General features: G+C 68.6%; 47 protein-coding genes and 1 pseudogene. 33 read left to right on the top strand and 15 right to left on the bottom strand.

Annotated features, from left to right (window positions below; genetic code table 11):
* A pseudogene (locus VSO01S_RS11355) lies at positions 1-2,579 on the bottom strand (hypothetical protein); the annotation flags it as partial.
* 318 nt (positions 2,580-2,897) lie between these two features.
* Here VSO01S_RS11355 and glyQ point away from each other — a divergent pair.
* Genes glyQ through VSO01S_RS11330 form a run of 5 tightly spaced genes read left to right on the top strand, consistent with a single transcriptional unit; the run spans position 2,898 to position 8,282 of the window.
* Positions 2,898-3,806, top strand: coding sequence for a glycine--tRNA ligase subunit alpha (gene glyQ / locus VSO01S_RS11350; RefSeq protein ID WP_068642384.1), 909 nt, complete (start codon positions 2,898-2,900; stop codon positions 3,804-3,806).
* A 4-nt stretch (positions 3,807-3,810) separates the two neighbouring features.
* Complete coding sequence (gene glyS, locus VSO01S_RS11345) at positions 3,811-5,946, top strand: glycine--tRNA ligase subunit beta (protein WP_068642383.1); 2,136 nt, start codon at positions 3,811-3,813, stop codon at positions 5,944-5,946.
* A 41-nt stretch (positions 5,947-5,987) separates the two neighbouring features.
* Positions 5,988-6,569 (top strand): D-glycero-beta-D-manno-heptose 1,7-bisphosphate 7-phosphatase, encoded by a 582-nt coding sequence (gene gmhB, locus VSO01S_RS11340; RefSeq protein WP_174544723.1) that lies wholly within the window; start codon positions 5,988-5,990, stop codon positions 6,567-6,569.
* A 24-nt stretch (positions 6,570-6,593) separates the two neighbouring features.
* Positions 6,594-7,343: a lysophospholipid acyltransferase family protein gene (locus tag VSO01S_RS11335; RefSeq protein ID WP_068642380.1), complete on the top strand. Its 750-nt coding sequence runs from the start codon at positions 6,594-6,596 to the stop codon at positions 7,341-7,343.
* Positions 7,344-7,364: 21 nt separating this feature from the next.
* The gene (locus tag VSO01S_RS11330) at positions 7,365-8,282 is read left to right on the top strand and encodes a M48 family metallopeptidase (RefSeq protein ID WP_068642378.1); all 918 of its coding nucleotides are present in this window, start codon (positions 7,365-7,367) and stop codon (positions 8,280-8,282) included.
* On the opposite strand, the gene VSO01S_RS11325 is transcribed toward VSO01S_RS11330, so the two are convergent.
* Positions 8,251-9,759 carry an aminotransferase-like domain-containing protein gene (locus tag VSO01S_RS11325; RefSeq protein WP_068642376.1) on the bottom strand — a complete coding sequence of 503 codons (1,509 nt, stop codon included), beginning with the start codon at positions 9,757-9,759 and terminating at the stop codon, positions 8,251-8,253. The genes VSO01S_RS11330 and VSO01S_RS11325 overlap by 32 nt on opposite strands.
* Before the next feature lie 210 nt (positions 9,760-9,969).
* Between VSO01S_RS11325 and VSO01S_RS11320 the strand changes: the two genes are divergently transcribed.
* Positions 9,970-10,347: a hypothetical protein gene (locus VSO01S_RS11320; protein ID WP_068642375.1), complete on the top strand. Its 378-nt coding sequence runs from the start codon at positions 9,970-9,972 to the stop codon at positions 10,345-10,347.
* Positions 10,348-10,360: 13 nt separating this feature from the next.
* On the opposite strand, the gene VSO01S_RS11315 is transcribed toward VSO01S_RS11320, so the two are convergent.
* The 7 genes from VSO01S_RS11315 to VSO01S_RS11285 form a co-directional block, all read right to left on the bottom strand.
* A complete protein-coding gene (locus VSO01S_RS11315) occupies positions 10,361-11,200 on the bottom strand; it encodes a substrate-binding domain-containing protein (protein ID WP_068642373.1) in 840 nt (279 codons plus the stop codon).
* A 92-nt stretch (positions 11,201-11,292) separates the two neighbouring features.
* Complete coding sequence (locus tag VSO01S_RS11310) at positions 11,293-11,796, bottom strand: GFA family protein (RefSeq protein WP_068642371.1); 504 nt, start codon at positions 11,794-11,796, stop codon at positions 11,293-11,295.
* A 75-nt stretch (positions 11,797-11,871) separates the two neighbouring features.
* A complete protein-coding gene (locus VSO01S_RS11305) occupies positions 11,872-13,020 on the bottom strand; it encodes an alpha-hydroxy acid oxidase (protein WP_068642369.1) in 1,149 nt (382 codons plus the stop codon).
* A 135-nt stretch (positions 13,021-13,155) separates the two neighbouring features.
* On the bottom strand, positions 13,156-14,043 hold the full coding sequence (locus tag VSO01S_RS11300; protein WP_068642367.1) for a LysR substrate-binding domain-containing protein: 888 nt from the start codon (positions 14,041-14,043) through the stop codon (positions 13,156-13,158).
* 29 nt (positions 14,044-14,072) lie between these two features.
* On the bottom strand, positions 14,073-14,852 hold the full coding sequence (locus tag VSO01S_RS11295) for an SDR family oxidoreductase (protein ID WP_068642364.1): 780 nt from the start codon (positions 14,850-14,852) through the stop codon (positions 14,073-14,075).
* A gap of 111 nt (positions 14,853-14,963) precedes the next feature.
* Positions 14,964-16,298, bottom strand: a complete 1,335-nt coding sequence (locus VSO01S_RS11290) for a leucine-rich repeat-containing protein kinase family protein (protein ID WP_068642362.1) — start codon at positions 16,296-16,298, stop codon at positions 14,964-14,966.
* A gap of 14 nt (positions 16,299-16,312) precedes the next feature.
* Positions 16,313-17,380 (bottom strand): MBL fold metallo-hydrolase, encoded by a 1,068-nt coding sequence (locus VSO01S_RS11285; protein ID WP_068642360.1) that lies wholly within the window; start codon positions 17,378-17,380, stop codon positions 16,313-16,315.
* A gap of 108 nt (positions 17,381-17,488) precedes the next feature.
* Here VSO01S_RS11285 and VSO01S_RS11280 point away from each other — a divergent pair, with 108 nt between their 5' ends.
* The 7 genes from VSO01S_RS11280 to VSO01S_RS11250 all read left to right on the top strand — a co-directional run bounded on the left by VSO01S_RS11280 (position 17,489) and on the right by VSO01S_RS11250 (position 23,991).
* The gene (locus VSO01S_RS11280) at positions 17,489-17,890 is read left to right on the top strand and encodes a MerR family transcriptional regulator (protein WP_068642358.1); all 402 of its coding nucleotides are present in this window, start codon (positions 17,489-17,491) and stop codon (positions 17,888-17,890) included.
* 36 nt (positions 17,891-17,926) lie between these two features.
* Complete coding sequence (gene can / locus VSO01S_RS11275) at positions 17,927-18,592, top strand: carbonate dehydratase (protein ID WP_068642356.1); 666 nt, start codon at positions 17,927-17,929, stop codon at positions 18,590-18,592.
* Between the two features lie 33 nt (positions 18,593-18,625).
* The gene (aceK, locus tag VSO01S_RS11270; protein ID WP_068642354.1) at positions 18,626-20,461 is read left to right on the top strand and encodes a bifunctional isocitrate dehydrogenase kinase/phosphatase; all 1,836 of its coding nucleotides are present in this window, start codon (positions 18,626-18,628) and stop codon (positions 20,459-20,461) included.
* A gap of 49 nt (positions 20,462-20,510) precedes the next feature.
* Complete coding sequence (locus VSO01S_RS11265) at positions 20,511-21,695, top strand: acetyl-CoA C-acyltransferase (RefSeq protein ID WP_068642352.1); 1,185 nt, start codon at positions 20,511-20,513, stop codon at positions 21,693-21,695.
* Positions 21,696-21,708: 13 nt separating this feature from the next.
* Positions 21,709-22,344, top strand: a complete 636-nt coding sequence (locus VSO01S_RS11260) for a pyridoxamine 5'-phosphate oxidase family protein (protein WP_068642350.1) — start codon at positions 21,709-21,711, stop codon at positions 22,342-22,344.
* A gap of 32 nt (positions 22,345-22,376) precedes the next feature.
* Positions 22,377-23,504 (top strand): acyl-CoA dehydrogenase family protein, encoded by a 1,128-nt coding sequence (locus VSO01S_RS11255; protein ID WP_068642348.1) that lies wholly within the window; start codon positions 22,377-22,379, stop codon positions 23,502-23,504.
* A gap of 91 nt (positions 23,505-23,595) precedes the next feature.
* The gene (locus tag VSO01S_RS11250) at positions 23,596-23,991 is read left to right on the top strand and encodes a DUF3597 domain-containing protein (RefSeq protein WP_068642345.1); all 396 of its coding nucleotides are present in this window, start codon (positions 23,596-23,598) and stop codon (positions 23,989-23,991) included.
* Between the two features lie 73 nt (positions 23,992-24,064).
* On the opposite strand, the gene VSO01S_RS11245 is transcribed toward VSO01S_RS11250, so the two are convergent.
* Positions 24,065-25,306 carry a D-alanyl-D-alanine carboxypeptidase family protein gene (locus VSO01S_RS11245; protein ID WP_068642344.1) on the bottom strand — a complete coding sequence of 414 codons (1,242 nt, stop codon included), beginning with the start codon at positions 25,304-25,306 and terminating at the stop codon, positions 24,065-24,067.
* Positions 25,307-25,434: 128 nt separating this feature from the next.
* On the opposite strand from VSO01S_RS11245, the gene VSO01S_RS11240 reads away from it, so the two are divergent.
* From VSO01S_RS11240 to VSO01S_RS11230, 3 genes are read left to right on the top strand one after another with little or no spacing between them, the layout of a single operon-like run.
* Positions 25,435-27,231 (top strand): ATP-binding response regulator, encoded by a 1,797-nt coding sequence (locus VSO01S_RS11240; RefSeq protein ID WP_161944437.1) that lies wholly within the window; start codon positions 25,435-25,437, stop codon positions 27,229-27,231.
* 15 nt (positions 27,232-27,246) lie between these two features.
* Positions 27,247-27,675, top strand: a complete 429-nt coding sequence (locus VSO01S_RS11235) for a YchJ family protein (protein WP_068642339.1) — start codon at positions 27,247-27,249, stop codon at positions 27,673-27,675.
* Positions 27,672-28,388, top strand: a complete 717-nt coding sequence (locus tag VSO01S_RS11230) for an HAD family hydrolase (RefSeq protein WP_068642337.1) — start codon at positions 27,672-27,674, stop codon at positions 28,386-28,388. The genes VSO01S_RS11235 and VSO01S_RS11230 overlap by 4 nt, the downstream gene beginning before the upstream one ends.
* 10 nt (positions 28,389-28,398) lie before the next feature.
* Here VSO01S_RS11230 and VSO01S_RS11225 read toward each other — a convergent pair whose 3' ends face one another.
* Entirely contained in the window at positions 28,399-28,833 is a 435-nt protein-coding gene (locus tag VSO01S_RS11225; protein WP_084241818.1) for a response regulator, read from the bottom strand.
* A gap of 164 nt (positions 28,834-28,997) precedes the next feature.
* Positions 28,998-30,065 carry an AraC family transcriptional regulator gene (locus VSO01S_RS11220; RefSeq protein ID WP_068642335.1) on the bottom strand — a complete coding sequence of 356 codons (1,068 nt, stop codon included), beginning with the start codon at positions 30,063-30,065 and terminating at the stop codon, positions 28,998-29,000.
* A 162-nt stretch (positions 30,066-30,227) separates the two neighbouring features.
* Between VSO01S_RS11220 and VSO01S_RS11215 the strand changes: the two genes are divergently transcribed.
* Together VSO01S_RS11215 and VSO01S_RS11210 are read left to right on the top strand one after the other, a co-directional pair.
* A complete protein-coding gene (locus VSO01S_RS11215) occupies positions 30,228-31,400 on the top strand; it encodes an isovaleryl-CoA dehydrogenase (RefSeq protein ID WP_068642333.1) in 1,173 nt (390 codons plus the stop codon).
* Positions 31,401-31,541: 141 nt separating this feature from the next.
* Positions 31,542-33,206 carry an AMP-binding protein gene (locus VSO01S_RS11210; protein WP_068642331.1) on the top strand — a complete coding sequence of 555 codons (1,665 nt, stop codon included), beginning with the start codon at positions 31,542-31,544 and terminating at the stop codon, positions 33,204-33,206.
* 29 nt (positions 33,207-33,235) lie between these two features.
* Here VSO01S_RS11210 and VSO01S_RS11205 read toward each other — a convergent pair whose 3' ends face one another.
* The gene (locus VSO01S_RS11205) at positions 33,236-33,646 is read right to left on the bottom strand and encodes a nuclear transport factor 2 family protein (RefSeq protein ID WP_068642329.1); all 411 of its coding nucleotides are present in this window, start codon (positions 33,644-33,646) and stop codon (positions 33,236-33,238) included.
* Between the two features lie 69 nt (positions 33,647-33,715).
* The gene (locus tag VSO01S_RS11200) at positions 33,716-35,449 is read right to left on the bottom strand and encodes a Na+/H+ antiporter (protein WP_068642388.1); all 1,734 of its coding nucleotides are present in this window, start codon (positions 35,447-35,449) and stop codon (positions 33,716-33,718) included.
* Between the two features lie 86 nt (positions 35,450-35,535).
* Here VSO01S_RS11200 and VSO01S_RS11195 point away from each other — a divergent pair, with 86 nt between their 5' ends.
* From VSO01S_RS11195 to VSO01S_RS27715, 14 genes are all read left to right on the top strand, one after another.
* Positions 35,536-37,140, top strand: a complete 1,605-nt coding sequence (locus tag VSO01S_RS11195) for a carboxyl transferase domain-containing protein (protein ID WP_068642327.1) — start codon at positions 35,536-35,538, stop codon at positions 37,138-37,140.
* A gap of 20 nt (positions 37,141-37,160) precedes the next feature.
* Positions 37,161-37,673: a DinB family protein gene (locus tag VSO01S_RS11190; protein WP_068642325.1), complete on the top strand. Its 513-nt coding sequence runs from the start codon at positions 37,161-37,163 to the stop codon at positions 37,671-37,673.
* Positions 37,670-38,476, top strand: coding sequence for an enoyl-CoA hydratase/isomerase family protein (locus tag VSO01S_RS11185; RefSeq protein ID WP_068642323.1), 807 nt, complete (start codon positions 37,670-37,672; stop codon positions 38,474-38,476). Before VSO01S_RS11190 ends, VSO01S_RS11185 begins: the two co-directional genes overlap by 4 nt.
* A gap of 25 nt (positions 38,477-38,501) precedes the next feature.
* Complete coding sequence (locus VSO01S_RS11180) at positions 38,502-39,230, top strand: DUF4126 domain-containing protein (RefSeq protein WP_068642321.1); 729 nt, start codon at positions 38,502-38,504, stop codon at positions 39,228-39,230.
* A gap of 18 nt (positions 39,231-39,248) precedes the next feature.
* Positions 39,249-41,255, top strand: a complete 2,007-nt coding sequence (locus tag VSO01S_RS11175) for an acetyl/propionyl/methylcrotonyl-CoA carboxylase subunit alpha (RefSeq protein WP_068642319.1) — start codon at positions 39,249-39,251, stop codon at positions 41,253-41,255.
* Positions 41,256-41,309: 54 nt separating this feature from the next.
* Complete coding sequence (locus VSO01S_RS11170; RefSeq protein ID WP_068642317.1) at positions 41,310-42,233, top strand: 2-hydroxyacid dehydrogenase; 924 nt, start codon at positions 41,310-41,312, stop codon at positions 42,231-42,233.
* A gap of 45 nt (positions 42,234-42,278) precedes the next feature.
* Positions 42,279-43,199: a hydroxymethylglutaryl-CoA lyase gene (locus VSO01S_RS11165; protein WP_068642315.1), complete on the top strand. Its 921-nt coding sequence runs from the start codon at positions 42,279-42,281 to the stop codon at positions 43,197-43,199.
* A gap of 87 nt (positions 43,200-43,286) precedes the next feature.
* Entirely contained in the window at positions 43,287-43,628 is a 342-nt protein-coding gene (locus tag VSO01S_RS11160) for a hypothetical protein (protein WP_068642313.1), read from the top strand.
* 30 nt (positions 43,629-43,658) lie between these two features.
* Complete coding sequence (locus tag VSO01S_RS11155; protein WP_068642311.1) at positions 43,659-44,174, top strand: OsmC family protein; 516 nt, start codon at positions 43,659-43,661, stop codon at positions 44,172-44,174.
* Between the two features lie 52 nt (positions 44,175-44,226).
* Entirely contained in the window at positions 44,227-44,742 is a 516-nt protein-coding gene (locus VSO01S_RS11150) for a YbaK/EbsC family protein (RefSeq protein WP_068642309.1), read from the top strand.
* Positions 44,739-44,993 carry a DUF1289 domain-containing protein gene (locus VSO01S_RS11145; protein ID WP_373282890.1) on the top strand — a complete coding sequence of 85 codons (255 nt, stop codon included), beginning with the start codon at positions 44,739-44,741 and terminating at the stop codon, positions 44,991-44,993. The genes VSO01S_RS11150 and VSO01S_RS11145 overlap by 4 nt, the downstream gene beginning before the upstream one ends.
* A gap of 38 nt (positions 44,994-45,031) precedes the next feature.
* Positions 45,032-45,676: a 2-hydroxychromene-2-carboxylate isomerase gene (locus VSO01S_RS11140; RefSeq protein WP_068642307.1), complete on the top strand. Its 645-nt coding sequence runs from the start codon at positions 45,032-45,034 to the stop codon at positions 45,674-45,676.
* 171 nt (positions 45,677-45,847) lie between these two features.
* Entirely contained in the window at positions 45,848-47,539 is a 1,692-nt protein-coding gene (locus VSO01S_RS11135; protein ID WP_068642305.1) for an MFS transporter, read from the top strand.
* Positions 47,540-47,756: 217 nt separating this feature from the next.
* Positions 47,757-47,903: a hypothetical protein gene (locus tag VSO01S_RS27715; protein WP_169804092.1), complete on the top strand. Its 147-nt coding sequence runs from the start codon at positions 47,757-47,759 to the stop codon at positions 47,901-47,903.
* A 25-nt stretch (positions 47,904-47,928) separates the two neighbouring features.
* On the opposite strand, the gene VSO01S_RS11130 is transcribed toward VSO01S_RS27715, so the two are convergent.
* Complete coding sequence (locus tag VSO01S_RS11130; RefSeq protein WP_068642303.1) at positions 47,929-49,056, bottom strand: ABC transporter substrate-binding protein; 1,128 nt, start codon at positions 49,054-49,056, stop codon at positions 47,929-47,931.
* A gap of 287 nt (positions 49,057-49,343) precedes the next feature.
* Here VSO01S_RS11130 and VSO01S_RS11125 point away from each other — a divergent pair.
* The coding region (locus VSO01S_RS11125; protein WP_506016901.1) for an excinuclease ABC subunit UvrA at positions 49,344-50,818 on the top strand (1,475 nt) is incomplete at its 3' end.

Raw genomic sequence — 50,818 nt, 5'->3', positions numbered from 1 at the left:
GCGGGCGGTGCAGGCGGCTCGGGCGGGCGCGCCGAGCGCAGGTACCAGCCCTGCGGGTCGCTGGCATCGGCGCTGCCGCGGTACAACTGGTACTCGTAAGCCCCGCCCACGACGCGTGAGCCCAGCGAGAAGGCGCCGGCCTCGGTGGTGGCGCCGTTGTTGGCGCTGACCACCTGGATGCCGTTGCCCGGCGTGAATGCGCCAGGCCCGCCGCTGTTGCTGATGCGCAGGCTGGTGCTGCCCGTGGCCGCCCCACCATCGACCACCAGGCGGTCCGACGGCGAACCGTCGCCGCCCAGGTAGGTGTTCAGACCCAGCGTGCCGCCCTGGCCCTGGTAGTTGACCGCCGTCAGCGTCTTGTAGCTGGACAGCTGGTCGACCGCACCGGCAGGCGCGCTGAACTGGATCACGCTTCGGATGTTGTTCAGCGTGGTGACGTTCGAGTTGCCCGTCATCGTCCACTGCGAATCGGCCAGCGTCACGTTGCTCGTGCTGCCGGCCTGGGTGACGGCGGCGCCGACCAGCGTGGACGGATCCACCGTGATGTTCAGGTTGGCGGGATTGGCCGCGTCGGTGGAGCCCACCTGCAGCCACAGCCCGTTGTTCTGCACGGCCGTGACGTTGTTCAGCGCGATGTCCGCCGCGCCCTCGTCCACGCGCACGGAAGGGCCCTGTGCGGCCGTCAGGGTGGTATTGCTCACGCGTGCGCTGCTGGTGGCCCCCAGCGGCGCGCCGGCAGACAGCGCTGCCGCGTTGGCCCCCGAGGTGCTCAGGATGCCGTTCGTCACGCTCAGGGTGCCGCCGTCGATCACCCCCGCGGCATCGGCCTGCGCCCCGGAGGTGCTCACCTGCACCGCGTTGGCGTTGAGCACGCCGCCCAGGGCGCCCAGGCCGAAGGATTTCTCGCCGGCCGTGCTGATCGTCGCGTTGTCCAGCGTCAGTGCGGCGCCGCTGTTGAGCGACATCGCGCCGATCGCGGCGTTGGCCGTGGTGCTCACGGCCACGTTGCTGGCCGACAGGCTGGCGCTGGCCCCGGGCGTGGAGGCCCAGGACACCAGGCCGTGCGCGTCGAGACCGGCCGTTTGCACCTGGATGTCGCCCGGGGCGGCGCCGCTGAGGGTGACCTGGCTGTCCTGGGCCATCGCGCCGACGGAGCCCTGGCCCTGGGTGCTCACCGCCAGCTTGCCGCTCGCGCCGATCTGCGAGCCGCCTTCGGCGCGCAGGCCCTCGCTGCCGTCGCCCACCGTGCTGATGCGCGCCGCACCCGCGCCCGAGTCGATGGTCACGCGGGCGCCGCCAAGGGCCTGCACGCCGAGCGACTCTTGCGCGCTGGTGTCGATGGCCAGGCTGCCGCGGGTCTGCGCGACGCCGCCGTCCAGCGCCTGGATGCCCATGGAGCCGGCGCCCTGGGTGGCGATGCTGGCGCTGGCGGTGCCCGCGTCGATGCTCACCTGGCTGCCCGCGCTCACCAGCACGCCCGCGGCGTTCTGGCCCTGGGTGCTCACGGCCAGCGCGCCCACGCTGGAGACGCTGCCGTTGTTGCGCGCGGAGATGCCCGCCGAGTTCTGGCCGGTGGTGTGGATGGAGGTCAGCGCGCCAGCGCCCGTGCCGCTGTCCACGGCGATGGTGCCTGCGCCAGAGGCGTCCAGGCCTTGCGAGTCCTGCCCTGCCGTGTCGATTCGCAGCGCTCCGCTGGTGCGCACCGTGCCGCTCTGCGTGGCCTGGATGCCGTCCGACGTGTTGCCGCGCGTCGTGATCGTGTTGGCTGCGGGCCCGCTGCCGATGGACACCATGCCGCTGCTTCGTGCCAGCACGCCCTGGGAATTCGCGCCGGCGGTGTCGATGACCAGGCCGCCGCTGGTCTGCACCGTGCCGTTCGTTTGCGCCAGGATGCCGGGCGCCGAATCCAGTTGGGTCGTGATGGTGTTGGCTGCGCGCTTGTCGGTTGCCATCACGACGTCGCTGTACCCATAGGCCTCCACGCCTTGAAGGCCCGATACGATGTTCACGTCCGTGGCTCGGATGCTGGTCACATCGTCCGGCGCATTGGTGCCCAGCGCATGCAGCCCGAAGCCCTGGCGGCTCGTGAGGTCGGTGTCGGTCAAGGTGATGCTGCCGCCTCCTTGCGCGATCGCGCCGGTGCCTGCCGCGTCGATGGTCAGGCCCCGCCCCGCGATGCTGCCGGCCTTGGGGCCATCGCCCACGGCCCACAGACCATAGGAATTGCCGCCGGTGGTGGTGACCGAGCCGCCCTGCTCCAGGCTGATGCTGCCGCCGCCGGCAGCGCTGCCCGTCACGACCACTGCGTGCGCCGTACCCCCGCCCGTGACGATGGTGACCGGCCCCAGCGCGTTGACTACACCGCCGTTGCGTGCCCCTATAGCCATGCCGGCTGCGCCGCCCGTGGTCCCCGTGTCGATGGTCGTGTTGGCCGGTATGTCGATCGATGTGCCGTCCGCGCGGACCGGCTGTGCCATGACGGCCACGGGCGCCAGAACGCTGCTGGCCAGGAGCAGCTGGCGGAAAGCGGCATGGAAATAGGTAAAGCGCCCCCGCGAGGGGCGAGCGATAGCGTGCATTTCTAACTCCCTGATTTCCCTCGGGCGATTCGATGTCGCCGATGGGTTTTGAACAAAACGAAGGCGAATTCTGGAGGCTTGGTTAAGTTTTTGGTGCTAACTGGGCGGGGCTTGATCAAGGTTGTTGCGAAGTAATGCCTGCTTGCCGACAAAGGATGGCGTCGCGCTGTGCGACAAGACGGAAGTTTTTCGCGAACGACAGGGCGTGGCCCGCAGTGCGCCCCGCCGGCGGCCTGGCGCCGGCCACTCGTAAAATCCTGGATTTCGTGGGCGATTGGCCTGCGAACTTTTTCACGGTCCGGCTTTGCCGGCCAGCCCATGCTGACCTTCCAACAGATCATTCTCAAACTGCAGTCGTACTGGGACGCCCAGGGCTGCGCCCTGCTGCAGCCCTACGACATGGAGGTGGGGGCGGGTACCTCGCACACCGCCACCTTCCTGCGCGCCATCGGGCCCGAGCCTTGGAAGGCGGCCTACGTGCAGCCCAGCCGCCGCCCCAAGGACGGGCGCTACGGCGAGAACCCCAACCGCCTGCAGCACTACTATCAGTACCAGGTGGTGCTCAAGCCGGCGCCGGCCAACATCCTGGAGCTGTACCTGGGCTCGCTGGAGGCGCTGGGCTTCGACCTGAAGAAGAACGACATCCGCTTTGTCGAGGACGACTGGGAGAACCCCACGCTGGGCGCCTGGGGCCTGGGCTGGGAGGTCTGGCTCAACGGCATGGAGGTGACGCAGTTCACCTACTTCCAGCAGGTGGGCGGCATCGACTGCCGGCCCATCACCGGCGAGATCACCTACGGCCTGGAGCGCCTGGCCATGTACCTGCAGGGCGTGGACAACGTCTACAACCTCAAGTGGACCGAAGGCCTCTCCTATGGCGACGTCTACAAGCAGAACGAGGTGGAGCAGTCCACCTACAACTTCGAGCACAGCGATGCCGATTTCCTGTTCTCGGCCTTTGCCGCGCACGAGAAGCAGGCCAAGCACCTCATGGAAGAACAGCTGGCGCTGCCCGCCTACGAGCAGGTGCTCAAGGCCGCGCACAGCTTCAACCTGCTGGATGCGCGCGGCGCCATCAGCGTGACCGAGCGCGCCGCCTACATCGGCCGCATCCGCAACCTGGCGCGCGCGGTTGCGCAGAGCTATTACGACAGCCGCGAGCGCCTGGGCTTCCCGATGGCCCCGCGCGAGTGGGTCGCGCAAATCCCGGCGAAGAAGGCGGCCTGAGAACATGACCACGAACAAGAAGAACCTGCTCGTCGAACTCTTCGTCGAGGAACTCCCGCCCAAGGCACTGAAGAAGCTGGGCGACGCTTTCGCCGGCGTGCTGCGCGACCAGCTGGTGGCCCAGGGCCTGGTCGATGCCGGCGCGGTGCTCACGGCTTATGCCTCGCCGCGCCGTCTGGCCGCGCACATCACCGACGTGGCGTCGCAGGCGGCCGACAAGGCCGTGTCGCAAAAGCTGATGCCCGTGAGCGTGGGCCTGGATGCTTCGGGCCAGCCCACGCCCGCATTGCTCAAGAAGCTGGCATCGCTGGGGGCCGACGCCTCCGCCGTGGCCGGCCTCAAGCGCGCGCAGGACGGCAAGGCCGAAGCCCTGTTCTTCGAAAGCACCGCGCGCGGCGCCACCTTGGCCGATGGCCTGCAGAAGGCCCTGGCCGAAGCCGTTGCCAAGCTGCCCATTCCCAAGGTGATGAGCTACCAGCTCGAAACCGGCGAACTGCCCGGCTGGACCAGCGTGAGCTTCGTGCGTCCGGCGCATGGACTGGTGGCCCTGCACGGCACCGACGTGGTGCCGCTGCAGGCCCTGGGCCTTCAATCGGGCCGCGAGACGCACGGTCATCGTTTCGAGGCGAGCGTCGATCCGGTGGTGCTGCGCGGCGCCGACAGCTATGCGCTGCAACTGCAGGACGAGGGCGCCGTCATCGCCAGCTTCGAGGCGCGCCGGCTGGAAATCGCCCGCCAGCTGTCGGAGGCGGCGCTGCAGGTTGGCGCCGGCTCGGTGCCCATCGACGACGACGCGCTGCTGGATGAAGTCACGGCGCTGGTGGAGCGCCCCAACGTGCTGGTCTGCGAGTTCGAGCGCGAGTTTCTCGATGTGCCGCAGGAGTGCCTCATTCTCACGATGAAGGCCAACCAGAAGTACTTTCCGCTGCTCGACGCCCACGGCAAGCTCACCAACAAGTTCCTGGTGGTGAGCAACATCCGTCCGGACGACGCCAGCGCCGTCATCGGCGGCAACGAGCGCGTGGTGCGCCCGCGCCTGGCCGACGCCAAGTTCTTCTTCGACCAGGACCGCAAGAAGTCGCTCGCCTCGCGCGTCGAGCAGCTGAACAAGGTGGTCTATCACAACAAGCTCGGCACCCAGGGCGAGCGCGTGACGCGCGTGATGCACATCGCGCGGGCCATTGCCGAGCAGCTGGGCAACGCCGAGCTTGCCAAGCAGGCCACGCAAGCGGCCCAATTGGCCAAGGCCGACCTGGTCACCGACATGGTGGGCGAATTCCCCGAGCTGCAGGGCACCATGGGCCGCTACTACGCGCTGCATGACGGCCTCGATCATTCCGTGGCCGACGCCATCGAAGACCACTACAAGCCGCGCTTTGCCGGCGACACCCTGCCGCGCGGCGATGTCGGCGTGGTGGTTGCGCTGGCCGACAAACTGGAAACGCTGGTGGGCATGTTCGGCATCGGCAACCTGCCCTCGGGCGACCGCGACCCGTTCGCGCTGCGCCGCCATGCGCTGGGCGTGATCCGCATGCTCATCGAGAAGAAGCTGCCGCTGGAACTGCAGCCGCTGCTGGCCAAGGCCGCGCAGCAGTTCTCCGCCATTGCCGGCTTCGATGCCGACGGCGCGGTGAACGGCCTGCAGGCCTTCATCTTCGACCGCCTCTCGGGCAGCCTGCGCGAGCAGGGCGCGAGCGCGCAGGAAGCGGAGGCCGTGCTGTCTTCGCAGCCTCAGCGCCTGGCACTGGTGCCCGAGCTGCTGGCCGCGGTGCGCGCCTTCGCCGCGCTGCCCGAGGCGCCGGCCCTGGCCGCCGCCAACAAGCGCATCGGCAACATCCTGAAGAAGTCGCCCGAGGCGGACGCCCACGTCAACACCGCGCTCTTCCGCGAGCCGGCCGAGGGCGCGCTGTACGAGGCGATGCAAAGCGTGGTCCCCAAGGCCGACGCGCAATTCGCCGCCGGCGACTACACCGCCTCGCTGCAGACCCTGGCCGCGCTGCGCGCGCCGGTGGACGCCTTCTTCGATGGCGTGATGGTCAACGCCGACGAAGCCGACCTGCGGCTGAACCGTCTGGGCCTGCTGTCCAAGCTGCACGCCGCCATGAACCGCGTGGCGCAGCTCGAGCGGTTGGCGGTCTAGGCTGGTAGCGAATGGGACTTCACACCGTGCAGGGCCACGCCATGAAGCTCGTCATCCTCGACCGCAACGGCACCATCAACGTGCACCGCGAGGATTTCGTGAAGAGCGATGTCGAATGGACGCCGCTGCCCGGTGCGCTGGAGGCCATTGCGCGCCTGAACCATGCGGGCTGGGTGGTGGCCATCGCCTCCAACCAGTCGGGCCTGGGGCGCGGGCTGTTCGACATGGCGTCGCTCAACGCCATGCATGCCAAGATGCACAAGATGCTGGCCGCCGTGGGCGGCCGCGTCGACGCGGTGTTCTTCTGCCCGCATGCGCCGGACGAGGGCTGCAACTGCCGCAAGCCCATGCCGGGCCTGTTCGAGCAGATCGGCGAGCGCTACGGCATCGACCTGCGCGGCATGCCCACCGCCGGCGACAGCCTGCGCGACCTGCTGGCCGGCCACGCGGCGGGCTGCGAGCCGCACCTCTTGCTCACCGGCATGGGCGCGGCCTGCCGCGGCGTCGACCCGCTGCCGGCGGAGTATCCGCCCGGCACCCGGGTCCATGAAGACCTGCCTGCCTTCGTCGACTTCCTGCTCGCACGCGAGGCGCAGCAGGCCGGCACCGCCGGCGACGCCTGATTTCTTCCAGATTCCTCTTCCTTCATGCCCCTGATCCGATCCATCATCCATGCCTTGTGGATGCTCGTCACCGTCGTGCCCTGGGCCATCATCATGCTGGTTGCGTCGCTGTGGACCAAGAGCGAACCGCTCTACTGGATGGCGGTGCGCTGGCTGAGCTGGGCAACCGGCGGAGCCCGGGTCATCCTGGGCATCGAGACGCGCGTCTCGGGCATGGACAACCTGCCGCAGGACCAGCGCGCCGGTGCCATCCTGCTGGTCAAGCACCAGTCCACCTTCGAGACCTTCTACCTGCCCACGCTGATGCCGCATCCGCTGGCCTTCGTGTTCAAGCGCGAACTCATCTACGTTCCCTTCTTCGGCTGGGCCATGGCGCGGCTGGACATGATCCACATCGACCGCAGCCTGCGCGCGCAGGCCTTCAACAAGGTGGTGGCGCAGGGCAAGCGCCTGCTGGCGCAGGGCATCTGGATCATCATGTTTCCCGAGGGCACGCGCATTCCGCGCGGCCAGGCGGGCCAGTACAAGTCGGGCGGCACGCGGCTGGCGGTGGAAACCGGCGCGCCGGTCATTCCCATCGCCGTCACCTCGGCCAAGGTCTGGCCGCGCAAGGCCTTCATCAAGCGCCCCGGCGTGGTCGACGTTTCCATCGGCCCGGCCATTTCCAGCGAAGGCCGCAAGCCCGATGAGCTGATGCGCGAGGTGGAGGCCTGGATCGAGGGAGAGATGCGCCGCCTCGATCCCGACGCTTACGCTGGCCAGCAGCAGTCGTAGTCCATACGCACGAGGTTTTCCATGCGTGGCCTGCTGCAAATGACGCTCGACCTGTTCGACGCGCCGGCCGCGCCGTCCGTGGCGCCGGCGCCGGTGCCTGCCACCGAGCCTGAGCCCGGCCCCGCAGCGCCCGCCGTTTCCCTGGCCGATGCGCTGGCGCCGGCCAATTTCACGCATCCGCGGGCCACGCGTGAAGTCATGCTCGGCCATGCCCGCGTGGCCTACGAATTCACCCGCGCCCAGCGCCGCACCATCGGCTTCGTGGTGGGCGCGGAGGGCCTGAGCGTGCGCGCGCCGCGCTGGGTGGCGCTGCGCGACGTCGATGCCGCGCTGCAGGAAAAGGCCGAATGGATCGTGCGCAAGCTGGACGAAACGCGCGAGCGGCACCAGCGCATGGAGTCCTCGCGCATCGAATGGCGCGACGGTGCCGTGTTCAACTTTCTGGGTGAGCCGGTCACCGTGCGGCTGGATCCGCGCCATGCCTTTGCCGGCAGCGGCGGCGCCATCCTCGATGCAGGGCCCATGGGCGAAGGCGGTGCCGGCGGCCAGCGCGTGCTGCGCCTGGCGCTGGCCGGCAACGCCAGCAGCGCCCAGGTGCGCGATGCGGCGCAGGCCTGGCTCATGCGGCAGGCGCGCCGCATCTTCACCGAGCGGCTCGACCATTTCGCGCCGCGCCTGGGCGTGCGCTGGAGCAAGCTCTCGCTGTCCAATGCCGCCACCCGCTGGGGCAGCGCCAGCGCGGACGGCGGCATCCGCCTGCACTGGCGGCTCGTGCATTTCCGCCTACCGGTGATCGACTACGTGGTGGCGCACGAGCTCTCGCACCTGCGCGTCATGGACCACAGCCCGCGCTTCTGGGAAACGGTGGAAAGCGTGGTGCCCGACTACCACCAGCTGCGCCGGCAGCTCAAGGAAGAGCAGCTGTCTCGCTGGTCCTGATGGCGGGCGAGGGCGCGCGTGCCGGCGCGCCGGCGCGCAGCTGCCCGGTGGCGATCTCGCCCAGGCGGCGCAATGCGCTGTCGATCTCTTCCGTGTAGGGCCAGCCGCAGTTCAGCCGCGTGAAGCGGTCGAAGCGCACCGAATTGGAAAACAGCGAGCCCGGCGCGATCAGGATCTGCTCGCCCAGCGCCTCCTCGCACAGCCGGTTGCCCGACAGGCCTTCGGGCAGTTCCACCCACAGCTGCAGGCCGCCGGGCGGCACGTTCATGCGCGTGCCTGGCGGAAAGTAGCGGGCGATGGCCTCGGCCGTCTGCTCGCGCTGCGTGGCGAGGGCGGCGCGCAGCCGGCGCAGGTGCCGGTCGTAGGCGCCGGTGGCCATGAACTGCGCGGCGCCCAGCTGCGGCAGACTTTCGTTGTTGCGCGTCTGCGCGTACTTGAGCATTTCCACCCGCGCCTGCCAGCGGCCCGCGGCCATCCAGCCCAGGCGCAGGCCGGGCGCCAGGATTTTGTGCAGCGAAGCGCAGTGGATCACCTGGCCGCTGCGGTCCCATGACTTGATGGCACGCAGGGGCGCCGGGCTGTCGACCAGCGCGCTGTAGGTGTCGTCCTCGATCAGCGCGATGCCGCGCGCGTCGCAAAAGCGCAGCAGGCGCTGCTTGTTCTCGTCCGGCATCACGCTGCCCAACGGGTTTTGCAAATGCGGGATCACCACCACGGCCTTGATGTCGCCGTACGTGTCGGCCGCCAGCTCCAGCGCCTCGAGCGAAATGCCCGTCTGCGGGCTGGTGGGAATTTCCAGTGCGCGCAGGCCCAGGCTTTCGAGCACCTGCAACAGGCCATAGAAGGTGGGCGATTCCACCGCGATGGTGTCGCCGGCGCTCGCCACCGCGCGCAGCGCGAGGTTGAGCGCTTCGATGCAGCCGTTGGTGACCAGGATGTCGTCCGGCGCCAGCGTCATGCCGCTGGCCAGCGCCCGCCGCGCCAGCACCGAGCGAAAGCCGGCTTCGCCGCGCTGCTGGGGGGCGGTGGTGAGCATCTCGGGCCGCTGGCGCAGCCCCTTGGCCATGGCGTTGCGCAGCGCTTCGCCGGGATAGAGCTGCGGCGCGGCACGGGCGATGGAGAAGTTGACCTTGACCGACTGGTTGCGCCGGTTCGAGACGAAGGCGGACACCCGCGCATGGATGCCCACGTACTGCGCCGGATCGGGTGCCGTGCAGGAAGGCTCGTTCAGCGGCGCGAGGCTGGCGCGCGCTGGCGAGCGAACGAAGTAGCCGGAGCGGTCACGCGCCTCCAGCCAGCCGGCGCTTTCCAGTTCGCGGCACAGCTGGAGCGCCGTCGAGAGGCTGATGCCGTGCAGCTGCATCAGCTTGCGAAGCGACGGCATGCGGGCGCCGCGCGGCAGCGTGCCGGCGCGGATCGCGTCCAGGTAGTGCGCGGCCAGGCGCTTGTAGAGCAGGGGTGGCGGCGGCGGGTCCATCGGTTGGTGTGTGCGAACGGAAATGCTCGCGCAGACAGGGCGCGCGATACAGATGCAGTTCGCGCGAAAACCACCATAACAGAGCGCGGCCGGCGCTTTCTGCATCGCAACAGATGGCCACGTGCTGTGCCTGTTTTTCCCTGGCGCCGGTTCCTACGATGAAGGCGTTCCTGCCCGCTCATCCATCCACACGACGAGGTTCCGCCAGCCATGATGAAGACGATTGCCGACTCCGCTTCCGATGCCGCCCTGGTGCGGCCCCTGCGGCTCGCGCCCGGCCAGGCGCTGCACCTCCCGGTGCGCCCGGGCACGGGCCTGCAGGTGACGGCCGGCGCGCTGCGCGTGCGCACGCCGATGCGCTGGCTGGCGGACGCGGCCCGTGCGCAGCCCTTTCAATGCCTGGGCGAAGGCGAGGGTCTGTGCCTGGAGGACGGCGGCTGGCTGGCGCTGGAAGTGGCCGCCGGCCAAGGCGAGGCGCGGCTGCTGCTGCTCGAGCCCGCGCAGCCGCTGCTGTGGCTGTGGCGCCGCCTGCGCGCGCTTGCGCTGTGGGTGTCGCGCGCAGGCACCGGAGGCCGCCAGCGCGCGTGAAGGCGCAAGAGGTTCAGCGCGCGGCGGCGATCGGCTCCAGGCCGGTCTTGGCGATCGTCGGCGCGGACTCGGGCGACTGCAGGTAGCGGATCAGCTGGCGCGCCGCCTCGGGCTGCTTGGCGCCGGTGGCGATGCCGGCCGAGAACACCGTCACGCGCTGCACCTCGGCCGGCAGCGGGCCGATGTAGTCGATGCCGGCGATCGGCAGCAGCTCGCTCACCTGTTGCAGTCCGAGCGCCGCCTCGCCGCGCGCCACCACCGCGCCCACGCGCTCGCTCACGATGCGCCGGCTCTTGGGCTTGACCTCGGCCTCGATGCCCAGCTTCTTGAGCAGCTCGGTCTCGTAGTAGGTGCCGCTCGCGCTGGCCGAATAGGCGATCGAGGGCGCGGCCAGCAGCGTGCGCTTGAGCGCCTCGACCGTGCCGATGTCGGGCCGGGGCGCGCCCTTCTTCACCGCGAAGCCGATCGACGAGCGCACCAGGTCGACCTGGCTGCCCGGCACCACCTGGCCCGCCGCCACCAGCGCGTCGAGGGCGGGCCGCGCCAGGATCACCACGTCGGCCGGTTCGTTGCGCGCGAGCCGGCTGGGGATCGAATCCTGCGCATTGCCCATCGAGGCGCCGTACGCGGTCTTGACGGTGCGGCCGCTCATGCGCTCGAAGCCCGGGCGCAATTCGTTGTAGGCCGCGGTGAAGCCGCCCGAGGTCATGACATGCAGCTCGCCGCCACCGCTGCCGCCATCGGCGCGCGGGCCGCCCAGGCTGCCGCAGCCGGCCAGCACGGCGGTGGCCACCCCGATCAGGGCGGCGCGGCGGGTCAGGCGCGAAAAGGAGAAGTGACGGGATGAGGTCATGGGCAGGAGTCCTTCGGCTGTTGCTTGCTTCACTGCATGCTAGGCAGCGAAGCTGTCAGTCCGCCGTCAGCGCCCTAGTGGTTATCACCCGGTCAGGCCTTCGGCGGTGCGGCGGCGGCGATCAGCGCCGCGCGGCGCGCCAGGCTGTCCTTGGGCCACATCTCGGACGCCTTGTAGTACTGCGCCACCGCGGGCGTGCCGGGCGGCAGCAGCACCCAGGGCTGCTTCGACTCGGTGAAGATGTGGATGTCCGGCGGCAGCAGGTCGGGGTTGTCCAGCGTGCCCACCCGCACGAAGCGCACCGCCTCGCCAAAGCCCGCATAGTTGCTCCACACCGCGACGCGGCAGCCCGGGCAGCGCCAGATCTTCTGGCCCTTGCCGCTGAGAGACGGCGTGTCCACCCGCTCGGGCTGGCCGGCCAGCAGTTCCACCCGGTCCGCCTCGATCATGGCGTTGAGCGCAAACGCGGTGCCCGTTTCGCGCTGGCACCAGCGGCAGTGGCAGCAGTGCACGAACATCGGCCGCGACGTGAGGCGGTAGCGCACCTGTCGGCAGGTGCAGCCGCCTTCGGCAGTGAATTCAGACTTCGGGTCCATCACGCGTCTCCTCGGGGGGGCGCCATCTTCGCACGCTGCGAAGCGGCCTGCACCGAGGGTGCGCGAGCCAGATATTCAGTGGCGGAACCGGAGGTTCTGTGGGCCCAGCTCGGCCACGCGCCGGGCGCCCATCAGGCGCATGTCGCGCACGATCTCGGCCTTGAGCTGGCCCAGCGCCCGCTCGATCCCCGGCTGGCCGGCGGCGGCCAGCGCATACAGGTAGTAGCGTCCCAGCCCCACCGCCTTGGCGCCCAGCGACAGCGCCTTGAGCACGTGGCTGCCGCGCTGGATGCCGCCGTCGATCATCACGTCGATCCGGTCGCCCACCGCCTGCACGATCTCGTCCAGCTGGTCGAAGGCGCTGCGCGAGCCGTCCAGCTGGCGCCCGCCGTGGTTGGACAGCACGATGCCCGTGCAGCCGATGTCGGCCGCGCGGCGTGCGTCCTCCACGCTCATCACGCCCTTGAGGCAGAACTCGCCGCCCCAGGCCTGCACCATCTGCGCCACGTCGTCCCAGTTCATCGACGGGTCGAGCATCTCGGTGAAGTAGCGGCCGATGGTGAGCGCGTCGCCCTTCATGTCGATGTGCGCGTCCAGCTGCGGCAGGCTGAACTTCTCGTGCGCGAGGTAGTGGATGCCCCAGGCCGGCTTGATGGCGAACTGGTAGAGGCCGCCCAGCGTCAGGCGAAACGGGATCGAGAAGCCGGTACGCAGATCGCGCTCGCGGTTGCCGCCGGTGATGCTGTCCACCGTCAGCATCATCACCTGGATGCCGCTGGCCTTGGCCTGTTCCATCATGGCGCGGTTCAGGCCCCGGTCCTTGTGGAAGTAGAACTGGTAGACCTGCGGGGTGCGGTGCTTTCTCGCCAGCTCGTCCATCGAGACGGTGCCCAGCGACGAGACGCCGAACATGGTGCCGAACTTCTCGGCCGCCGCCGCGGTGGCGCGCTCGCCCTGGTGGTGGAAGAGGCGCTGCAGCGCGGTGGGCGACAAATACACCGGCAGGTCGATCTTCTGCCCCATGACGGTGGTCGACAGGTCCACCTCCGAGACGCCGCGCAGCACGCTGGGCACCAGGTCGCAGGTCTCGAAGGCGGCGCTGTTGCGGCGCATCGTCACCTCGTCGTCGGCGCCGCCGTCGATGTAGTTGAAGATCGGGCCCGGCAGCCGGTGCTGCGCCAGTCGGCGGAAGTCGTGGAAGTTGTGGCAGTCGTTCAGTCGCATCGCGGTCTGCGCCGGGGCATGTGGCGCCGGCGCGAAGGTGCAGCGACTGTAGGAAGACGGCGGCCCGGGCGGGATGAAAGGCGCTGGCCGCGCGCGTGAAGTTTTTTCAGGATGAGGCAGCGGCGGCGGCCACACCTACTCGCGCACCGCCTGCCGCAGCCATTCGACAAAGGCGGCGCATTCCCAGCGCTCGAGCGTGCCGGGCTTCCAGCACAGGTAGTAGTCGTGCGGCGAAGGCGCGGTGAGGTGCGACAGGCGCACCAGCCGGCCGCTGTCCAGCCAGCCCTGGCCGAGCCGCATGCGCATCAGCGCCACGCCGAAGCCGGCCACCGCCGCGTCCAGCACCAGCCCCAGGTCATTGAACTGGTTGCCCGAGGCGGGCTCCGGCAGGTCGATGTTGCAGGCGCGGAACCAGGTGCGCCACGGTTCCAGCGGCGAGCGGATCAGGTGCGCGCGGCCGATGGCCTCGGCCGTGCGGAAATCGTCCTCGAAGGGGCCGGCCTCGCGCAGGTAGTCGGGGCTGCACACCGGGCACACCTCGTCCGACAGCAGGTGCATGGACTCGCGGTCGGCAAAGGGCGCGGTGCCGAAGCGCAGTTCGATGTCGGCCTCCTCGGCCGTCACGTTGTGGATCGGGATGGCCACCTGCAGCATCAGCTCGATGTCCGGGTAGGCATGGCGGAACAGCGCCAGTCGCGGCAGCAGCAGCGCGCGCGAGAATGTGGGCGTCACCGCCACGCGCAGGCGCGTGGCGCGCGGCTGGTCGGTCTGCCCCGGCATCTGCTGCAGCGCGCTCATCGCCTCGCGCACGCGGGCCAGGTAGGCCACGCCGTCGGGGGTGAGGCTGAAGTCGCCGCGTGCGAACAGCTTGTGGGCCAGCTGCAGTTCGAGCTGGCGGATGCGGTGGCTCACCGCGCTGGGCGTGACGCTGAGTTCCTCGGCGGCCAGCGTCACGCTGCGCAGGCGGGCCAGCGCCTCGAAGGCCAGCAGGGCCTGGATGGGCGGAATGCGGGGGGTGGCCATGGCCCCGCATTGTCGCCCCGCGCCGGGCTTCAGCCGCGCGCGTGGGTCACGCCGCCGTCCACGATCAGCGTCGAGCCCATCACGTAGTCGCCGGCGCGCGACGCCAGGTAGATGGCGGCGCCAGCCATGTCCTCGGGCGTGCCGATGCGGCCGGCGGGAATGCGTCCCTTGACCTCGTCCGCATGGTCGCGCGCATCCTTGTTCATGTTGGACGCAAAGGCGCCGGGGGCGATGGCGCTCACGGCGATGCCGTCCGGTGCCAGGCGCAGGGCCATGCGGCGCGTCATGTGGATCAGGCCGGCCTTGCTGGCCGCGTACGAATAGGTCTCTTGCGGATTGACCGACACGCCGTCGATGGAGGCGATGTTGATCACCTTGGCCAGGTGGCCGCTGGTTGCGGCGGCGGTGCGCAGCATGGGCGTGAGGGCCTGCGTCAGGAAGAAGGGCGCCTTCAGGTTCAGGTCCACCACCTTGTCCCAGCCGCTTTCGGGAAACTCGTCGTACGGCGCGCCCCAGGCGGCGCCGGCGTTGTTCACCAGGATGTCCAGCGTCTTCTCGTGCCTGGAATACGCATCGACCAGGCCCTTGACGCCTTCCACGGTGGAGACGTCCGCCGGCAGCGACACGCAGTGGCCGAAGGCCGACAGTTCCTTGGCCGTGGCGTCGCAGGCATCGGCCTTGCGTGCCGAGATGTAGACGCGGGCCCCCTGGGCGAGAAAGCCTTCCGCGATCATGCGGCCGATGCCGCGCGAGCCGCCGGTGATCAGCGCGGTGCGGCCTTGCAGCGAGAAGAGGTTGCGGGTGTCCATGGTCGAGAGTCTCCTGCGTGTCGTGTAGGTGGGTTTGGATGCAGCCGCGAGAGCTTAAGCCGGGGCGCGCCGGGCCGGCGTCACCAAGGTTCCAGCGGCCCGCCCGTGGGCTCAGCGGGCCAGGGCGCCCAGGGCGGCGGCGATCTCGTCCAGCGCGGGGCGACGCATCGGGTCGGCATCGAAGCAGCGCGCCTGCAGGTGCGCCAGCGCGTCGCGCTCGCTCGGGCTCGGCGCACCTTCGCAGCGCTCGAGCAGTTCCTCCAGCAGGCAGCCGAAGGCGCGCGCCTCGATGCGCTGCAGGGCGGTGGCCTGCTGGCTCTCGGGTTCGACGAAAGAGGCTGCGCCGAAGTCGCCCAGGAGCGCGTGCTGCGCACCGTTCCACAGGATGTTGTGGGCATAGAAGTCGCCATGGACCATGCCCCGCCGATGCAGCTGCGCCAGGGCGGACGCGGTGCCGCCCGCAATGGCCAGCAGGCTGGGCCAGCCGAAGCGGGTGCCTGGCGCATACACGTCGCGCGAGCAGCTCTCGAAGCTGGGCGGCCCCGCCAGGTTGCGGTAGGCCGGGCCGACCAGGTCCAGCACCAGGCCGTGCGTGCCTTCGGGATGGCCGGCGATGCGGCCGCGCACCGGGATCAGGCTGGGGTGCGCGCCGGCTGCCATGCAGGCGTCCATCTCCGACTGGGGCGAGCCGTCGCTGGTGATGGCGCCCTTGAAGAGCTTCACGGCCACTTCGCCTGGCGTGCTGCCGTTCTTCCATGTCGCCCGGTGGATCACGCCCGACGCGCCCTGGCCCAGCACCTCGTGCAGTTGCAGGGCGGCCCAGTCGACATCGGGCACCGGGTACGCAAGCACCGCGCGCTCCTCGTTCGCCTGCGCGAGCGGATTGCCGCCGAACGCCAGCCACGAAAGCCGGGGCAGGCCGAACAGCCAGCCGGGCAGGGTGTCGAAGCGGTTGCAGGCGATGCGCAGCAACTCCAGGCGCTCGCAGGCCGCCATCGAATCGGGCAGGCCGGACAGCCGGTTGCCGGCCAGCATGAGTTTCTGCAGGCGCGGGCGCTGGCCCAGCTCGGCGGGCACTTCGGCGATCTGGTTGTCGGTCAGGATCAGCCAGCGCAGGCGCGGCGGCAGGGCGGCGGCGCCGACCTGCGCGATGGCGTTGCTCTTGAAGCCCACCATCTCCAGCTGCGGGCAGTCGCCCAGCACCTCGGGCAGCCGGGTGAAGCGGTTGTTGGAGCAGAACAGGATGCGCAGCTTGCGAAGGCGCCCGAAGTCCGCCGGCAGCTGCGACAGCGCATTGCCCGTGAGGTTGAGCACCTCCAGCGACTCGGCCAGATCGAGGATCTCGCGCGGGAACTCGGTCAGCCCGCCCGCCAGGTCGAGCCGCGTGGCGCCCGCCAGCGCGCCGCTGCGCAGGCGGGCCAGCGTTTGCGATGCGGCTTCGTTCACGCCCTGGCCGCGCTCTATCCGCGCCCGGGCAGGCCGAAACGGTAGATGCCGTCTTCGCCCCGCGTGCGCCGCAGCTGGCCCGAGAACCACAGGTAGTGCAGGTGCGCCACCGTCTCGCCCATGGCAAAAGTCATCTGGTGCAGGTCGAGCGCGCGCTTGAACAGCACCGGCAGCGCCTCGGCCGCGGTGAGCGCGCGCTGGCTGCAGGCCTCCATCAGGGCGGCCAGGTGGTCGCGGTGGTGGTCTTCCAGCTGGCGCACGCGCTTGTGCACGCCGGTGAAGGGCTTGCCGTGCGCCGGCAGGCCCAGCACGTCGGCCGGCAGCTCGTTGAAGCGCTTGATGCTCTGCAGGAACAGGCGCAACGGGTTCGATTCGGGCTCGCCGGCATGCACGCTCACGTTGCTGGAAATGCGCGGCAGCATCATGTCGCCGCCCAGCAGCACGTTGAGCTCCTCGCAGTACAGCGAGATGTGTTCGGGCGCATGGCCGTAGCCGCTGATGCAGCGCCATGCGCGCCCGCCGATGAGCACCTGGTCGCCATCCATCATGCGCACGTAGTTCTTGGGCACGCTGGGGACCATGTTCGAGTAGTAGCTCGTGCGAGCGCGGATCTTGGCGATGGAGTCCGCATCGAGAAGGCCGTGCGCCGCGAAGAAATCGGCGGCTTCCTCCCCGCCGGCGGCGTTGTCGCCCGCGGTCGTGAGCACGCGGGCCACGTTGTAGTCGGTGGCGCTGATCCACAGCGGCGCGTTCCAGCGCGTGCACAGCCAGTCGGCCAGGCCGATGTGGTCGGGGTGCATGTGGGTCACGATCACGCGCAAAATGGGCAGGCCTTCCAGCTGGGTGGCGAAGATCTGCTCCCATTGCTCGCGTGCCTCGTCGCGCGAAATGCAGCAGTCCACCACCGACCAGCCCTGGCGGCCGTCGATCTCGTCACGCAGCAGCCACAGGTTGATGTGGTTCAGTGCAAAGGGCAGCACCATGCGCACCCAGCGCACGCCGGGCGCCACCTCCAGCGTGCTTCCGGGCTCCGGAAGCTGGTCGCCGAGGGGGTAATGGAGTTCGCTTTCGAGAAGGTTCATGTACGATTGACGTTTACGTAAACGTCATTTGTGTTTCGCCCATTGTAGGGACAGGCGCGATTTCGTGCTGTCACCCTGGCAACGGAGAGTCAAAACGCATCCGGATACATGTCGGCGCCAACCTACACCATCAGCGAGCTCGCGCAGGAATTCGACCTCACCACGCGGGCCATCCGCTTCTACGAGGACATGGGACTGCTTTCGCCCGAGCGGGCCGGCCCCGGCGGCCGCGTGCGGGTCTACAGCAGCCGCGACCGTGCGCGCCTGCTGCTCACGCTGCGGGCCAAGCGCCTGGGTCTGAGCCTGGTCGAGGCCAAGGACATCCTCGACGTGTACGACAGCCCGCGCGACACGGTGCCCCAGCTCGAGAAATTCCTGAGCGTGCTGGGCGAGCACCGACGCCAGCTCGAGGCGCAGCTCACCGAAGTGCAGGCCAACCTCGACGACGTGCGCGAGCAGGAACGCAAGGCCCGCGCCTCGCTGTCGCGGGCCCGACGCAGCGCCGCTTGACAGATCACCCCCAAACAACAAACCGGGAACCACACCATGCCAAACAGCCTCAACGACCTCTTCGCCCACAACCGCGCCTGGGCCGCGCAGATCGAGCGCGACCGGCCCGGCTTCTTCACCAGCCTGGTCAAGCAGCAGACGCCCAAGTACATGTGGATCGGCTGCTCCGACAGCCGCGTGCCCGCCAACCAGATCACCGGCCTGGAGCCGGGCGAGGTGTTCGTGCACCGCAACGTGGCGAACGTGGTGGTGCATTCGGACCTGAACGCACTGTCCACCATCCAGTTCGCGGTCGACCTGCTGAAGGTCGAGCACATCATGGTGGTGGGCCACTACGGCTGCGCCGGCGTCAAGGCGGCACTCAACAACATCCGCGTGGGGCTGGCCGACAACTGGATCCGCCACATCCAGGACGTGCGCGACCGCCATCGCGCCCTGCTCGACGAAGTGGCGGAAGACAAGCGGGTCGATGCGCTGTGCGAGCTCAACGTGGTCGAGCAGGTGGTCAATGTCTGCGTCAGCACGGTGATGACCGACGCCTGGAGCCGCGGCCAGAACGTGCGCATCCACGGCTGGTCCTTCGGCGTGCACGACGGCCTGCTCAACGACCTGGGCATGACGGTGCGCAGCACCGAGTCGCTCGAATCCGTGCACCAGGCCGCGGTCGAGCGCATCCGGGCCAAGTGGACCGCCAAGGCCTGAGGCAGAAAGGGCCGCGCCGGGAGAGCAAGCGGGATGTTTCCTCAGCGCCTGGACTCGCCGCTGGCCTATGGCATTGCCAAGGCCATGGCGGACGGCTTCAACCGGCACTACCGGTTGTTCCGTGCCGAGTCCGCGCGCGCCAAGCACCGATTCGAGACCGCCGACTGGCACGGCCAGCAGCGCGCGCAGCGCGAGCGCATCGAGTTCTACGACCTGCGCGTGCAGGAAGCCGTGGCGCGGCTCGAAAAGGAATTCAAGGCCGGCGAGCAGCCCATGGAGGTGTGGCACCAGGTCAAGCTGCACTTCATCGGCCTGCTGGTGAACCACCACCAGCCGGAGCTGGCCGAGACCTTCTTCAACTCGGTCACCACCAAGATCCTGCACCGGACCTACTTCCAGAACGACTTCATCTTCGTGCGCCCGGCCATCAGCACCGAGTACATCGAGCCGCGCGACGCGCCCACCTACCGGGCCTACTACCCGTCGCAGGACGCGCCGGAGGCCGCGCTGGAAAGCGTCGTCGTGCGCATCCTGGAGGACTTCGACCTGCTGGGCCGGTGGGCCGGCCTGCAGCGCGATGCGCGCCGCGTGGCGCAGGCCATTCTCGGGCGCTTCCACCAGGTCAAGCTGCGGGCCAACTTCCAGCTGCAGGTGCTTTCGGGGCTGTTCTACCGCAACAAGGGCGCGTACGTGGTGGGCAAGGTGATCAACGGCTTCGTCGAGCTGCCGTTCTCGCTGCCCATCCTGCACGACGGCGCGGGCCGCTTCTACGTGGACGCGGTGCTGTTCGGCGAGGACGACCTGCAGATGCTGTTCAGCTTCGCGCGGGCCTACTTCATGGTCGACATGGAGGTGCCCTCGGCCTACGTGCAGTTCCTGCGCTCGCTCATGCCGCGCAAGCCGCGCGCCGAGATCTACAACGCGCTGGGCCTGGCCAAGCAGGGCAAGACGCTTTTCTACCGCGACTTCCTCTCGCACCTGAACTACTCCAGCGACAAGTTCCGCATCGCGCCGGGCATCAAGGGCATGGTGATGCTGGTGTTCGACCTGCCGTCGTTCCCCTTCGTGTTCAAGCTCATCAAGGACTTCTACCCGCCGCCCAAGGACACCACGCGCGAGCAGATCAAGGGCAAGTACATGCTGGTGAAGCAGCACGACCGGGTGGGCCGCATGGCCGACACGCTGGAGTACAGCGAGGTAGGCTTTCCGCTGGACCGTTTCGAGCCCGACCTGGTCGAGGAGATCGAGAAGTTCGCGCCCAGCCAGCTGAGCATCGGAGACCGCGACGGCAACGGTGAGATGGAGCTGGTGCTCAAGCACGTCTACATCGAGCGGCGCATGATCCCGCTGAACATCTTCCTGCAGGAGAGCTTCGACCAGATCGAGAGCGCGCAGAGCCCGGCGCAGGTGCAGCACGCGCAGCAGCAGCTCGAGCGCGCGGTGGTCGAGTACGGCAATGCCATCAAGGACATGGTCGCGGCCAACATCTTCCCCGGCGACATGCTGTGGAAGAACTTCGGCGTCACGCGCGGCGGCAAGGTGGTGTTCTACGACTACGACGAGATCGAATACCTCACCGACTGCAACTTCCGCAAGGTGCCCGCGCCGCGCAACGAGGAGGACGAGATGAGCGGCGAGGTGTGGTACCCGGTGGGCCCCAAGGACGTGTTCCCCGAGACCTTCGCGCCCTTCCTTCTCGGCAACGACAAGGTGCGCGAGGCCTTCATGGCCCACCACGCCGACCTGCTGGACGCGGCCTTCTGGCAAAGCCACAAGGAGCGCATCAAGGCCGGCCACATGTTCGACGTTTTCCCGTACGACGAGGCGCAGCGCTTCAAGCACGAAGGCAGCCCCGCACCGTATTTCTGACCCCACCCTTCATTCATCCATCCGTTTCATTCATCGCAAGGAGATCCGCATGTCCGAATCCATCGTCATCGTCGGTGCAGCCCGCACCCCCATGGGCAGCTTCCAGGGCGACTTTTCTTCGCTGGCCGCGCACGACCTGGGTGGTGCCGCCATCCAGGCCGCGGTCGAGCGTGCCGGCATCCAGCCCGATTCGGTGGGCGAGGTGCTGTTCGGCAACTGCCTGATGGCCGGCCAGGGCCAGGCGCCGGCGCGCCAGGCGGCCTACAAGGGCGGCCTGCCCGACAGCGCGGGGGCCGTCACGCTGTCCAAGATGTGCGGCTCGGCCATGAAGGCCGCCATGCTGGCGCATGACCTGCTGCTGGCCGGCACGCATGAGGTGATGGTGGCCGGCGGCATGGAGAGCATGACCAACGCGCCCTACCTCATGCTCAAGGGCCGCGGCGGCTACCGCATGGGCCACGACCGCATCTTCGACCACATGATGCTGGACGGCCTGGAAGACGCCTACCAGCCCGGCCGCAGCATGGGCACCTTCGGCGAGGACTGCGCCGCCAAGTACAAGTTCACCCGCGAGGAGCAGGACGCCTTCGCCATCGCCAGCGTGCAGCGCGCGCAGCACGCCACCCAGGACGGCCTCTTCAAGGCCGAGATCGCGCCCGTCACCGTCAAGGGCCGCGCCGGCGACACCGTCATCTCGGTCGACGAAGGGCCGGGCAAGGTCAAGCTGGACAAGATCCCCACGCTCAAGCCGGCCTTCAAGAAGGAGGGCGGCACCATCACCGCCGCCTCCAGCTCGTCCATCAACGACGGCGCCGCGGCGCTGGTGATGATGACCGAGAGCACCGCGAAGAAGCTGGGCGCCACGCCCATCGCCCGCCTGGTCGGCCATGCCACGCATGCGCAGCAGCCGGAGTGGTTCTCCACCGCACCGGTGGGCGCCGTGCAGAAGCTCTTCGCCAAGACGGGCTGGAACACGCGCGACGTGGACCTGTGGGAAGTGAACGAGGCCTTCGCGGTGGTGCCGATGGCGCTGATGAAGGAACTGGGCGTGTCGCACGACATCGTCAACGTGCACGGCGGCGCCTGCGCGCTGGGCCACCCCATCGGCGCCAGCGGCGCGCGCATCATGGTCACGCTGATCCATGCGCTGCAGGCGCGTGGCAAGAAGCGCGGCGTGGCCACGCTGTGCATCGGCGGCGGCGAAGGCACGGCCGTGGCCATCGAGCTGGTCTGAGGCGCGCCGCGACGTGATCGAGAACATCGACCAACTGCGTGCGCTGTACGGCGAGCCCGGACAGCGCTCCATGCTCAAGCAGCTGCCGCGCCTGGAGGCGCATGGGCAGCGCTTCATCGAGCGCTCGCCGTTCTGCGTGCTGGCCACGGCCGGCCAGGGCGGCGCCCTGCTCGACGCCACGCCGCGCGGCGGCGAGCCGGGCTTCGTCAAGGTGACGGACGGCGGCGCCACGCTGCTCTTGCCCGATGCGGGCGGCAACAACCGGCTCGACTCGCTGCAGAACCTGCTGGCCGACCCGCGCGTGTCGCTGCTGTTCATGGTGCCGGGCATCGACGAGACGCTGCGCGTCAACGGCACCGCGCGCCTGCGCGACGAGCCGGCCTTCTGCGATGTCTTCGCCAGGGAAAGGCTCCGGCCCAGGGTGGTGATCGAGGTGTCGGTGCGCGAGGCGTACCTGCACTGCGCCAAGGCCTTCATGCGCTCCAGGCTGTGGCATCCGGACACCTGGAAGCCGCGCGACATGCCGTCGATGGGCGAGATGATGCGCGACCAGATCGGCGCCGGCGTCCTCACCATCGCCGAAACCCAGGAGCAGATGCTCGAGCGCTACCACGCCCAGCTGCGCGCCGAGCAAACGCCGGCCGGCTGAACGGCACCCACAACGAAGAGAGACGACAAGCCATGCTGCTGACCCCCGACCAGGAAGCCATCCGCGACGCCGTGCGCGCCTATGCGCAAGAACAGCTCTGGCCCCATGCCGCGCGCTGGGACCGCGAGCACACCTTTCCAAAGGCCGCGCACGAGGGCCTCGCGCAGCTCGGCGCCTACGGCATCTGCGTGCCGGAGGAAGACGGCGGCGCGGGCCTGGACTACCTCACGCTGGCGCTGGTGCTGGAAGAAATTGCCGCCGGCGACGGCGGCACCAGCACCGCCATCAGCGTGACCAACTGCCCCGTCAACGCCATCCTCATGCGCTACGGCAATGCGCAGCAGAAGAAGCAATGGCTGCAGCCGCTGGCGCAGGGCCGGATGCTGGGCGCCTTCTGCCTGACCGAGCCGCAGGCCGGCAGCGATGCCTCGAGCCTGCGCACCACGGCGCGCAAGGATGCGGATGGCTACGTGATCGACGGCGTGAAGCAGTTCATCACCAGCGGCAAGAACGGCCAGGTGGCCATCGTCATCGCCGTGACCGACAAGGCGGCCGGCAAGCGCGGCATGAGCGCCTTCCTGGTGCCCACCGACGCGCCCGGCTACACCGTGGCGCGCCTGGAAGACAAGCTGGGCCAGCACAGCAGCGACACGGCGCAGATCAACTTCGACGCGTGCCGCATTCCGCACGAGAACCTCATCGGCCAGGAGGGCGAAGGCTACAAGATCGCCCTGGGCGCGCTGGAGGGCGGGCGCATCGGCATTGCCGCGCAGAGCGTGGGCATGGCGCGCAGCGCCTTCGAGTTCGCGGTGCAGTACGCCAAGGAGCGACAGGCCTTCGGCGGCAGCATCTTCGACCAGCAGGCGGTGGGCTTCCGGCTGGCCGAATGCGCCACGCAGATCGAGGCGGCGCGCCAGCTCATCTGGCATGCCGCGTCGCTGCGCGATGCCGGCCTGCCCTGCCTGAAGGAAGCGGCCATGGCCAAGCTCTTTGCCAGCGAGATGGCCGAGCGCGTGTGCAGCGCCGCCATCCAGACGCTGGGCGGCTATGGCTATGTGAACGACTTCCCGCTGGAGCGCATCTACCGCGACGTGCGGGTGTGCCAGATCTACGAAGGCACTTCCGATATCCAGAAACTGCTGATCCAGCGCGCGCTCTAGGGATTGTCAACAGTCTGTGCTAGAACGCCGCTTGCGCCGCAGCCCGCGCGCGCACGCAAGGTCAATCAACCAAACCAAGTGGGGAGTTCACATGAGTTTCTTTGGCAAGATTTTCTCGAAGATTTTTCCTTCGGCCAACGCCGCGGAAGTCGTTGCGGCGCCGCCGGCGCCTGCTGCTTCTGCTTCGACTGCCAGCGCGCCTGCCGTGCCTGCGCCGCCGCCGCCGATTCCGCTGGGTGACGTGGCACCCATCCTCGACGCGATGCCCGGGGCCAGCGCACTGAACTGGCGCACTTCGATCGTGGATCTGCTGAAGCTCCTCGGCCTGGACAGCAGCCTGGCCGCGCGCAAGGAACTCGCCACCGAGTTCACCTACTCGGGCAGCGACGAGCCGGGCTCCGCCGCATGGAACATCTGGCTGCATCGCCAAGTGATGTCGCGCATTGCGGCCAACGGCGGTACGGTTCCGCCTGAACTGCGCGACTGATCAGGCTCGACCGAGCTACGCGCCACGGCGGCTGGGCGGGATGCATCCCGCCTCGCCGCCGTTCTTGTTTCTCTTACTTACCAAACAGTTTGAGGATGTGCTGCCAGATGCGCAGCAGCCAGCCCGAGCGCTCCACCTCGGCCTGGGCGACCAGCGGGGCTTCGCCCACCGGCTTGCCGTTGGACTCGGCCACGACCTTGCCGATCACCGCGCCCTTGGCTACGGGGGCCTCCAGGTCGGGCTTGATCTGCACCGAGGTCTTCACCTCCTGGCCGCGCGGCACCGTCACCGACCAGGGCTCGGCCAGGACCGCCGCCACCGTGTCGGCCTTGCCGAAGCTGACCTTGGGCGTCGCGACGACCGCGTTGGCCTGAATGGGCGTGGCCTTCTCGAAATTGGAGAAGCCCCAGCCCAGCAGCGTGCGCGTCTGGTCGGCGCGCGCCTGCATGCTGTTGGTGTTGAGGATGACCGTGATCAGGCGCATGCCGTTGCGCTTGGACGATGTAACGAGGCAGAAGCCCGCGTCGTTGGTGTGGCCGGTCTTCAGGCCGTCCACCGTGGGGTCGGTGTAGAGCAGGGCGTTGCGGTTGCCCTGCTTGATCTTGTTGTAGGTGAAGTCGCGCTCCGCGTAGATCGGGTAGTACTCGGAGCTTTCGCGGATGATCGCGCGCGCCAGGATCGCGAGGTCGCGTGCCGATGCCTTGTGCTCCAGGGCGGGCAGGCCGGTGGCGTTGACGAAGTGCGTGTTCTTCATGCCCAGGCGCTGGGCCTCGGCGTTCATGAGCTTGGCGAAGCCCTCCTCGGAGCCGGCCATGTGCTCGGCAATTGCCTTGGAGGCGTCGTTGCCCGACTGGATGATGATGCCGCGCAGGATGTCGATGACGGTGGCCTGGCCGTTGAGCGGCAGGTACATGCACGACTCGGTGCTCGAGCCGCGGCACCAGGCGTTCTGGCTCACGGTGACCAGGTCGTCCTTCTTGAGCTTGCCCGAGCGCAGGGCCTGCTCGACCAGGAAGCTGGTCATCATCTTGGTGAGCGACGCGGGCGGCAGCGGCTCGTCGGGGTTGGCCGAGGCGAGCACCTCGCCGGAGTCGAAGTCCATCAGCAGCCAGGCCTTGGCGGCCAGCGCCGGGGCGCCGCCGGCAACGGCGGTTTCGCCGGCCACCGGCGCCGGGCCGGACGCTTCGGCAGGCGCCTTCTTCTGGGTGACGTGCTTGGGTGCCTTGGTGGTTGCGAAGGACACCGAACTGGGAGCCAGTGCGCCCGTGGCAATGGCGAGGGCGACCGGGAGAATGGAGAAAGTCTTGAGATGCATGGGCGTTCAGGGGCTGAGGCGCAATTGTCGCGGATCAATCGCGGGATTTTCGGTTGGCGCACTGGAGGACCGGAAAACGCCGCGCAAGTTCAGTGGCGGTGCGCCTCTTGTGCACAATGACGCCGCCCATGCCTGAAGCCACCGTCGCATCGCCCGGGCCCCTTGCCGCGCTTCGCCGGATCTGGGCCGACACCCCGCACGCCAACCCGCTGGTCGACCAGACGCTGGCGCGCACCTATGTGCTGGACACGCGCGACACGCCGTTTTCCGCCGCCTTCACGGCCGTCATCTTCTGGATCACCTTCCTGGTGCTCACCGGCGACAAGGGCACGCTGGTCTGGGCGGCGCTGGTGCACGGCATGCAGCTGCACATGTACTTCCACCTGCACCGCGAGCAGCCGCAGGACTACCGCGTGGAGCAGGCCTTCGAGATCCGGCGGCGGCTGGAAACGCGCATGCTCTTTCCAGGCATCGTGTGGGCGCTGGCGCCCTGGCTCTTCTTCCCGGGCGACAGCCAGCCGCTGATGCTGCTGATGTACGTGTTTGCCGGCGGCATGACCAGCGCGTCGGCCGCGGCCCTGGCCCAGTGGTGGCGCGCGGCGGTGTTGTTCACCGTGCCCTGCTACCTGAGCCTCTCGGCCCGCCTGCTGCTGGAGGGCGGCACCCTGGGCACGCTGCTGGGCTGCCTGGCGCTGTGGCAGATGCTGGCCACGCTGCACTACACGCGCAAGCAGAACCGCCTGCTGGTGCGCTCCATCGAAAGCGGCTTCGAGAACGCACGCCTGGCCGATGCGCTGTCGCGCCAGCTCGACCACGTGGCGCAGCTCGCCGCGCAGCGCGCGCGCATCTTCGCCGCCGCCAACCACGACCTGCGCCAGCCCATGCATGCGCTGTCGATGTTCGTGGCCTCGCTCAGCCCCAGCCAGCCGCCGCAGCCGCAGACGCTGCGCTTCATGCAGGACAGCGTGGATGCGCTGCGCACCTCGGTCGATGCGCTGCTGGACATCGCGCAGGCCGACGGCGCGGGCACCAAGGTGCGGCTGCATGCGGTGGCGCTGGCGCCACTGCTGCAGGCGCTGCACGGGCGTTTTGCCGGCGACGCCGCCGCCAAGGGCCTGCGGCTGCGCTTCGCGCCGACGCAGGCGGTGCTCCATGCCGATGCGCGGCTGCTGTCGCGCCTCCTGGCCAACCTGGTGGACAACGCCATCAAGTACACGCCGCGCGGCACGGTGCTGGTGGCCGCGCGGCGCCGGTGCGTCGAAGGCAAGGAAGCCTGGCGCATCGAGGTGCGCGACTCGGGGCTGGGCATTGCCGATTCGCTGCGCGAGCAGGTGTTCGAGCCCTTCTTCCAGGCCGACAACCCGGGGCGCGACCGAAGCCGGGGCCTCGGGCTGGGCCTCTCGCTGGTGGCCAGCATGGCGCGCATGCTGCACTCGCGCATCGAGCTGCGCTCGGCGCCCGGGCGCGGCAGCACCTTCAGCCTGACCTTGCCGGCTGCCCGCGCGGCCAAGGCGGCAGCGGCTGCCGCCGACGGCCGCCAGCCCGCGAACGAAACGAACGCGCCGCCCAAGCGCGTGCTGGTGCTCGACGACGAGGAGCCGGTGCGCCTGGCCATGCATGCGCTGCTGCGCGGTTGGGGCCACGAAGTCGCCCTGGCCGCGCATCCGCACGAGGCATGGCAGCTGCCCGGTGACTTCGACGTGCTGCTGGGCGACCTGCGCCTCGGCGGCGGCCTGTCGGGCCTGGCCGCTGCGCAGGCGCTGCACGCGGTGGGCAAGGTGCGGCAGGTGGTCATCCTCACCGGCGAGACCGACACCGCGCACCGCACCGAGGTCGAGCTGGCCGGCTTCCCGCTCCTGTACAAGCCGGCCGATGCCCAGGCCTTGCGCGCACTGCTGGCCGGCGGCGCCGCGGCCGCAACCTAGGCAGGAGGGCGTTCCATGGCTTCGACAGATACCTCGCGTGCACCTTGCCCCTGCGGCCGGCTCGACCTCAAGGGCAGGCCGCTGGCCCACGGGCAGTGCTGCGGCCGCTACCTCGACCATTTCGACGCCGTCCCCGCGCCCGATGCGGAATCGCTCATGCGCTCGCGCTACAGCGCGTTCGTGCTCGAGAACGCTGCGTACCTGCTGGCCACCTGGCATGCGAGCCAGCGTCCGCCCCAGCTCGAATTCGAACCCGGCGCGCGCTGGCTGGGCCTGGACGTGCGCTCGCACACGCGCCAGGACGATACGCACGCCCAGGTCGAATTCGTGGCCCGCCTGCGCGACGCGGGCGGGCGCGCCAGCCGCCTGCACGAGAAGAGCCGCTTCGTGCGCGAGCCCAACGAGGGCGGCGTGTGGCGTTGGTACTATGTCGACGCCCTATGAGCCCTAGCCATTCCCTGCCTTTCGATGCCGTGCTGTTCGACTGCGACGGCGTGCTGGTCGATTCCGAACCCATCACCAACCGCGTGCTGCGCGACATGCTCGAAGAGCTGGGCTGGTCCATGACGCTGGACGAGTGCATGGCCACCTTCGTCGGCAAGGCGGTGAAGGACGAGGTGGCGCAGATCGAGGCGCACACCGGCCAGCGGCTCACCGACGCGTGGCTGGCGTCCTTCCGCACCCGCCGCAACGAGGCGCTCGACCGCGAACTGCAGGTGGTGCCGGGCGCGCCGACGGCGGTGCGCGAACTGCACGAGCAACTCGGCGGGCGCATCGCCTGCGCCTCGGGCGCCGACCGCATCAAGGTGGAACTGCAGCTGGCCAAGGTGGGCCTGGCGCCCTACTTCCAGAACCGCATCTTCAGCGGCCATGAGACGCCGCGCTCCAAGCCCTTTCCGGATGTGTACCTGGCGGCGGCCCGCGCCCTGGGGGTCGATCCGCGCCGCTGCGCGGTGGTGGAAGACACGGTGACCGGGGCCCGCGCCGGCATCGCCGCCGGCGCCTCGGTGTTCGGCTACAGCCCGGGCGGCCTGTCGCACAGCAGTGCGGCGGCCCTGCGCGCAGTGGGCGTGAGAGAGGTCTTCGTGGACATGGCGCAGTTGCCGTACGTGCTGGGCGGCCATGCGTCGCACGTGGTGGGCGCCGCCAGCGCCTGAGGGATCTTTTTCAGAACGGCTTGGGCGCCATGCCGCGCGCGCGCCCAGCCTGGCCGCGATGCAGGTGGTCCGCCTCCTTGGCGTAGACGTTGCACCGGTCGAAGAAGGCCTCCAGTTCGGTCGACTTGTCGAACACCCCGTCGGCGCCCAGCGCCAGGCAGCGCTTGCGGATCTCGGGCGTCGGGTAGTTGGTCAGCACCAGCACGTGGCGGCTCGGCGGACGCTCCTGGCAAGCCTTCAGGACCGAGAGGCCCGAGCCCTGCTTGAGAAAGAGGTCGACCACGGCCAGCTCCCAACTCTCGCCATAGGCATTGAACGCGGTCGCGGCCTGCGATGCGGTTTCGGCCGTGGCCACCACCTCCAGGTCGGTCAACTCGTCCATGGCCGCCAGCAGGTTCTCGCGGATGGCCGGGTTGTCTTCGACGAGGATGGTGACAAGAGACATCGGGGGACCGAACAGGGCAGGGGTTGCAGATAGGCTGCACAGAAGTTTTGACCAGGGTAGGGTTTTGGCGCGTAGGCCGACGGCCCGAGCGCGTTCGCTGTGGGCATCGCCGCTGTGCAAGACAATTCCTTCCCCGTGTAGGGCACCCGCTCTACAGGGTGCGGTCAATGCGCGGCGGCGTTGCGAAGCGCCTTTTCTGACTTGTCCGGCAGTTGGCCGCGCCGGAATTCGCCGGGCGACACGCCTGTCCATTGCCGAAATGCCCGGGCAAAACTCTTCTCGTTGCGGAACCCCACGGCCAGCGCAACCTGCTTGATCGGCTTGTTGTTCCGGCGCAGCTGTTCCATGGCCTGCTCCCTGCGCACCTCGTCCTTGAGGCGCTGCAACGAGGTGCCTTCATCCTTGAGCTGGCGATGCAAGCTGCGCGCGGAGCTGTTGAGCAAGGCCGCCAGCGCCGGTGCATTGCCGGCTTCCTGCGGACGGGTTCGCAGCAATTCGCGTACCCGCTGGCCCAGCAGACGGTCGCGCCGGTATTGCAGCACGGTCAGGGGCAGGGCGCGCCTGAGCATGATGCGCAGGGCCCGCTCGTCGCGTTGCAAGGGCAGTTGCAGGTAGCGCTCGTCGAAGCTGTAGCTGGCCTCCGCCGCGCCGAAGTGCACGCGGTCGCAGAACATCAGCGGGTAGGCGTCGGCGTGCGGCGGCGCCTCGAACGGAAAGCTCGCTTCGCGCAGGCTCACGCGCGAATCGATGGCCCAGCTGGCAAAGCCGTGCAGGAAGCGCAGGCACGACACCAGGCAGAACTCGCGCAACTCGGCCGGCACCGGCCGCTGCTCCTGGATGCGCACCGTGGCCGCGCCGCCTTGCACCTGCAGCGAGATCAGGATGTCCTCGGTCAGCAGCCGGTGGTGCCGGCACCAGCGCTTGATGGCCACGCCCAGGTCCGGCGCGGTGATGGAGGCGCGGCACAGCATGCCGTAGCTGCCCCAGGGCAGGCGGCGGCTGAACCAGCCCAGCGCCTCGTCGTCCAGCTCCTGCATGGCATGGGCGTTGAGCGCCTCGAACTGCGCGGCCGTGACCCGCGCCTGCCGGTTTCCGACGTCGCGCGGCGCGATCTGTGCCGCCGCCAGCGCGGCGCCCGGGGCCTTGCCGTACAGGGCGTAGGCGCGCACGATCGCCTGCACGAAGGCCATCGGCGTGGCGGCGCGGGCGCTGCGGGAGCTGGACGGGGGCATGGATGAAGGGTCTGCGCGGCGGACCGGAGTGGCGCAATTTGCAACTATTGTGGCGCCATTTGCGCCAGCGCTGGGCGTAAGCTGCGGCTTATCTCACAGCGCGCCGTTCGCACGCCTGGCGTCGGCAGCGCCCCGCACCCGATTTTCGAAGGAGACACATCCATGCACGATCCCGGCCTGAACTTCGACCTGGGCGACACCATCGATTCCCTGCGCGACGCCATTCGCGCCTTTGCCGAGGCCGAGATCGCGCCGCGCGCCGCCGAGGTCGACCGCGACAACCTCTTCCCGCACGACCTGTGGAAGAAGCTGGGCGACCTGGGCCTGCACGGCATGACGGTGAAGGAAGAGTACGGCGGCACGCAGCTGGGCTACCTGGCGCACATCGTGGCGATGGAAGAAGTCTCGCGCGCCTCGGCCTCGGTGGGCCTGTCGTACGGCGCGCACTCCAACCTGTGCGTCAACCAGATCCATCGCAACGGCAGCGAGGCGCAGAAGAAGAAGTACCTGCCCAAGCTGGTGAGCGGCGAGCATGTGGGCGCGCTGGCCATGAGCGAGCCCAACGCGGGCTCCGACGTGGTGAGCATGAAGCTCAAGGCCGAGAAGAAGAACGGCTACTACGTGCTCAACGGCTCCAAGATGTGGATCACCAACGGCGGCGACGCCGACACGCTGGTCATCTACGCCAAGACCGAGCCCGAGATGGGCGCGCGCGGCATGACAGCCTTCATCGTCGAAAAGGGCTTCAAGGGCTTTTCCGCCGGCACCAAGCTCGACAAGCTGGGCATGCGCGGCTCCAACACCTTCCCCCTCTTCTTCGACAACTGCGAAGTGCCCGAAGAGAACGTGCTGGGCGGCGAGGGCAACGGCGCCAAGGTGCTGATGAGCGGCCTGGACTACGAGCGCGCCGTGCTCTCCGGCGGCCCGCTGGGCATCATGGCCGCCTGCATGGACGCGGTGATTCCGTACGTGCATGAGCGCAAGCAGTTCGGCCAGAGCATCGGCGAGTTTCAGCTCATGCAGGGCAAGATCGCCGACATGTACAGCACCTGGCAGGCCACCCGCGCCTACGTGTACGCCGTGGGCAAGGCCTGCGACCGCAACGACCATGCGCGCACCTTCCGCAAGGACGCGGCCGGCGCCATCCTGTACTCGGCCGAGAAGGCCACCTGGATGGCCGGCGAAGCCATCCAGGCGCTGGGCGGCGTGGGCTACACCAAGGAGTTCCCGGTGGAGCGCCTGTGGCGCGATGCCAAGCTCTACGAGATCGGCGCGGGCACCAGCGAAGTGCGCCGCATGCTGATCGGCCGCGAGCTGTTCAACGAGACGGCCTGAGTCGATTTTTTCCCTCTCCCTCTGGGAGAGGGCAGGGTGAGGGCATGCGGCGGTGGTGGACGGCTGTGGTCCATTGAGTCGCGCGTGCCCTCACCCCCACCCTCTCCCAGGGGGAGAGGGAGTGAATATAAGGAGACACTGATGACCAGCCAGAGCTATGCCAAGGGCGACACCACGCCGCCGCTGATCGAACAGACCATCGGCGAATTCTTCGATGCCATGGTGGCGCGGCAGCCAGAGCGCGATGCGCTCATCAGCCGCCACGAAGGCCGGCGCTTCAGCTACCGCGAGCTGCAGGCCGCCGCCAACCAGCTGGCCAGCGCGCTGCTCAAGACGGGGCTGGTGCCGGGCGACCGCATCGGCATCTGGTCGCACAACAACGTGGCCTGGGTGCTGATGCAGATTGCCACCGCCAAGGCGGGGCTCATCCTGGTCAACATCAACCCGGCCTACCGCACGGCCGAAGTCGAATACGCGCTGAACAAGGTGGGCTGCAAGGCGCTGGTGACCATGCCGCGCTTCAAGACCAGCGAGTACCTGGGCATGCTGCGCGAGCTGGGTGCCTCGGCCAAGCTGCCGCAGCTGAAGAACATCTGGTGGATCGATCGCGCGGGCGATGCCGACGAAGCCGGCGCACAGCGCTTCTCGGCGCTGCTGGCCTCGGGCGACGCGCAGGACGCGCGCGTGGCGCAGGTGCAGAAGACGCTGAAGGCCACCGACCCGATCAACATCCAGTTCACCAGCGGCACCACCGGCTTTCCGAAGGGCGCCACGCTCACCCACCGCAACATCCTCAACAACGGCTTCTTCATCGGCGAGTGCATGAAGCTGACGCCCGCGGACCGCCTGTGCATTCCGGTGCCGCTGTACCACTGCTTCGGCATGGTGCTGGGCAACCTGGCCTGCCTCACGCACGGCTGCGCCATCGTCTATCCCAACGACGGCTTCGACCCGCTCACGGTGCTGGAGACGGTGCAGGCCGAGAAGTGCACCGGCCTGCACGGCGTGCCCACCATGTTCATCGCCGAGCTGGACCATCCGCGCTTCGCGGAGTTCGACCTGTCGACGCTGCGCACGGGCATCATGGCCGGCTCGCCCTGTCCCATCGAGGTGATGAAGCGGGTGGTGGACAAGATGCACCTGTCCGAGATCACCATCGCCTACGGCATGACCGAGACCAGCCCGGTGAGCTGCCAGAGCAGTACCGACACGCCGCTGGAAAAGCGCGTGGCCACGGTGGGCACGGTGCAGCCGCACCTGGAGATCAAGATCGTCGACCCAGAGACCGGCGCCGTGGTGGCGCGCGGCGAGCGCGGCGAGTTCTGCACGCGCGGCTACTCGGTGATGCACGGCTACTGGGCCGATGCGGAAAAGACCGCCGAGGCCATCGACGCCGAAGGCTGGATGCACACCGGCGATCTGGCCACCATGGACGACGAGGGCTACGTGAACATCGTCGGCCGCATCAAGGACATGGTGATTCGCGGCGGCGAGAACATCTACCCGCGCGAGATCGAGGAGTTCCTGTACCGCCACCCGAAGGTGCAGGACGTGCAGGTGGTGGGCCTGCCCGACAAGAAGTACGGCGAGGAACTCTGCGCCTGGATCATCGCCAAGCCGGGCCACCAGGTGACGGAAGAGGACGTGCGCGAGTTCTGCAAGGGCCAGATCGCGCACTACAAGGTGCCGCGCTACATCCGCTTCGTCGATGCCTTCCCGATGACGGTGACGGGCAAGATCCAGAAGTTCAAGATCCGCGACGAGATGAAGGCGCTGCTCAAGCTCGACGAGGAGAAGACGGCTTGACGCCTGCGCCTCGTCAGCTGCGGGAAGGCTTAAGTCGGCTGTCCGTGGAACGCCTTGTTGGCGATCTTCCAGCCTTCCTCCGTCTTGAGCAGCACGAAGTAGTCGGTGAAGGTGACCGGGCCGTGGATCAGCGTGATCTTGGCGCAGGCCGCGGTGCCGTGCACGTCGATCCAGTCGATGCGGCGCACGCGGGTGGCTTCGTCGGGCGCGGGCGTGCCCTTGAAGCGCTCGCAGTAGACCTCGCGCGTCCAGGAGGTGAAGGGGCCTTCGCGCATCGACTCGATGTGCGCGGTGGGCAGGAAGGCCTGGCGCATGCAGGACGCATCGTCCTTGGCGTGGCCCTGGAAGTACTGCTCGATCGGCACGCGCACTGCTGCTTCTTCGGCGGTGGCGGTGGAGGCGTCGTAGGCGCGCGGGACGGCGGGGGATGTGGCGGTCATGGTGTTGTTGCCTCTGTTGTTGCTTGGAATGGGGCGCCGATTCTGCCAGCCTGCCGGGCCCCTCGCGCCTCAGCGCTCACGGTCCGCGGCCGCCGGTGGCGGCGCCGCCTCGGCCGTCTTGCGTGCCACCTTCAGGCGCTTGATCAGCGAGATCTCGGACAGGTCCAGCTCGGCCACCAGGCTGCGCAGCGACTCGTCGTTGATGCGGTGGGCATGGCGCTCGGCGTACAACGTGTCGCGCTCGATGTGCAGGCACGCGAGGCGCAGTTCCAGCTCCATCAGGTAGCGCTCGTTGCGCTGCCGCTGCGCTTCGGGCGATTCGGCGCGCGCCTCGGGCGTGGCGCCTTCGCCATCGTCGCCCAGCAGCCCGATGCGCCGGCGGTAGTCCTGCGTGAGGCGGCCCACGGCCTCCTGGTACTGCGTGACCCAGTCCGGGTCGCGGGCCTCGGGCCGGTCCGGGTCGAGCGCCAGGCTGGCGATGGCGGCGCGGCAGGCGGCCAGGCGTGCCTCGCGTTCCTCCCGTGCCTCCAGCGGATCGGCAACCTCGGGCAACCGGCGCAGGATCAGCGGCAGGCCGACGCTCGCCAGCACCAGCGTCACGATGATGGTGCCGGTGGCCAGGAAGATGAGCAGGTCGCGCGCCGGAAAGGGCGTGCGGCCGTCGCTCATCACCAGCGGCACCGACAGGGCACCGGCCAGCGTCACCGCGCCGCGGATGCCGGCCAGCGTGCTGGCCAGGTTGAGCAGCCTGGAGGGGCCGCGCACCATCTTGCCTTCCAGGTGCGCCTTCAGGAGGCTGCCCTGCACGGCCAGCTGCAGCCAGCCCCAGCGCAGCAGCAGCAGCGCGGCGCAGATGGCCAGCACGTAGCCGGCCAGCTGCCAGCCCGGGTATTCGGAGCCCGCCATGCTGGCCAGGATGGACGGCAGCTGCAGCCCCAGCAGCAGGAAGATCGCGCCGTTGAAGGCCGATTCGATCATGGCCCAGGCGCCCGCCGTCTGCATGCGCTCGGCAATGAAGTCGCCGCGCTGCAGGTCGGCGTAGTTGGTGGCGAAGCCGGCCGCCACCGCAGCCAGGATGCCCGAGACGCCCAGCCGTTCGCCCAGCATGTAGGCGGCAAAGGGCAGGAGCAGGATCAGCATCACCATCTGCGTGGCGGCCACGTCGCCCACGCGGCGCGTGACCACGTCGCGCAGCCAGGCAAAGCCCCAGCCCAGCCCCACGCCCACGGCCAGGCCGCCCACGGCCACCCAGGCGAATTCGCGCGCCACGCCGGTCCAGGAGAACAGGCCCGTGAGCGTGAAGGCCACCGCGAACTTCAGCGCCACCAGGCCCGATGCGTCGTTGAGCATCGACTCGCCCTCGAGGATGTGCATGGTCTTGGGCGGCATGCCCAGGTTGCGCGTGATGGCCGAGACGGCCACCGCGTCGGTGGGCGAGACCACCGCGGCCAGTGCGAACGCCACCGTCAGCGGCATCGTGGGAATCATCCAGTGGATGAGCCAGCCCAGGCCCAGCACCGTGACCAGCACCAGGCCCAGCGCCAGCCGCAGGATGGGCTTGTACAGCTTGAAGAACTCGCGCTTGGGAATGCGCCAGCCGTCCGCGAAGAGCAGCGGCGGAATGAACAGCAGCAGGAACAGTTCCGGGTCGAACGCGATGTGCAGGCCCTGGCGCGGCCACGAGATCAGCGCGCCCAGCGCGATCTGGATCAAGGGCAGCGGAATGGCGCGCAGGTAGCGGGCGGCAATGCCCGTCACCGCGCCCAGCATCAGCACCACGAGGACGGTTTCAACGGTATTCACGAAGGCAGGAAGTCGAGTGGCATGAAGGCCTGTGGCCCGCATCATCGCGCACGGCGGCTGCCCACAACCAGCACTGAAGAACAAACATGAGCAAACTCGTCACCCAACTCAACCCACGCTCCGAGGCTTTCCAGGCCAATGCATCGGCCATGCGCGCGCTGGTCGACGACCTGCGCGCCCAGTTCACGCAGGTGGAGGCCGGCGGCGGCGAAGCGGCGCGCGCCAAGCACACCGCGCGCGGCAAGCTGCTGCCGCGCGAGCGCGTGGCGCAGCTGCTGGACCCGGGCACGCCCTTCCTGGAGCTGTCGCCGCTGGCGGCACACGGCATGTACAACGGCGACGCGCCGGGCGCGGGCATCATCGCCGGCATCGGCCGCGTCAACGGCGTGGACTGCATGGTGGTGTGCAACGACGCCACCGTGAAGGGCGGCACCTACTACCCGATGACGGTGAAGAAGCACCTGCGCGCGCAGGAGATCGCCGAGCAGAACCGCCTGCCCTGCATCTACCTGGTCGATTCCGGCGGCGCCAACCTGCCGAACCAGGACGAGGTCTTTCCCGACCGCGACCATTTCGGCCGCATCTTCTACAACCAGGCCAACATGAGCGCCCAGGGCATCGCGCAGATCGCGGTGGTGATGGGCTCGTGCACCGCCGGCGGTGCCTATGTGCCGGCGATGAGCGACGAATCGATCATCGTCAAGAACCAGGGCACCATCTTCCTGGGCGGCCCGCCGCTGGTGAAGGCCGCCACCGGCGAAGTGGTGAGCGCCGAAGACCTGGGCGGCGGCGACGTGCACACGCGCCTGTCGGGCGTGGCCGACCACCTGGCGCAGAACGACCTGCATGCGCTGGCGCTGGCGCGCACGGCGGTGGCCAACCTCAACGCGTCCAAGGCGGCCGATGAGGGCGAAGCGCCGCGCGCGCCGGCCTACGACGCGCAGGAGCTCTACGGCGTGATCCCCACCGACACGCGCAAGCCCTTCGACGTGCGCGAGATCATCGCCCGCATCGTCGATGGCAGCGAGTTCCACGAGTTCAAGGCGCGCTTCGGCACCACGCTGGTGTGCGGTTTTGCCGAGATCGAGGGCATGCCGGTGGGCCTCGTGGCCAACAACGGCATCCTGTTCAGCGAGTCGGCGCAAAAGGGCGCGCACTTCATCGAGCTGTGCTGCCAGCGCAAGATACCGCTGGTGTTTTTGCAGAACATCACCGGCTTCATGGTGGGCCGCAAGTACGAGAACGAGGGCATCGCCCGCCACGGCGCCAAGATGGTGACGGCGGTGGCCACGGCCAACGTGCCCAAGTTCACCATCATCATCGGCGGCAGCTTCGGCGCGGGCAACTACGGCATGTGCGGCCGCGCCTACTCGCCACGCTTCCTGTGGATGTGGCCGAACGCGCGCATCAGCGTCATGGGCGGCGAGCAGGCGGCCAGCGTGCTGGCCACGGTGAAGCGCGACGGCATCGAGGCCAAGGGCGGCCAGTGGAGCGCCGAGGAGGAAGAGGGCTTCAAGAAGCCCATCCGCGACCAGTACGAGCGCCAGGGCCATCCCTACTACGCCACCGCGCGCCTGTGGGACGACGGCATCATCGATCCGGCCGACACCCGCCGCGTGCTGGCGCTGGGCCTGGCCGCTACGCGCAACGCGCCGGTGCCCGAGCCGCGCTTCGGCGTGTTCCGCATGTAAGTCGGGAAGCGAGGTCCGCCATGCAGATGGAAAGCTACTTTGCCGCCCTCGCGCGCTACCACGCGTGGGCCACGGCGCGCCTGCTGGACGAACACCTGGCGCACCTCACCGATGCGCAATGGCACCAGGACTGCAAGCTCTTCTTCGGCTCCGTCCACCGCACGGTGAACCACCTGCTGGTCACCGACAACCTCTGGTTCGCGCGCCTGGCCGAAGGCGTCTCGCCGCGCATGGCGCTCGACACCGAGCTCTATCACGAGCGCGATCCGCTGGCGGCGGCGCTGAAGGCGGCCACGCGGCGCTGGTCGCCCTGGCTCGCGCAGGTGGACGCGTCGCGCTTTGACGGCGACCTGGTCTACACCCGCAACAACGGCGAGGAAGTGCGCGTGCCCTGCGTGCTGGCGCTGGGCCACGCCTTCAACCACCCGACCCACCACCGTGGCCAGATCTCGGCAGCGCTCACCGGCATGGACCGGCCCGCGCCCGAGCTGGACTGGATCTACCTGCTCCAACAAGAGGCACGCAACGCATGACCACCACCGCCACTTTCAACACGCTGGAACTGCAGGTCGAAGGACCCGTGGTGCGCATCTGGCTCAACCGCCCCGAGATGCGCAATGCCATCGACGACGTGTTCATCCGCGAACTGGGCGAGGCCTTCGCCCAGGCCGAGGCGGCACCCGGCGTGCGCGCCGTGGTGCTGGGCGGGCGCGGGCCGGCCTTCTGCGCGGGTGCCAACCTCAACTGGATGAAGAAGGCCGCCGACTACACGCGCGAGCAGAACCTGCAGGACGCCGCCGGCCTGCCGCGCATGCTGCGCACGCTGGAGGGCAGCCGCCTGCCGGTCGTCGCGCGCATCCAGGGCGATGTGTACGCGGGCGGCATGGGGCTGGTGTCGGTCTGCGACGTGGCCATCGCGGCCAGCAGCGCCAACTTCTGCCTGAGCGAAGTCAGGATCGGGCTCATTCCGGCCACCATCAGCCCCTATGTGATCCGCGCCATGGGCGCGCGCGCGGCGCAGCGCTACTTCCAGACGGCCGAGCGCTTCGGCGCGGCCGAGGCGCACCGCATCGGCTTCGTGCATGAAGTGGTCGATGCCGACGCGCTCGATGCCAAGGTCGACGAAGTCCTCAAGAACATCCTGGCCGCCGCGCCCGGCGCCGTGGCCGAAAGCAAGCGCCTGTGGCGCGACATGGCGGGCCAGCCCATCACCGAGGCGCTGAACGCCGATACGGTGGAGCGCATCGCCACCCTGCGCGCCAGCGACGAAGGCAAGGAGGGCTTGCGCGCCTTCCTGGAAAAGCGCAAGCCCAGCTGGGTGAAGCCGCAGGCCTGAGAAGCGAAGCCCTAAAGGCACCGCCATGATCGACACCTTCATCCAGTGGCTGGCCCGCATCGGCCTGCATCCAGGGCCGGACCTGGCGCAGGCCGCCGATGCCGCCAGTCGGCATGCCAGCCAGGCCCTGGGCCAGATGGACATGCCGGCGCTGTTGGCGCTGGCGGGTGCGCTCGGCTGGGCCAGTGGTTTCCGGCTGTACGCGGTGACCTTCCTGGTGGGCGCGATGGGCGCGGCCGGCTGGATCGTCTTGCCCACGGGCCTGCAGGCCTTGCAGAGCCCCATCGTGCTCGGCGCCAGCGGCTTCATGCTGCTGGTCGAGTTCTTCGCCGACAAGATTCCCTGGGTAGACAGCGTGTGGGACTCGATCCACAGCGTGATCCGCATTCCCGGCGGCGCGCTGCTGGCGGCGGGCGTGTTCGGCGGCGACAACGTCGCCTGGGGCATGGCGGCCGGCCTGCTGGGCGGCACGCTGGCCGCCACGTCCTTTGCCACCAAGGCCACCGCGCGGGCGGCCATCAACACCTCGCCCGAGCCTTTCAGCAACTGGCTGGCGTCGTTGTTCGAGGACGGGCTGGTGGTGGGCGTGGTGTGGCTGGCCACGCAGCACCCGGCCGCCTTCGGCATCGCGCTGCTGCTGATGCTGGCGCTGTCGGTGCTGCTGCTGGTGGTGCTGTGGAAGTTCTTGCGCGCCGTGCTGCGCAAGCTGCGTACTTTTTTTGGCGGGGCCGATCAGACGACCCCGCAGATCTGAATTCAAGGAGAACTGGCTGTGTTCAAGAAGATCCTCATTGCCAATCGCGGGGAGATTGCATGCCGCGTTGCGGCAACCGCCGGCCGCATGGCCATCCAGACGGTGGCCGTGTATTCCGATGCCGACACGCACGCCAACCATGTGCGCGCCTGCGACGAGGCCATCCACCTGGGCGGCAGCGCGCCCAAGGACAGCTACCTGCGCTGGGAAAAAATCCTCGAGGCGGCCAAGGCCACCGGCGCGCAGGCCATCCACCCCGGCTACGGCTTCCTGTCGGAGAACGAGGACTTCGCCCGCGCCTGCGCCGAGGCCGGCCTGGTCTTCATCGGCCCGCCGGCCGAGGCCATCCTGGCGATGGGCCTGAAGGCCGAATCCAAGCGCCTCATGGAAAAGGCCGGCGTGCCGCTGGTGCCCGGCTACCACGGTGCCGAGCAGGACCCGGCGCTGCTGCAGCGCGAGGCCGACCGCATCGGCTATCCCGCGCTCATCAAGGCCAGCGCGGGCGGCGGCGGCAAGGGCATGCGCATCGTCGAGAAGAGCGAGGACTTTGCAGCGGCGCTGGCATCGTGCCAGCGCGAAGCCATCAACAGCTTCGGCAGCGACGCGGTGCTCATCGAGAAATACGTGCAGCGCCCGCGCCATATCGAGATCCAGGTGTTCGGCGACACGCACGGCAACTACGTCTACCTGTTCGAGCGCGACTGCTCGGTGCAGCGGCGCCACCAGAAGGTGCTGGAAGAAGCGCCCGCGCCCGGCATGACCGAGGCCATGCGCAAGAAGATGGGCGAGGCGGCGGTGAACGCCGCGCGCGCCGTGAACTACGTGGGCGCCGGCACGGTGGAATTCATCGTGGAGCAGACCGGCGGCTACGAGGACCCGGACGCGATGAAGTTCTACTTCATGGAGATGAACACGCGCCTGCAGGTGGAGCACCCGGTCACCGAAGCCATCACCGGCCTGGACCTGGTGGAGTGGCAACTGCGCGTGGCGGCGGGCGAGCCGCTGCCGCTGAAGCAGGACGAGCTGAAGATCCAGGGCCACGCCATCGAGGCGCGCATCTGCGCCGAGAACCCCGACAACGGCTTTTTGCCCGCCACCGGCATGCTGCACGTGTACCGCAAGCCCGTGCACAGCAGCTTCGAGCGCAGCCCGGTGCGGGTCGATGACGGCGTGCGAGAAGGCGGCCAGATCTCGCCCTTCTACGACTCGATGATCGCCAAGCTGATCGTGCACGGTGCCACGCGCGCCGAAGCGCTGGCGCGGCTCGATGCGGCGCTGGCGCAGACGCACATCGTCGGTCTGGCCACCAACGTGCAGTTCCTGCGCGGCGTGCTGCGCACCGAATCGTTTTCCAAGGCGAAGCTGGACACGGCCCTGATCGAGCGCGAGCGTGCCGTGCTCTTCAACCAGGAACCGCTGGGCCTGCCGCTGGCCGTGGCCGCCGCCGTGGCCGACACCGTGCTGAAGGAACAGGAGGGCGCAGGCCGCGATCCCTTCAGCCGCCGCGACGGCTGGCGCGCGCTGGGCGCGCCGGCGCGCCCCTTCAGCTTCGAATTCCACGGCGACAAGCACGAGGCGCAACTGCGCTACATGCATGACGGCAGCTATCACCTGCGGGTGGGCGAGGTGCAAGGCCCGCTGGTGATCGGCCGCCTGCCCGATGGCGAAACCGAGGTCGATTTCAACGGCCGCCGGCACACGGTGCGCGTCGACGAGTTCGGCGGCACCGCCTATGTCTTCGGCACCCAGGGCGCCACCCGCATCACCGCCATCGACCGGCTTGCGCATGCGGGCGATACGCAGGCCGAAGGCGGGCGCCTCACCGCGCCCATGCCTGGCAAGGTGGTGTCCTTCGCCGTCAAGGCGGGCGACAAGGTCACGCGCGGCCAGCCGCTGGCGGTGATGGAGGCGATGAAGATGGAGCACACCATCGCCGCCCCGGCCGACGGCACCGTCGAAGAGCTGCTCTACCAGCCCGGCGATCAGGTGACCGAGGGCGCCGAACTGCTGCGCCTGGCGGCCTGAACCGAAAGCCCCGGGCGGACGGCAGCCGGAACGCTTGGGGCTAAGCTCGCAGCCATGCGAATCACCGTCTACCTCACTGACAACCGCCCCGAACCCTGGATCAAGGCGCTGCGCGAAGCGCTGCCCGACGCCGAAGTCGACGTCTGGGCGCCCGGCGCGCCGCAGGCCGACCATGCCGTGGTGTGGGCGCCGCCGCAGCAGATGCTGGACGAGCAGGCGCCGGGCCTGCAGGGCATCTTCAACATCGGCGCCGGTGTGGACGCGATCCTGAAGCTGAAGCTGCCGCCCCGGGCGAAGCTGGTGCGCATCGACGACGGCGGCATGGCGGTGCAGATGGCCGAGTTCGTCTGCCATGCGCTGGTGCGCCACTTCCGCGAGCTGGACTACTACCAGGAGGCCGCGAAGGACGGCGAGTGGACCTACCGCCGCCCGCGCCAGCGCCAGGACTTTCCGGTGGGCATCATGGGCATGGGCGTGCTGGGCCAGCGCGTGGCCAAAGCCGTGCAGCACTTCGAGTTTCCGGTCAACGGCTGGAGCCGCTCGCCGCGCGAGGTCGAAGGCGTGCGCGGCTTTGCGGGCGAAGCGCAGCTGAACGACTTCCTGGCCGCCAGCAAGGTCCTGGTGTGCCTGCTGCCGCTCACACCCGACACGCGCGGCATCCTGCGGCGCGAGACATTGGGCAAGCTGCAGTTCGGCGGCTACCTCATCAACGTGGCGCGCGGCGCGCACCTGGTGGAAGACGACCTGATTCCGCTGCTCGACGCGGGCCAGCTTTCGGGCGCCACCCTGGACGTGTTCCAGACCGAGCCGCTGCCCGCCGACCATCCCTTCTGGCGCCACCCGCGCATCACCGTCACGCCGCATGCATCGGCACGCACCCTGCGCGACGAAACCGTTGCGCAGATCGCCGGCAAGATCCGGGCGATGGGGCGCGGCGAGCCCGTGGCCGGGGTGGTCGATACGGTGCGTGGCTACTGATTGAGCGCGCCGGACAATCCGCATTCGATAAAGAGGCCATCCATCATGAACTACCCCTCCCGCGTGAAGATCATCGACGTCGGCCCGCGCGACGGCCTGCAGAACGAGAAGCAGCCGGTGCCCACCGAGGTCAAGCTGGGCCTCATCCAGCGCCTGGAGGATGCGGGCCTGAAGGAGATCGAGGTCACCAGCTTCGTCAGCCCCAAGTGGGTGCCGCAGATGGCCGACAACGCGCAGGTGATGCATGGCCTGCGGCGCAAGCCCGGCGTGCGTTATTCGGTGCTCACGCCCAACATGAAGGGTTTCGAGGCGGCAGTGGCCGCGCCGCGCGAGGAGTGGCCGGACGAGATCGTGGTGTTCGGCGCCGCCAGCGAGGCCTTCAGCCAGAAGAACATCAACTGCTCCATCGCCGAAAGCATCGAGCGCTTTGCGCCGGTGGTGGCGGCGGCGCGCGAGAAGGGCATCGCCGTGCGCGGCGCCATGTCGTGCACCGTGGGCTGCCCGTACGAAGGCGAGATCGCACCCGAGCGCGTGCGCATGCTGGCAGGGCTGATGAAGGACATCGGCGTGGAGCGCGTGGACGTGGCCGACACCATCGGCGTCGGCACGCCGCGCAAGGTGCAGGCCGCGCTGGAGGCCACGCTGGCGCATTTCGGCGTGGACCACATCTCGGGCCATTTCCACGACACCTACGGCCAGGCGCTGGCCAACACGCTGGCCTCGCTGGAGCTGGGCGTGTGGAACTTCCAGTCGTCGTCCGCGGGCCTGGGCGGCTGCCCCTATGCCAAGGGCGCGACGGGCAACGTGGCCACCGAGGACGTGGTGTACCTGCTGCAGGGCATGGGCATCGAGACCGGCATCGACCTGGACAAGCTCATCGACGCCGGGGCGTACATCAGCGAGGCGCTGGGGCGCAAGCCGGCCTCGCGGGCGGCGACGGCGATCCTGAACAAGCGTGCGGCCTAGCGGCAACCGATGAAGCGCCGAAGCGTTCTCGGCTCCACGGCCGCACTTGCCGGCGTATCCTTTCTTTCGGCATGCAAACCTCGGGCCATGGCAGATTCCGAAAACAAGCAAGAAATTGAAGTCAGCGTCTGGACCGACGTCGCGGACACATCCTCGAAGGTCGCTTCCGGACGCTTGAAGCCGAGCGCCAGTTCGCCTGGGCTGTCCTCGCTCGTCGGACCCTTGAAGTGCCAGCTTCCGTCGGGCTTGAATGTCGAGGTTTCTTGCGAACGCATACCCACCGGGGAGTTTCACGTTGGGATATTGCATGACGGAGAACTTGCTTCCATGGGAAAGTACGCTGGCATGCTGGCCGTCCGGATGTTTCCCAGGGCGCACTCTTCCTATGTGGTGAACATCGAGGTGCCGGGGCAGCGGCACGGAGGCTAGGCGGTTTTCTCAACGGAGAACGGAGTCGCAATGAGCATCGAGCGCATCCAGCAGTCGCTGGGCAAACTCAGCAAGCACTTCGAAGGGCAGCCGCAAGACGCGCTGTCCAAGGATGCACCGGCCACGGCGGTGCTCGAGTCAGGCCTGCGGTGCCGCGTCGACGGACCCGGCGGCGTGGCGGTGGTGACCGACATGCCAGTGTCCATCGGCGGCACGAACAGCGCGCCTTCGCCTGGCTGGTTGATGCGCGCGGCGCTCGCGAACTGCGATGCGACGCTGGTGGCCCTTCGTGCGGCGCAACTCGGGATCGTGCTCCAGCACCTTGAAGTGACGGCCGAGAGCGAGTCGGATCACCGTGGCATCCTGGGCCTGGACGAGGCCGTGCCGGCCGGGCCGCTGGATGTGCGCGTCACGGTACGCGTGGCGGCTGAAGGCGTATCGGAAGAACAGCTTCGAGAACTGGTGCATTGGGCGGAACAGCACTCTCCGGTGGGCGACGCGCTGCGCCGCGCGGTGCCGCTGCGGGTAGACGTCGTCACGTCCTGACCTACGGCCGTGCGCCTAAACTCTGGCGCACTCATTCAACAGGAACATGCCCATGTGCGGCGCCGAACTCACAGCCCTCCCCGAAACCGTCCAGCGCGTCGCCCGCCTGCTGCAGTCCGCCGGCCATCCGCACACGCCGCAGATGCTCGACGATGCCGCGCGCACCGCGCAGCAGGCGGCCGATCTCCTGGGCATCGAGGTGGGGCAGGTGGCCAAGAGCATCATCTTCAAGCGCAAGAGCGACAACGTGGCGGTGCTGGTCGTCGCCTCGGGCGACCGCCGCGTGGACGAGAAAAAAGTGGATGCGATCGTCGGCAAGACCGGACGCGCCGATGCCGACTTCGTGAAGGCGGCCACCGGCTTTTCCATTGGCGGCGTGTCGCCCTTCGCGCATGCCACCGAGCCGGTCACGCTGATCGACCGCGAGCTGTTCCGCTTCCAGGAGATCTGGGCCGCCGCGGGCCACCCGCATGCGGTGGTCAAGCTCAGTCCGGCCGAGCTCGAGAAGCTCACCGGTGCGCCGGTGGCCGACGTGGTGCAGCCGCCCGCTTCGTCTTCGTTGTCGTGACGCCGACCACCACGCTGGCGGAACTGGCCCGGCGCGCCGAGGCGGTCTTGCAGCACGCCGCGGCGGCGGGCGAGCCGGTGCCCTCGCCGTGCGTGTCGGTCTGCCGCATGGATGCCGCCAGCGGCCTGTGCCAGGGGTGCTTGCGCACGCTGGACGAGATCGCCGCATGGAGCACCATGGACGATGCGGCCAAGCGCACGATCTGGCTGCACATCGGCCGGCGCGCGGTGCAAGATACGCATCCGACCTGATGGGACTGGACTCACCGAGAGAAGGACAGAGCGACGCCATGAAGAACATCACCTTCTACTACGACTTCATCTCGCCCTTCGCGTACCTGGCTTTCGAGAAGCTGCCCGAGACGCTGGCCGGGCTGAGCTATCACATCCGCTACCGGCCGGTGCTGCTGGGGCCGCTGCTGCGCCACCATGGCCTGCTGGGCCCGGCCGAGGTGCCGAACAAGCGCGACTGGACCTACAAGCATGTGCTGTGGCTGGGCCATGCGCACGACATCCACATCGACATGCCGGCCACGCACCCCTTCAACTCGCTGCCCTACCTGCGGCTGGCGCTGTCCACCAGCCATGACGGCGACACCAGCCGCTTCGTGACCGAGACCATCTTCCGCGACATCTGGCAGGGCGGCGGCGAGCCGGGCGATGCAGCGCAACTGGCGGCGCTCCAGGCCCGGCTGCACCCGGTGCGCGAGGCCGATGCCGACGCGGTGAAGGCGCAGCTGCGTGCCAACACCGACGAGGCCATGGCCGCAGGCATCTTCGGCACGCCCACCTTCGAGGTGGGCGGCCAGAGGTTCTGGGGCTTCGACAGCCTGCCGATCCTGCGCGGCTACCTCGATGGCGACCCGTGGTTCGGCGAGACCGCCTGGCGCCATGCGGCAAACCGCCCCAGCCTGACGGCTCGCGGAAAACCCTGAGCCCCTGCCACCCCCAATTTCCGCATGCCGGAAGTGGCGTCGCGGGTTTGACTCTAGTTCGTCAGCAAACGTTAAGTTTGGCGCAAGCCTAGGGTCAGTCGCCGGCCGAAGAATTCGTCACGGCGCCGAGTCTCGGTGCCGCACCAATTCTTACGATAGGAGACCGACGACATGACAGCCGCACTTGACTCCCGGGGGGCGCCAGTAGCTCCCCGGCCCATGACTGCAGAGGAGAAGAAAGTCATCTTCGCCTCCTCGCTCGGTACGGTTTTCGAGTGGTACGACTTCTACCTGTACGGCTCGCTGGCGGCGATCATCGCCAAGCAGTTCTTCAGCGGCCTGGATGCAGGCGCGGCCTTCATCTTCGCGCTGCTGGCCTTTGCCGCCGGCTTCCTGGTGCGACCCTTCGGCGCCATCGTGTTCGGCCGCCTGGGCGACATGATCGGTCGCAAGTACACCTTCCTGGTCACGATCCTGATCATGGGCCTGTCGACCTTCATCGTCGGCATGCTGCCCAGCTACGCCACCATCGGCGTGGCCGCCCCGGTGATCCTCATTGCACTGCGCATGCTGCAAGGCCTGGCGCTGGGTGGCGAGTACGGCGGCGCAGCCACCTACGTGGCCGAGCACGCCCCGCACGGCAAGCGCGGCGCCTACACCTCGTGGATCCAGACGACCGCCACGCTGGGCCTGTTCCTGAGCCTGCTGGTCATCCTGGGCGTGCGCACCGTGGTGGGCGAAGACGCGTTCGCCGCATGGGCCTGGCGCATTCCCTTCCTGGTGTCCATCGCACTGCTGGCCATCTCGGTGTGGATCCGCCTCTCGCTGAACGAGTCGCCCGCCTTCCAGAAGATGAAGGCCGAGGGCAAGACCTCGAAGGCGCCGCTGTCCGAATCCTTTGGCCAGTGGAAGAACCTGAAGATCGTGATCCTGGCGCTGGTGGGCCTGACCGCCGGCCAGGCCGTGGTCTGGTACACGGGCCAGTTCTATGCGCTGTTCTTCCTGACCGCGCAGCTGAAGGTCGATGCCATCACCGCCAACCTGCTGATCGCCGCCGCGCTGCTGATCGGCACGCCCTTCTTCGTGGTGTTCGGTTCGCTGTCCGACAAGATCGGCCGCAAGCCCATCATCATGGCCGGCTGCCTGCTGGCTGCGCTGACCTACTTCCCGGTCTTCAAGGCGCTGACTGCCGCCGCCAACCCCGACCTGGCCCACGCCCAGGCCACCGCCGCCGTCACCGTGACTGCCGACCCGGCCACCTGCTCCTTCCAGGGCAACCCGGTGGCACGCGAGATCGACTTCAAGAGCTCGTGCGACATCGCCAAGCGCTTCCTGGTGCAGAACTCGGTGAGCTACGACAACATCGCGGGCGCACCGGGCTCCAAGGCCATCGTGAAGATTGGCGACAAGACCATCGAGGCACCCAACGGCACCGTGGTCAAGTCCAAGTTCGACGAGCAGTCGACCAAGGACATCGCCGCCTTCAAGAAGGCCGTGGGCGACGACCTGAAGGCCGCCGGCTATCCAAGCAAGGCCGACCCGGCCAAGATCAACAAGCTCATGGTGCTGGTGATCCTGACCTACCTGGTGATCCTGGTGACCATGGTGTATGGCCCGATCGCCGCCATGCTGGTGGAACTGTTCCCCACGCGCATCCGCTACACCTCCATGAGCCTGCCGTACCACATCGGCAACGGCTGGTTCGGCGGCCTGCTGCCCACCACCGCCTTCGCCATCGTGGCCAGCACCGGCAACATGTTCAACGGCCTGTGGTATCCGATCATCATCGCGACCGTCACCTTGGTGGTGGGCACGCTGTTCATCCGCGAGACCAAGGACGTCAACATCTACGCCAATGATTGACCCACCCCCGACTCTCGCTCACTTCGTGTAGCTCGCATCCCCCCTCAAGGGGGCAACACCAGCGGCCCGGCAAAGCCGGTTCCGCGGTGTTCCCGGCAAGCGCTAGCAAGCGAGTGTTCGACAAAAAGGCTTCATGCGCCGCTTAGCGCGGTCTTGAGGCCTTTTTCTTGAGCGCAGTTGCTCACCCGTCACTCACCCATTCAGGAGGACCTGCACCATGTGGAAGATCGTTGTCGGCTTCGTCGCCTTTGCCGCCATTGCCCTGTTCGTGATCATGAAGGCCGGCGACAAGGTCGACATGTCGGGCGAGAAGCACGGCGGCGACACCACCACGCATGCGCCGGAACCGGCGCCGGCGAAGTAGGGCCTGCCCGCCCGGGGGCGTGCCGTCAGCGCTTGAAGCGGCCGTCCGAGATGATGGACAGGTCGGCGAAGTCGATGCCGCTGTGGTCGGTGGGCGAATAGCTCACCTCCAGCCCGCCGATGTCGTAGCCGCGGATGCTCTCCAGCGCGGCCACCACCCTGGCGCGCGTGGGCTTGGGGCCGGCGCGGCGCAGGCCCTCCACCAGCACCTTCGCGGACGCGAAGCCTTCCAGCGACGCCGGCGAGAGTTCGTTCATGCCCTTGGCGCGGGCCATGCCCAGGGCCTCCTTCACCATGGGGTTGGCCACCGAGCGTTCGTTCGGGAACACCTGCGTGACGATCACGCCCTTGCTGGCGTCGCCCAGCTGCTGGATGAATCCGCTGGACGCGTTGTTGGACAGCGTGACCACCTGCGCTGCCGAGCCCGCCGCGCGCAGCGCCTTCACGCCCTCGACCACCGCGGTGCCGGAGCCGATCCACAGCACGGCCTGCGAGTTGGCCGCCACCAGCTTGGGCACGATGGCCGCGTAGTCGGGCTTGTCGCGGTCCGCCGGCACCACCGCGGCCGGCTCGAAGCCCGCCTTGGCAAAGCCCTTCTTCGCGCCCTCCAGCGCGTCGGCGCCGAAGGAGTCGGTCACGTGCACCACCGAGATGCGGCTCATGCCCACCGTGCTCAGGTGCGCCACGGCCTTCTCGGCCTCGCGCTGGTAGCTGGAGCGCACATTGAACACGTGCTTCTGCACCGGCTGGTGCAGCGCCATGGCGCCGGTGGAGGGCGCGACCAGCGCCACGCCATTGGCATCCAGCAGCGGAATGATCGATTGCGTGTGGGGCGTGCCGCGCGTCATGAACATGGCCAGCACCTGCTTCTGCTCGATGAGCACCTTGGCGTTGGCGCTCGCACGCTTCACATCGAAGGCGTCGTCCATGCGGGTGATCTCGATGCGTTCGCCATGCACGCCGCCTTGCGCGTTGACCGCATCGATCACCAGCTGCGCGCCGGCAATGGTTTCGTTGACGCTGGCGGCCACCGAGCCGCTGATGCCCGCCGTCTGGCCGATCACCAGCTGGGCCTGGGCCATGCCGCATGCGCCAAGGCATGCCAGGGTGAGGGCGGCGGCGCGAAGGCTGCCGGCGAATCGCTTGGTGCGCATGGGTCTCGTCTCTTGTATGTAAGCAAATGCTTCAGGAGGCGATATTGGCGCGTGAAGTGGCTCGATCTTTGATTCGGGAAAACCCGCTGTGAGCGGTTTTCGAGACACTCTTTGGGGCGAATGTCACGAGAAGGTTCGCGTTTCTGGCACATCGCGCCTAGCGTGTCCGGCGCACATGCGGCGTGCCATCGGCCCCAATCCCTGACTCGGCGAGCCGGCATCGTGGCATGGCAGCAGCCTGTCAGCCGGCCCTCCATAGAATGTTTGCCCCACCCATCAAGGCACGCATGACACAGGGCTCCATCCGGATTCGCGGCGCACGCCAGCACAACCTTCGCAACCTCGACCTCGACATCCGCACCGGCGAGCTGACGGTGGTCACGGGCCCCAGCGGCTCGGGCAAGTCCAGCCTGGTCTTCGACACGCTGTTTGCCGAAGGGCAGCGGCGCTATGTCGAAACCTTCTCGGCCTACGCGCGCCAGTTCCTGGACCGCATGGACAAGCCGGCGGTGGACCGGGTGGAAGGCGTGCCGCCGGCCATCGCCATCGACCAGACCAACCCGGTGCGCTCCTCGCGCTCCACGGTGGGCACGATGACGGAGCTCAACGACCACCTCAAGCTCCTGTTCGCGCGCGCCGGCCAGCTGTTCGACCGCGAGACGGCGCTGCCGGTGCGGCATGACTCGCCCGACTCCATCTATGCCGAGCTGAGCGCCCGCGCCGCAGCCAATGGCGATCCGCGCGTGGTGCTGACCTTTCCGGTGGAACTGCCCGGCGGCACGAGTGCCGAGGAAGTCGAGCAATGGCTGTCGGCCAGCGGCTTCACGCGCGTGCAGGCCGAGCGCGAGGTGGCCACGCCCACCGGGCCGCGCAAGCTGCTCGATGTGGTGGCCGACCGCTTCCGCATGTCGAGCGCCGAGCGCGCACGCGTGATCGAGGCCATCGAGGTCGCGCTCAAGCGCGGCTCGGGCAAGCTCACCGTGTATGCGCTGCCGGCGGATGAAAGCACCCAGCCCGAGATCTGGAAGTTCTCCACCGGCCTGCACTGCCCGGAAAGCGACATCCGCTACGCCGACCCGCTGCCCTCGATGTTCTCCTTCAACTCGGCGGTGGGCGCCTGCGACACCTGCCGCGGCTTCGGGCGCGTCATCGGGGTGGACATGGGTCTGGTCATTCCCAACGACAAGCTCACGCTGCGCGCCGGCGCCATCAAGCCGATCCAGACACCGGCCTGGAAGGAATGCCAGGACGACCTCATGCGCCATGCCGAGGCCGCGGGCATTCCGCGCGACACGCCCTGGGTCAAGCTCACGCCCGAGCAGAAGGAATGGGTGATCGAAGGCTCCCCCCACTGGAAGGGCAAGTGGAACCAGCAGTGGTACGGCATCCGCCGCTTCTTCGGCTACCTCGAGAGCAAGGCCTACAAGATGCACATCCGCGTGCTCTTGTCCAAGTACCGCAGCTACACGCCCTGCCCGGTGTGCGGCGGGGCGCGCCTGAAGCTGGAAAGCCTGCTGTGGCGCATCGGCGGCAAGGACGATGCCGATGCGGTGCTGGCGCCGGAAAAGCGCTTCATGCCCGTGGGCGCGAAGTGGTCGCGCACACAGCTCGAGGCGCTGCCGGGCCTGAACCTGCACGACCTGATGCTGCTGCCCATCGAGCGGCTGCGGCAGTTCTTCGACCGCCTCTCCTCTCCCTCCCCCTCTGGGGGAGGGCAGGGGTGGGGGCACGCCCCGCATTTGCGCGAGGGCGCAAGCCCCCA

It is taken from the genome of Variovorax soli NBRC 106424 (assembly GCF_001591385.1).
In the GTDB taxonomy this organism is placed as follows: domain Bacteria; phylum Pseudomonadota; class Gammaproteobacteria; order Burkholderiales; family Burkholderiaceae_C; genus Variovorax; species Variovorax soli.
Note: the sequence above shows the minus strand (reverse complement) of the source record. Positions and strands in the feature narration are given on the sequence as shown.

Bases quoted from the DNA above. Each gene is read 5' to 3' on its own strand.
- glyQ (WP_068642384.1), top strand. From the start codon at position 2,898: ATGCTGACCTTCCAACAGATCATTCTCAAACTGCAGTCGTACTGGGAC.
- glyS (WP_068642383.1), top strand. From the start codon at position 3,811: ATGACCACGAACAAGAAGAACCTGCTCGTCGAACTCTTCGTCGAGGAA.
- gmhB (WP_174544723.1), top strand. From the start codon at position 5,988: ATGAAGCTCGTCATCCTCGACCGCAACGGCACCATCAACGTGCACCGC.
- VSO01S_RS11335 (WP_068642380.1), top strand. From the start codon at position 6,594: ATGCCCCTGATCCGATCCATCATCCATGCCTTGTGGATGCTCGTCACC.
- VSO01S_RS11330 (WP_068642378.1), top strand. From the start codon at position 7,365: ATGCGTGGCCTGCTGCAAATGACGCTCGACCTGTTCGACGCGCCGGCC.
- VSO01S_RS11325 (WP_068642376.1), bottom strand. From the start codon at position 9,759: ATGGACCCGCCGCCGCCACCCCTGCTCTACAAGCGCCTGGCCGCGCAC.
- VSO01S_RS11320 (WP_068642375.1), top strand. From the start codon at position 9,970: ATGATGAAGACGATTGCCGACTCCGCTTCCGATGCCGCCCTGGTGCGG.
- VSO01S_RS11315 (WP_068642373.1), bottom strand. From the start codon at position 11,200: ATGACCTCATCCCGTCACTTCTCCTTTTCGCGCCTGACCCGCCGCGCC.
- VSO01S_RS11310 (WP_068642371.1), bottom strand. From the start codon at position 11,796: ATGGACCCGAAGTCTGAATTCACTGCCGAAGGCGGCTGCACCTGCCGA.
- VSO01S_RS11305 (WP_068642369.1), bottom strand. From the start codon at position 13,020: ATGCGACTGAACGACTGCCACAACTTCCACGACTTCCGCCGACTGGCG.
- VSO01S_RS11300 (WP_068642367.1), bottom strand. From the start codon at position 14,043: ATGGCCACCCCCCGCATTCCGCCCATCCAGGCCCTGCTGGCCTTCGAG.
- VSO01S_RS11295 (WP_068642364.1), bottom strand. From the start codon at position 14,852: ATGGACACCCGCAACCTCTTCTCGCTGCAAGGCCGCACCGCGCTGATC.
- VSO01S_RS11285 (WP_068642360.1), bottom strand. From the start codon at position 17,380: ATGAACCTTCTCGAAAGCGAACTCCATTACCCCCTCGGCGACCAGCTT.
- VSO01S_RS11280 (WP_068642358.1), top strand. From the start codon at position 17,489: ATGTCGGCGCCAACCTACACCATCAGCGAGCTCGCGCAGGAATTCGAC.
- can (WP_068642356.1), top strand. From the start codon at position 17,927: ATGCCAAACAGCCTCAACGACCTCTTCGCCCACAACCGCGCCTGGGCC.
- aceK (WP_068642354.1), top strand. From the start codon at position 18,626: ATGTTTCCTCAGCGCCTGGACTCGCCGCTGGCCTATGGCATTGCCAAG.
- VSO01S_RS11265 (WP_068642352.1), top strand. From the start codon at position 20,511: ATGTCCGAATCCATCGTCATCGTCGGTGCAGCCCGCACCCCCATGGGC.
- VSO01S_RS11255 (WP_068642348.1), top strand. From the start codon at position 22,377: ATGCTGCTGACCCCCGACCAGGAAGCCATCCGCGACGCCGTGCGCGCC.
- VSO01S_RS11250 (WP_068642345.1), top strand. From the start codon at position 23,596: ATGAGTTTCTTTGGCAAGATTTTCTCGAAGATTTTTCCTTCGGCCAAC.
- VSO01S_RS11245 (WP_068642344.1), bottom strand. From the start codon at position 25,306: ATGCATCTCAAGACTTTCTCCATTCTCCCGGTCGCCCTCGCCATTGCC.
- VSO01S_RS11240 (WP_161944437.1), top strand. From the start codon at position 25,435: ATGCCTGAAGCCACCGTCGCATCGCCCGGGCCCCTTGCCGCGCTTCGC.
- VSO01S_RS11235 (WP_068642339.1), top strand. From the start codon at position 27,247: ATGGCTTCGACAGATACCTCGCGTGCACCTTGCCCCTGCGGCCGGCTC.
- VSO01S_RS11230 (WP_068642337.1), top strand. From the start codon at position 27,672: ATGAGCCCTAGCCATTCCCTGCCTTTCGATGCCGTGCTGTTCGACTGC.
- VSO01S_RS11225 (WP_084241818.1), bottom strand. From the start codon at position 28,833: ATGTCTCTTGTCACCATCCTCGTCGAAGACAACCCGGCCATCCGCGAG.
- VSO01S_RS11220 (WP_068642335.1), bottom strand. From the start codon at position 30,065: ATGCCCCCGTCCAGCTCCCGCAGCGCCCGCGCCGCCACGCCGATGGCC.
- VSO01S_RS11215 (WP_068642333.1), top strand. From the start codon at position 30,228: ATGCACGATCCCGGCCTGAACTTCGACCTGGGCGACACCATCGATTCC.
- VSO01S_RS11210 (WP_068642331.1), top strand. From the start codon at position 31,542: ATGACCAGCCAGAGCTATGCCAAGGGCGACACCACGCCGCCGCTGATC.
- VSO01S_RS11205 (WP_068642329.1), bottom strand. From the start codon at position 33,646: ATGACCGCCACATCCCCCGCCGTCCCGCGCGCCTACGACGCCTCCACC.
- VSO01S_RS11195 (WP_068642327.1), top strand. From the start codon at position 35,536: ATGAGCAAACTCGTCACCCAACTCAACCCACGCTCCGAGGCTTTCCAG.
- VSO01S_RS11190 (WP_068642325.1), top strand. From the start codon at position 37,161: ATGCAGATGGAAAGCTACTTTGCCGCCCTCGCGCGCTACCACGCGTGG.
- VSO01S_RS11185 (WP_068642323.1), top strand. From the start codon at position 37,670: ATGACCACCACCGCCACTTTCAACACGCTGGAACTGCAGGTCGAAGGA.
- VSO01S_RS11180 (WP_068642321.1), top strand. From the start codon at position 38,502: ATGATCGACACCTTCATCCAGTGGCTGGCCCGCATCGGCCTGCATCCA.
- VSO01S_RS11170 (WP_068642317.1), top strand. From the start codon at position 41,310: ATGCGAATCACCGTCTACCTCACTGACAACCGCCCCGAACCCTGGATC.
- VSO01S_RS11165 (WP_068642315.1), top strand. From the start codon at position 42,279: ATGAACTACCCCTCCCGCGTGAAGATCATCGACGTCGGCCCGCGCGAC.
- VSO01S_RS11160 (WP_068642313.1), top strand. From the start codon at position 43,287: ATGGCAGATTCCGAAAACAAGCAAGAAATTGAAGTCAGCGTCTGGACC.
- VSO01S_RS11155 (WP_068642311.1), top strand. From the start codon at position 43,659: ATGAGCATCGAGCGCATCCAGCAGTCGCTGGGCAAACTCAGCAAGCAC.
- VSO01S_RS11150 (WP_068642309.1), top strand. From the start codon at position 44,227: ATGTGCGGCGCCGAACTCACAGCCCTCCCCGAAACCGTCCAGCGCGTC.
- VSO01S_RS11140 (WP_068642307.1), top strand. From the start codon at position 45,032: ATGAAGAACATCACCTTCTACTACGACTTCATCTCGCCCTTCGCGTAC.
- VSO01S_RS11135 (WP_068642305.1), top strand. From the start codon at position 45,848: ATGACAGCCGCACTTGACTCCCGGGGGGCGCCAGTAGCTCCCCGGCCC.
- VSO01S_RS27715 (WP_169804092.1), top strand. From the start codon at position 47,757: ATGTGGAAGATCGTTGTCGGCTTCGTCGCCTTTGCCGCCATTGCCCTG.
- VSO01S_RS11130 (WP_068642303.1), bottom strand. From the start codon at position 49,056: ATGCGCACCAAGCGATTCGCCGGCAGCCTTCGCGCCGCCGCCCTCACC.